Consider the following 57,671-nt stretch of genomic DNA (forward strand, 5'->3'; position numbering starts at 1 on the left):
TGTTTTAAATTGTTCTGCTACTTTATATGCACTATAATGTGGCAACATAACACCGCCACTACCTATATTAATTGATGTTGTATTTTCTAACAGTGACATCATAATGCATAGTTATTTCCTCCACTTTTAATTGAATAAAGTCATAATAAGCGATAAAAGCAAAAATGTCAAATACCCCATATGGTATTTGACATAATATAAATGATTAGTTAATATACCCATATAGGTATTTATTAGGAGGTTACTATGAAACAATATAACGAAAAGCATATCAATAATTTCAGTAAACAAGAATTAGAAAAATTAGGCGCACAAGGTCAACTGATTGACGTTAGAACACAAGAAGAATTTGAGCTTGCACACATAAATGGTGCGACATTACATCCTGTAGATAAGATTGAATCGTTCAATAAAGATAAAAACACAACCTACTTTGTACACTGTAAAAGTGGTACCAGAAGTGCTAAAGCGAGCGAATATCTAGCTGAACAAGGCTACGACATTGTTAATTTAGACGGTGGCTATAAAGCGTATGAAGCAAAAAACGACGATGATAATACATTCGAAGAAAATACTAATGTAGCAATTAAAGCAGAGCGTAAACAATTTAACTATAGTGGTCTTCAATGTCCAGGTCCAATTGTAAACATCAGTAAAGAAGTGAAAAATATTGAAGTAGGCGAGCAAATAGAGGTTACAGTCACAGATTCTGGATTCCTTAGTGACATTAAAAGCTGGGTCAAACAAACAGGACATACGTTAGTTAAACTGGATGAAGGTAATAATGGAATTAATGCCATTATTCAAAAAGAAAAACCAAAAGACTTGGAAGTGAACCATACTGCCAAAGGTACTACAATTGTGCTATTTAGTGGTGAGTTAGATAAAGCAGTGGCAGCAATGATTATTGCGAATGGTGCTAAAGCTGCAGGAAGAGATGTAACCATCTTCTTTACTTTCTGGGGACTTAACGCGTTGAAAAAAGCGCAAACAGTTAACGTTAAAAAGAAAGGTATCGCAAAAATGTTTGATTTTATGTTGCCAAAAACACCTTTGAAAATGCCACTCTCTAAAATGAATATGTTCGGTTTAGGTAATATCATGATGCGCTACGTAATGAAAAAGAAAAACGTTGATTCATTACCATCACTCATTAATCAAGCGATAGCTCAAGATATTAAATTAATCGCATGTACCATGAGCATGGATGTCATGGGTATTACAAAAGAAGAATTAAGAGATGAAGTTGAGTACGGCGGTGTAGGCACTTATATAGGTGATACTGAAAACGCGAGTCATAATTTATTTATTTAATTAAATCTATCAAAATAAGGAGTTCTTTATATGTTTTTCAAACAATTTTACGATAATCATTTATCTCAAGCATCTTATTTAGTTGGCTGTCAACGTACGGGAGAGGCAATAGTAATTGATCCTGTACGTGACTTAACAAAATATTTGGAAGTTGCAGATAGTGAAGGTTTTACAATTACACAAGCTGCAGAAACCCATATTCACGCTGATTTTGCTTCAGGCATTAGAGATGTGGCAGAACAATTAAATGCAAACGTATATGTATCTGGAGAAGGTGACGATGAATTAAGTTATCGTAATATGCCAGAACAAACACATTTTGTTAAACATCAAGATATTATTCATGTAGGTAACATTAAATTAGAAGTATTGCATACACCTGGTCATACCCCTGAGAGTATTAGTTTCTTACTCACTGATGAAGGGGGCGGCTCAAGTGTTCCAATGGGCTTGTTTAGTGGCGATTTTGTTTTTGTAGGTGATATTGGGAGACCGGATTTACTAGAAAAGTCAGTTCAAATGGAAGGCTCTACAGAAGTTAGTGCGAAACAAATGTATCAATCTATAGAAAGTATTAAAGATTTACCAGATTATCTTCAAATTTGGCCAGGGCACGGTGCTGGAAGTCCTTGTGGTAAGGCATTAGGTGCGGTACCAATGTCTACGCTAGGTTATGAAAAAATAAATAACTGGGCGTTTAATGAAACTGATGAAAGCAAGTTCATTGAAACGTTAACATCAAATCAACCAGCACCACCCCATCACTTTGCACAGATGAAAAAAATTAATCAGTTTGGTATGAACATGTATCAACCATACGACGTTTTTCCTAGTTTAGATAATGCAAGAAGAGCTTTTGATCTTCGTAGTAAAGAAGCCTTTCATGGTGGTCATACTGAAGGTACAATCAATATTCCCTACAACCAAAACTTCATTAACCAAATCGGTTGGTATTTAGACTATGAAAATAGTATAGATTTAATTGGTGATAAATCTACCGTTGAGCAAGCAACACATACTTTACAATTAATTGGCTTTGATAATGTAGCAGGTTATCGTTTACCAAAATCAGAAATTTTAACCCAATCCATCCATAGCGTTGATATGACTGGTAAAGAAGAATATATACTTGACGTACGTAATGAAGAAGAGTGGAATAATGGGCACTTAGATCAAGCAGTCAATATTCCGCACGGTAAATTATTAAATGAAAATATTCCATTTAATAAAGAGGATAAAATATACGTACATTGTCAGTCAGGTGTTAGAAGTTCAATCGCCGTGGGTATCTTAGAAAACAAAGGATTTGAAAATGTCGTAAATATTAGAGAAGGCTATCAAGATTTTCCAGAATCATTAAAATAATTTAAGAGTGTACAGAAAACAACCATTTTCTGTACACTCTCTTTTTATAGCTGAATAAGTAAGTATTTCATATATTTGAGTGTTCAAAAACTCAACAAAAAATCTATGTTCATAAAAGACCTCGGAATTAAGTTATGGTACACTAGATATGTATATAGGAGGTTTGTATTTTGAAAATAGGTTATGCAAGAGTTTCAACTGGATTACAAAATTTGAATTTACAGGAGGATCGATTAAATGCATATGGTTGCGAAAAGATATTTAACGACCATATAAGTGGTTCAAAAAGTAAGCGACCTGGTTTAGATAAAGCAATTGAATTTGCGAGATCAGGAGACACGATTGTTGTTTGGAGACTAGATAGACTAGGACGTAACATGGAGGATTTAATCACATTAGTTAATGGACTTAACGAACAAGGGGTGAGTTTTCATAGTTTAGAAGAAAATATAACTATGGATAAATCAAGTTCTACAGGACAATTATTATTTCATTTATTCGCAGCATTTGCAGAATTTGAACGAAATTTAATTTTAGAACGTTCTTCAGCTGGCCGAATTGCAGCACGTGCTAGAGGTCGCTATGGAGGTAGACCAGAAAAGTTAAACCCAAAAGATTTAAATTTACTTAAAACACTTTATGATAATGGCACACCAATCAAAACAATTGCGGAGCAGTGGCAAGTTTCACGTACAACAATTTATCGTTACCTCAATAAATTGGAGGATAAGGAAGATGAAAAACAAGGAGAAGTATCTAACTAATTTTTCTGAAGCCAAGCGTAAAGAAGCTACTCAAAAGTACAATATTATAAAACCTTTTATCCTAGGCGAACAATCTTTATCAGTCATTTCAAAAAGTAAAGGTATTGCATTAAGTACCCTTTATAGGTGGAATAAGTTATATAAAGAACATGGGCTTAAAGGGTTAATTTATACGACAAGAGCCGATAAAGGAACACATAAAATAGAGCCAAATATAATTGACAAAATTGAACGCCTTGCACTTAAGAATAAAAGAAATAGTATTGCTACAATTCATAGGAAAATTGCTAATTATTGTATAGAGAATAAATTTGATAAACCCAGCTATAAACAAGTTTATAGTGTTATTAAAACAATGCCTAAGTCTGTTATTGATTTCTCTCACAAAGGTGAAAAATATTATCAAAATAAGTACGATTTAATACAAATAAGAGAATCCTCAAGCCCCAATGAAATATGGCAAGCCGACCATACTTTGCTAGATATTTATATATTAGATCAAAAAGGTAACATCAATAGACCATGGTTAACCATTATTATGGATGACTATAGTCGTGCCATTGCAGGCTACTTTATAAGTTTTGATGCTCCTAATGCTCAAAATACAGCATTAACACTACACCAAGCAATATGGAATAAGAATAATACCAATTGGCCAGTATGTGGTATACCCGAAAAATTCTACACAGATCACGGGAGTGACTTTACCTCGCATCACATGGAACAAGTCGCTATTGATTTGAAAATTAACTTGATGTTTTCAAAAGTTGGTGTCCCTCGTGGTCGCGGGAAAATAGAACGGTTTTTTCAGACAGTTAACCAAACTTTCTTAGAACAACTTCCTGGATATATAAACAATAATGATACTCCTAGCGATTTAATAGATTTTCAAAATTTCGAAGAAAAATTACGATACTTTTTAATTGAAGATTATAATCAAAAAGAGCACAGTGCTATCCAGAGCACTCCTATCAATCGGTGGAACAGTAATCACTTTTTCCCTAATATGCCAAGCAGTTTAGAACAACTTGATTTATTATTATTAGAAATACCTAAATCTAGAAAAATTCATTCAGATGGCATTCATTTTCAAGGCTTTAGATACAGTAATACAAACCTAGCTGCTTATGTAGGTGAGTATGTATTAATTCGTTACAATCCCAATGATATGGCTGAAATACGCGTTTTTTATAGAGATGAATTTCTTTGTACAGCAATATCCCCTGATTTAGCTGATTATTCAATTGATATAAAAGATATACAACACGCACGTAATCAGAGAAGAAAACACTTAAAACAAAACATTGCTAGTCCAAGCACCACTGATTTAATTAAGGAAGAAAAAAATTATGGTTATTCACCTCAAGAAACGACTAAAAACGTCAAAAAATTAAAGAGGTATCGTAATGACTAAAAATCAGAATTTCATTGAAACGAAAGAGTATAAACGATTTGCTGAATTTTGCGACGCTTGTATTAAATATCAATATATTGGTATTTGTTATGGTCAGCCTGGTGTCGGAAAAATTTTATCTTCAAGATATTATACAAATTGGGATACTATTGAAAAACAAGTTAATCATAGAGGCTGGGAAGATTTAGCTAGTAAAACGACAGATGATATTTTATCAGTAGATAAGATATTCTATACTGCTCCTGCTGAAAAACAAACAAGATTAAGCAATGATTTATATAGCATTAGTGCAAGTATTGATTTAGGTCAAAAATTACATGTCGTAAATAAGTACGGCCATGATCATAGTAAACATTATAGTGAGACATTTAAATGTATTAACCTAATCATAATAGATGAAATTGATAGGCTTAAAGTACAACATTTAGAACAATTAAGAGCTATCTATGATGAACGTAATTTAGCAATGATATTTATTGGTATGCCAGGTATAGAGAAAAAGTTATCTCGTTATCCCCAACTATATTCGCGTATAGGTTTTGCACATGAATTTGATAATCTAAGTAAAGATGAGACACATCACATATTAGAATATAAATGGCAAGATTTAGGATTTGATTTAAAACTGGAAGATTTTACAGATTATGAGGCAATAACAACGATTATTAAGATTACAAAAGGGAACTTTAGGCTGATTCATCGCTTATTTGCGCAAATAGACAGAATTATGGATATAAATGGTTTAGATAAAATAAGTACAGAAGTCGTAGAAACAGCTAGAGATAGTTTAGTTATTGGTATTCGTTAGTAGAAAAGCACCGTACTCTATTAAAGTGTACGGTGCTTTTTCCCATTTATTAGATAAAACCATTCTCATATAGCAAGTAAAGTGACACTTCTCTTAGAATACCCATTTGTATGGCGTCATAGAATTCCCCTTTAACTACTCTTCCTCTACGTATACGAGCCTCTTCTATCATTCCAGATTTACTTGCTACTTTCATCATTCTAATATTACCAGACCATGTTGAAATACCTATTCTATTAGCATTTGTTGCTTTGAAAAGGTAGTCAATCCATTCTTTGAACACTTGAAAGCCAAAGCCTTGTTCCCAATTATTATTTTTGTATATTACAATACCACATTCTAGCCATTTAGATTTCTTATCTTTCCAATATGATGTGACTACACCTAAGAAGTCATTTTCATACTTTATTGCTAAGGTAGATAACGTATTTTTATAAAGATATTTATTTTCTCTATATTTATTTTTGAATTCAATAAATTTAATTTTTTCTTCTTCGATGTATGGTCCATTCCATTCTTTAGCTTTTTGTAAAGGCTCTAAATATTTCCAATAATAATAAATTTTTAAATCATCTTCATTTAACTCTTCTAGAAGTACTTTCTTATTTGTATTTTTCAACTTTAATCTACTCCTACATTATTCATAATTTATTGATAGTATATACTCTTTCTTGAATTAATTAAACATACTAAATTCTATTAGCTTAAGTGCCTGAAATATTAGTTGATGAGAAATATTTGATTTTGAAACGATTAAAAGACTCCTTATTGAAATAAGGGGTCTTTTAACATGTTTTCTGATAAAAATGAGTTATACTGTTTCAGGTGGTTTTTAATAAAACTAATTTAATGTTAAATAATGTTAAAGTTTTTTCGAACAATATTTAGAAGCGTGGTAAATTATGTTTAGGGAGTGAATATATTGAAAAACAATGATAGGCCTAAATGGATGATGAATTTAGAAAAAGAAGATTTTGAATTTGTTAAAAATTTCGTTATTAATTCTGGATCACTAAAAGCACTAACTAAATATTATGAAGTGTCTTATCCAACTGTTCGAAATAGATTAAATAGCGTGATAGAACGAATAAAATCTGCAAAAGATAATGAAGAAAGTTCACTAGTTAATTATATAAGGAAGTTAGCTATCGAAGAAAAATTAGATTTAAATGACGCTAAACAATTATTAGAAATATATAATCATGAAAAGGAGAGTGAGTGAGCTTGAGTAACTTATTAACATTTTTTCCAGCAATCTTATATGCCTTATTATTTGCTATACAGTATTTTTTATCTAAGACAGGAAATAAGATAATAGGTAGTATTGTTCCTCTTTTATTTATAGTAGTATTAGTGGTTCTTTATATGACAGGTAAATTAGGATTAAATATTTGGGGAACTCTTATTTTTGGTGTAATAGGTTTATTATTCTTATTAGGTCAGTGGGATAGTGCTCAAAAAGATAATAAAAAGAAAAAACAAAGAGAATTAGATAAAATGATAGGCAAAGATTTAAAGTAAAAGTTCAGATAACTCTACCAACTTTAACCAAAGTGGTGGGGTTATTTTTGTATTCACTATCGAAATGATTTGTTATTGGGACATAATTTTGAATAGATTATTAGTAAGTTAATTACTTATATAGAAAAAGTTCAAATCACGGCTCTTTTTTCTTGCTTTTTATATTAAAATTTCAAGTTAATCATATACTATGCGATTCAGGACTCTGGACCTCTCCTCTGCATCGTCAATCAATTTATCAAGATAATCCCCTTATCGTGTTTAATTCTATAAATCGTCTGTCTTGTAATATTAACCTCTTTTGCGATCTTACTAATCGATTTGCTTTATTAGGTACAGTATTTCCTTAAAATTTCAAGTCTTCGAATAGAATTTGATAGATAAAAAAGGACCACAGGATCGATACGACGAAAGACAACGTAAAATATTCATTGAAATACTCGCGAAAAGTTTTATTTGGATTATCTATTGCATGTTATTTTCATTATTACTTAGATTTACTGGTTTAACACCTACCCTTAAAAATACTTGGTTTTCTCAATACCCTGAAGTATTCTTTATCATTGCTGTAATACTACTTGTGGCTTTTAATTACTATACTACAAATAAAAAATATACATCCAAAGGGTAAACTAATGAAAAATAAAATTAGAGAATATAGAAAGCAAAACGGTATTTCTCAAGAAGTATTAAGCAAAAAGTTAAATGTCTCTAGACAAACGATTAATGCAATAGAAAACAATAAATATGATCCCACATTAACGTTAGCATTTAAATTGGCAAAGCTATTTGATACAACCGTAGATGAACTATTTTCTTAATCGTTGCTTCATCAAAAAAAGAGTGCAAATATGCACTCTTTTTTGCATGGTTAGGGTGTTCTCTAATTACATTGATTATTCACTTATAGTGCTCCACACTTTTTGCGCTATTTTTTTATTATATGCTATTAATCCAACTTCTCTTGAATAATCTTCCAACTCTTTGCTTAATAGGCTCATATTTTCAACTCGCCCTATTAATGATTGAGGAACGATTGTTATGCCTTGTTCAGCCTTAACATTAGCCAATATAGATTCTAAATCACTTTTGTGTTCAATATTCATTTTAGTCTTAGAAAAATATTTTTGTATAAAAGCTAAAGTATCACATGGTGGATTAAGTATAAGTATCTGCTCGTTCATTAAATCACTAGCATATATATTATCAAATAGTCTTAAGCTACTAGTTTTTGGAAAAACCACCATATAGAACTTAAATTTATCAACACTTCAGACGTAATAAGAGATGGAAAGATAGTTAATGTCTATCATAATGTCATACCTTCTTATGAATTAACAACAACCCATCCAACAAGTTCAAGAATATCTTTAGAGGGCGAACGTACGAAGTCAAACATTAAATTTTATCAAGATATATACAAAATATTTCCTATAGCAACTAGAGCTGAAGATATTGCTTATTATTCATCATTAAAAAGAGAGAAAATCATGCAATTACATAACATATTGACTAAAGAAGGCGTGCTACAGACGCAATAAATATACGACTAAACTATGTATTTTTCACCGTTACTATAACTAAAGACTTCACACCATATTAGGTTTCATTTATTAAGACACTAATTAAATTCCGTTGTAAAAAGTTTGTTTTTATACAATAACTTTTATAGTAACAATTGCAAATAAAAATATATTTCGTTAGCATTTTGATTATAATTTATGCGAAATCACAGGGAGATAATAATGAAATTAGTTCAAGTATATCACTACGATGCATTTAGTAACGAGCCTAACAAAGGAAATCCAGCTGGTATTGTACTAGATGCCAATAATTTAACAGATGCACAACTGCAAAACATTGCATCACGTGTTGGTTTTAATGAAACTGCTTTTATTTGCAAATCTGCGAAAGCAGACTTTAAAATACGCTATTTCACACCTGGTCATGAAATGGATCTTTGTGGTCATGCGACTATTGCAACTATTTATGCTTTAACAACAAAAGGATTAATTGCAAATAAAACTGAGATTACAATCGATACAAATATTGGTGTATTACCTATTAGTATAAGCAAGTCCCCTAGTGGAGAAGCATATATCACTATGCAACATGCACCACCTCAATTTGAAGCGTTTTTAGGCTCTAAAAAGGATTTAGCACAATCATTGGGCATAGCAGAAAACGATATAGATGATGAATTTCCTATTGTATATGGAAGTACTGGAGTGTGGACACTTCTCGTTCCAATAAAATATATTGATATATTTAAAAATATGAAACCTAACAATCAACTATTTCCTTCTATCTTACGGCAAAAACCTAAAGTATCCATACACCCATTTTGTTTTGAGACTTATAGTCCCAACACAGATATGCACGCAAGACACTTCTCTTCACCCTTTTCAGGAACTATAGAAGACCCTGTTACTGGTACAGCTTCTGGAGTAATGGGCGCATATTTCGCAAAATATATAGAACATTTTGATCGAGGCTCTCAAAAATTTGTTATTGAACAAGGTCAAGAAATTAATAAGGATGGAAAAGTCATTGTCGAAATCGCTACTAATGACAATAACTTTGACGTAAAAATAACTGGGAGCGCTGTTTATGTTAAAGATTTCACTTTAGATTTAGCAAATAATTAACAATTCATAAATTCATACGAAAATGCAGCACAATTATATACCATTTAATGTAAAAACACATTATTATTTTAAAAATTTACATTTTATCACTCTTTGTTTAAATTGCGAACCATTAATTTTCGATTATACTTTGTTTAAGTCTATATTACATAGTTGAACTAAATTCTCATTATGTTATCCTGTTTCACGTCTTTATAATATTTATTTTTAAGGGATGTGGAAATTATTAAAACAGAAAAACAGTTTTCTAGTGTTTTTGTTTATGCAAGTTCAATTGTAGGATTACTTGTTATTTTAGGTGCTATATTCCCTACAGCATTTGGTGAAATCACAGGGATTATTTCAACTTGGATAACAAAAACATTTGGTTGGTATTATATGTTACTTTACACTGTCATTTTAGGATTTGCAGTGTTCTTAATATTTAGCCCTATTGGCAAATTAACTTTAGGAAAACCTGGGGACAAACCAGAATTCCGCACAGTTTCTTGGTTAGCCATGCTCTTTAGTGCTGGTATGGGGATTGGCCTAGTTTTTTACGGCGCTTCAGAACCAATTGCACATTATTTAGCTCCACCTACGGCCTCTCCAGAAACGAAAGCTGCCATGACAGAAGCATTTAGATCTTCATTTTTAGATTATGGTTTTCATCCATGGGCAGTATATGGCATTGTTGCACTTGGTTTGGCTTATTCACAATTTAGAAAAGGTGAAAATGGATTAATTTCTAGAACTTTACGTCCTATACTAGGTAACAAAGTAGAAGGCCCTCTCGGCGTTACTGTTGATGTATTAGCCGTATTCGCCACTATTATCGGTGTCGCTGTATCATTAGGTATTGGTGCTATACAAATTAACGGTGGCTTAAATTACTTATTCGGTATTCCAAATAATAAAGGGATTCAAGGAATTATTATTTTAGTCGTTACCGTACTGTTCTTATACAGTGCATGGAGTGGGTTGAGCAAAGGAATCCAGTATCTTAGTAATTTAAATATGGTTTTAGCTGGGCTGTTGCTCCTTATTATGTTTATCGTTGGACCAACATTATTTATTTTAAATATGATGACTTCAGGTATCGGTGACTATTTAAATACATTGATTTATAACAGTCTAGATGTTGCTCCACTCAACAAACAAAAATCAGATTGGCTAGAAACATGGACGATTTACTATTGGGGTTGGTGGATGAGCTGGAGTCCTTTCGTAGGTATTTTCATTGCTCGTATTTCTAAAGGACGCACTATCCGAGAATTTTCAGCTGCAGTGTTAGGTGTTCCTGTATTAATAAGCTTTATCTGGTTCAGTACTTTTGGAGCTACAGGTATTAAAGCTGGTCAATCACATAATGCGATTTTTAAAATGCCTCCAGAAACGCAACTATTTGGCATTTTCAATGAAATTCCTTTTAGTATTGTCCTATCTATTATTGCATTAGCACTTATTGCATCATTCTTTATTACATCTGCGGACTCTGCTACATTCGTTTTAGGTATGCAAACATCATATGGCCGATTAAACCCTTCACCTTTCGTCAAAATTGTATGGGGCGTATCTCTATCAGCCATTGCTTACGTACTATTATTAGCTGGTGGTACTACGGGCCTCGATGCATTGCAATCAGCCGCTATTATTTCTGCCTTACCTTTTAGTTTTGTAGTTATTTTAATGATGATTGCCTTCTATAAAGATGCTAACCGAGAACGAAAATATCTTGGTATCGAATTACAAGCTAAACGACAATATCGTAAAGAGACTATAAATAAATAATTTTCAATTGATACAAAGCCTAGAACAAATTAATTTGTTCTAGGCTTTGTTCATTGCACTCTTAATACTCACTAGCGTGTTATTACATTAAATACAAGCATTTCCTCTATCTCTAATCAACCTTAACAAGACAATACTAGCTGTTCAGCATCCCCCATTGCTTTCACACTATTACATATTCTTTTAGAAAATAAAAATATTATTATCTATTGAATTTATAGAATATTCTGATAATATTTAATATAGTTTGCAAACGCTTTCAATAAAAAGGGGGGAGTTTTTTTGAAAAAATTATTATGTCTTATTCTAAGTACATTTTTAATCTTATCGTCTTGTAGTAATGAAAATGATAAAGATGCCCCGAAGGCTAAATTTCCAAATGAAACAGTGGAAATTGTCGCACCTGCATCTCCCGGTGGCGGCTGGGATACTACTGCAAGAGCTATTCAAAAAATTATGATTGACGAAAACCTAACCACACAAAATGTTAATGTAATTAACAAACCTGGTGGCGGTGGTGAAGTTGGTTGGCAATATTTAAAATCACGTAATCCTAATACTATTGCTATTAACTCAAGCTTATTATTATCTAATAATGAATTAGATTTAAGTGATTTAAGTACTGAAAGTTTCACACCTATTGCCATAATGGCAACTGAATGGATTAGTTTAACCGCTTCAAAACAATCCAATCTACAATCTGGTAAACAAGTGATGGATAAATTAAAAAAAGATCCTGAATCGTTAACAATTGGGGTAGCTCCAGGTTTAGGTAATAATGATCACTTAGCTTTTGTTCAAGCTGCTAAAGCATCTGGTGTAGATGTCGATAAATTAGACTTTCTAGTTTATAAAAGTGGAGGCGATTTACAAACAGCTTTACTCGGAGGACACGTTGACGTCGCTTCCACAGCAGTATCAGAAGTTAAAGAACAGCATCAAACAGGTAAACTTAAAATGCTTGCAGTGACATCGGATAAGCCAGTAAAAGGAATTGAAGATGTCCCTACTTGGAAAGAACAAGGATTAGATATCGTTTTCCCTCATTGGCGTGGAGTTATGGGACCGAAAAATATGAGTCCTGAACAACGACAATATTGGGATAAAACAATGAAAAAAGTTGTTAAATCTGACAATTGGCAAAAGATTCGTCGCAATAATGATTGGGATAATTTCTATAAAAATAGTGAAGAAAGCGAACTATTTTTAAAAGAACAACGTAAAAAATATAAAAACCTTGTAGAAGATTCCGGATTAAAATAAAGGAGGTATTTTATGGCTAGACTCATTTTTCCCATAATTTTATTGCTATTTGGCTTAGTTTACCTTATTTTCACGTTAAATCTACCTAAATCTAATATAGGTGATCCAAATAGTCCAATGTATTTCCCATTACTTATCGCCAGCTTACTCATTGTTATGAGTGCTATTTACTTTATTCAAGAATTACGTAAAAGAAGTGAAAATTTTACCGCTTTTGCACAATTACTAGAACGTGCAACGTTGCTAAGAATTATTTTCACGATTGTCTTCGCCCTAGTTTATGCACTGCTTTTTGAGCCACTTGGCTTTTTAATCTCAACGATTTTATTTTTAGGAGCTGTGTTATTTTTAATTAATGGCTTTAAGCATTGGTTTCAAAACATATTAGTGACCATTATATTTTCAGCAATTGCTTGGTACACATTTTCACAATTACTCGATGTTAGCTTACCTTAAAGGAGGACTAAAATATGGGGATAGATATGAATAGTTTTATGGAAGGCTTATCGACAGCCTTACACCCAATGAATATTTTATGGGTACTTATTGGAGGCTTTTTAGGCACTGTAGTAGGTATGTTACCTGGTTTAGGTCCAGCAACAGCAGTTGCGGTGTTGATACCTGTAACATTTGGTATGGAACCTGTAAGTGCCTTAATATTAATGATTTCCATTTACTATGGCGCCATGTATGGTGGCTCTCGTAGTTCCATTTTGCTTAATACACCTGGTGATGGTTCTGCTATAGCAGCCACATTTGATGGTTATCCAATGACTAAAAATGGAGAAGCTGGAAAAGCTTTAACTATTTCTGCCATAGCATCATTATTTGGCGGTATCGCTGCAGTATTTGGTTTTATTCTACTAGCAAAACCACTTTCGAATTTCGCTTTAGAGTTTGGTCCACGAGAATACTTTTTATTATTTTTGTTTACTCTGTCTGCCATCGTCACATTATCATTAGGTAAAATGGTCAAAGGTTTTATAGCTATGGCCATAGGTTTAATGATTAGTACGGTAGGTGTAGATTTACAAACAAGTATCTATCGATTTACTTTTGATATTCCACACTTAAGTGAAGGCATTGACTTTTTAGTAGTTATTATAGGCGTCTATGCTGTAGCCGAGGTATTGTATAACTACTTAAATTTACACGCTTTAAAGCCGCCAAAAGCAGATGTCGGCTCAATGAAATTATCTAAAAAAGACTGGAAACAAACACGTATGGCTATGTTGCGTCAAAGTCCAATTGGTTTTATCATCGGTGTCTTACCTGGTGCTGGTGGATCAATCGCAGCATTATTAAGCTATTCTACAGAAAAACAAATTTCTAAAAATGGCAAAAATTTCGGTAAAGGGCAAATTGAAGGAGTAGCAGCACCTGAAGCTTCCAATAATGCGGCTTCAGTAGGTGCATTGATTCCATTACTGACGATGGGTGTCCCTGGATCAGGAACAACTGCCGTTATTCTTGGGGCTGTTATCATGTTAGGTTTGCAGCCAGGCCCGCTATTGTTTGAAAATGAACCTGAAACAATCTGGACATTAGTTAACAGTATGTTTATCGGGAATATCTTTTTAGTTATTTTGAATATAGCACTCATCGGCTTATTACTAAAAATTTTACGGACACCACCCAAGATTTTATATCCAATCATTTTGGTACTCGCTTTTGTAGGTACATATACATTAGGTTATAGCGTAACTGATTTTTATATTTTAATTATTTTCGGTATTATTGGCTTAGTATTAAAGTTACTAGATTTCCCTATTGCTCCATTAATTTTATCAGCTATTGTCGGTTCAGATATGGAGCAAAACTTTCGTAAGAGTTTAATCGTTAGTAATAACAATGTTGGTGATATATTCTTAGGCTCACCTATTAGCGTAGTATTAACCTTAATGACTATTCTTGCTTTATTTTATCCACTCATTTTAAAAGGATTTAAAAAATTGAGAGCTAAATAGTTAATATAGAAACTAAAATTGTACAAGTTAAGGTATGAAGCAAATTACACTATAACCATTAATCTGGCTACTAAATAACTCATGATGATAAGCATGTGAGTACCCTACTTTTACTTTTATTTTAAAGTTCATTTGTCGGTACACTGCAAAATAGCCTCTTAGGTTATTCATTTTTATCAATATATTCATAAAATAAACAGCGCGCTAAATATTTTTAGCGCGCTGTTGCCTTTATTATTTTACCTTATCTTTATGCTCAATAGCTTCTAACATAACTTTAGTCATTTCAGTCAAATCATATTTTGGTTCGAAGCCCCACTCTGCTCTAGCACAACTCACATCTATATTATCTGGCCAACTGTCTGCAATGGTTTGTCTTGTGGGATCCACATCGTAAGCTAATTCAAAATTTGGATAAAATTCTTTAATCGCTGCTGCTACCATTTCCGGTTCGATACTCATTCCACTTAAATTATATGCATTACGATTAATTAGTTTTACACCATCAGCTTCCATTAACTTAATAATAGCATCGATGGCATCATCCATAAACATCATATCCATAAATGTATTTTCAGCTATAAAGCTCGTGTATTTTCCTTCTCTCACAGCTTCAAAATATATCTCAACTGCGTAGTCAGTCGTACCGCCACCTGGTTCTTTAACATGTGAAATTAACCCAGGAAAACGAACACTACGTGTATCAACACCAAATTTATCAAAGTAATACTGACAAAGTAATTCCCCTGCTACTTTATTGACACCATACATTGATGTCGGACGTTGAATAGTCACTTGCGGCGTGTTTACTTTTGGCGTTGATGGTCCAAATGCTCCTATAGAACTTGGAGTAAAGAATTTCAAATTATAAGTTCGTGCAGCTTCTAAAGCATTCATTAAACCACCCATATTTAAATCCCAAGCAAATAAAGGATTCTTCTCAGCTGTAGCTGATAATAAAGCTGCCATATGCATCATCGTATCTACTTTAAATGTCTCTACTAACTCGAACATACGATCACGATCTGTAACATCTAAAATTTCAAACGGCCCTTCCATAATAGGTGAATCTAACTCTGGTTTTCTAATATCTGTAGCTAATACATTTTCATTACCATATAATGCTCTACATTTCACTACTAATTCAGTACCTATTTGCCCTAGTGCACCAGTAATCATAATTTTTTTCATTTCTCTCTCTCCCTGTCTATTGTTAAAATGCAATGTATTTCTCATATGAACATTTAACTCATTTCAACTATTATTATAGTATAAAAAGCAGATTTTGTATACTGTGAGTGAACATAAATACTTGAATTAATTTATTTCAGCATCTTATTAAAAATGCATCAGTAGCAACAATCAGCCAATTTTGTGCAGTAAAAACAAAAATTCTAAATATTTTTACTATTTGACTATATATTTTTAAGTTAAAATACACTTCATTATAATATACAAAATATTGTGCTAATATTTGTTTTTAATAAATTGTTTTTTATTAAAATTTATAAACAAAGGGGATGACAAACAATGTCTAAGTTACCACAACAAAATGATAGTCATAAACAGCCTAAAAAATGGCTGAAGATGCCACATATTTATGTGTTACTATTTATTTTTGGTGTTATTGCTACCATTTCTACTTATTTAATACCTTCTGGTGTATTCAAACGTGTAAAAGGTCCAGAGGGACGAGAAATGGTAGACGCTGACTCGTTTAAATATGTACAATCAGATCCAATTGGTCTTATCGATTTCATTACAATCATACCTAGAGGTTTGATAGAAGCTGGAGAAATTGTATTCTTCACTTTAATAATCGGTGGTATGTTTATGGTTTTACGTCGTACTGGCATTATCGAAATAGGGGTCGATAAATTAGCACGTCGCTTTATGAATCAAAGTATTTTTATTATTCCTGTCTTAACTATTACATTTGCTATTATTGCTACTTTAATTGGTACAGCCGAACTATCACTCGTATACATACCAGTTATCTTACCGTTAATCATCGCACTTGGTTATGATTCCATTACGGCCAGTGCTATTGCTTTGTGTGGTACGGTAGTAGGTTTTACTATAGGGGTACTTAATCCAATCAACACAGGTTTAGCACAAAAATTGTCTGGTATTCCCGTCTTTTCAGGTTTAGGTTTTCGACTAGTTTTATTCGTAATTGTTATTATAGTTACCGTATTATTTATAATGAGACATGCCAAAAAAGTAAAAAGTAATCCTTCGTATAGTTTAGTTTATGAAGAGGATCGAGAAAAACGTGAAATTTATAAAGATATTACGCAACATCAACCACTTGTGGCAACAAAACGTCAAAAAATTGGTATCGCAGTAGTCTTACTTTTCTTTATAGTTTTAGTTTACGGTGTTATCACACAAGGCTGGTTCATGGTCGAAATGTCAGGACTTTTCATTGTTATGGGTATTGTCGTCGGCTTAATCACTGGACTCAACACTCAAGAGATTTGCGAAGCCTTTAATGATGGTTTTAAAGATGTCTTAATGGGAGCAATCATTGTCGGTTTAGCCCGTTCCATCGCCGTTGTACTTGAAGATGGTAAAATTATGGATACGATTGTTCACAGCTTAGGTTCTGTACTTGATGGCGCCACACCAACGGTAGCTGCCGTTGGTATGTATGCTGTACAAGTTTTAATTAATTTCATTATATCTTCAGGTAGTGGTCAAGCATTAGTAACTATGCCTATCATGGCTCCATTAGCCGATATGTTAGGTATTACGCGACAAACAGCTGTCCTCGCTTTCCAATTAGGTGATGGCTTTACACACGTGTTTTATCCAACAAGTGGTTACTTTATGGCCGCATTAGCAATTGGCGGTGTATCTTATACTAAGTGGATTCGTTTCTTTTTCCCACTATTTATTATTTGGGCCGGTATATCAGTCATCGCATTAATTATTGCTCAGTTAACAGGCTACTCTTAAAAAATATATTATAAAAAAAGGATGACTTCTACGTTAATCACGTAAAAGTCATCCTTTTTATTGTAGATATTAGCACAAATTGTGTACTAACCATCCGACGAAATATGTTGTTTGAAAGCTACAACTATCAACTTACCGCTCATTAACTTTGCATTTTCTTAACTTTTTTAGGACCTTCATGTAGTTTAAATGATAATGCAAAAGCTAAGAATGTTACGATAGTGGCTACTATGAATGAAATGTTCACACCGTGAATAATACCTTCTGCTCCACCATCTGATACTGCAGCTAATGACATAATAGTAATAAATACAGCTGTACCGATAGCACCTGCCATCTGTCTAAATGTATTATTCATCGCTGTACCATGTGGTATTAACTGTTTTGGCAACTGATTAATTGCTAAAGTTGTCATAGGCATCATAACCATTGCAATAGCAACCATACGTATACTGTTCATTATAGTTAAATACGTAACACTAGTATGACTAGTTAAAAATGTAAATGGCAAGGTAGATAATGCTAATAGTAATAAACCAATTCGTGCCAACCACTTACCACCGAATTTATCAAACATGTAACCGGTGATCGGGTTCATAAGTCCCATAACTATTGCACCTGGTAGTAAGACTAAACCAGATTCTAATGCTGTAAGTTGTAACATATTTTGCATATATAGAGGCAAAATAATATTTGTGGCAATCATTACTGCAAAGACGAACATGCCTAAAATAGTACCAATGGTAAAAATATTATAATTAAATACTCTAAATTCAAGCATAGGTTCTTTGAGTTTCAATTGACGTTTAATAAAGAAGTATAATGTTACGACACCAATAATTAATGTGATAATAACACGCAGACTCGTAAATCCAGCTTCACTTACTGTACTAAAGCTGTATAATAAACCACCAAAACCAACTGTAGATAAAAGCACTGATAGTTTATCTAATTTTGGATGAGTTAACTCTGTAACATTTGATAATAAATAATACGCAGTAATAATATTAACTACCGCAATTGGTAAAATTACATAGAAAACACTTCTCCAAGTAAAGAACTCTACTAAAATTCCTGATAATGTAGGCCCTATCGCAGGCGCAAAAGCGATAACTAAACCGAATAATCCCATCGCTGTTCCGCGTTTTTCCTCTGGGAATAATAAGAATAAAATTGTTTGCATCAGTGGCATCATAATACCTGCACCTGCTGCTTGTAAGATACGACCGATTAATAAAATACTAAAATTAGGCCCAATTGCACAAATTAATGTACCTACTGTAAATATCCCCATCGCTGATAAGAACAATTGCCTCGATGTAAAACGTTCAATAAAGAACGCTGTCACTGGAATCATAATACCGTTAACTAACATAAAAATAGACTGTAACCATTGCACGGTACTATTAGATAGTTGCAAATCTTTCATAATGGGTGGAAGCGCAGTACCAAGTAATGTCTGATTTAATATTGTGATAAAAGCACCAGATAATAGCACAATAAATAATGGCATGTTTTTGCCCAAATTAAATTTTTCACTTTCAGCCAAAAAAACCCTTCTCTCTTTTTATTAAATTTTTATTGTTGGCCTCAACTTTAAAAATATAAGCGTTCTGTAGTTGTAATTTCGTGTTGTTGACTTTCATTGAGTAGCCAGAAAACCGCGAAAATACAATTGTAATAAGCCTTGAAATGACCGCTTTTTACCCTCGTCATAACAGCAATTATTAAATTGTACCACTTTCAAAATCACAAGTCTAATGACTGATTTATCACACAATTATAGCGCTGTTGACAATGTTCAACTATCTTGGTATAAACAACTTAACATTTAAATTGGAGATGATGATATGTTGCACCTAAATGCTACATGCTTAATACACAACGCATTTTGTAATGCTTTGTAAATCACTCACTTTTCACAAAGCATTATCTTACCTAAAATACGTTTTGTGAAAGGAAAATAAACAATGAATCTTAATCTATACCCATATCAATATAACTTTATTGCAGACAAAGTAGCACATTTACTCAATGTTTATCATTCAGTGAATGACCCTAAAACAGTAACATCTATTCAAGAAGCCGTACGAGAAGACATACTTCAAACCTTCCCAAGCACAAATTCTGAAATTACTAACAGTATTGAAGTGCTAATGAATAGAAAGTGTTCCACAGCACAAGCTGAAAAGGTACTCAAATCATTTCAGTCCTATGTTATTCCTTTTGAACATCCGACCAAAAAACAAGTCGAACGCGTTTTTAAAAAAGTAAAAAAATTAAAAACGCCATTCATAAGTGATGAGGTCTTATTAGAAAGTACGTACATCGGCTGGAACGATATCGCATCAAATCGTAAGTACGTCATATATTATGATAGTAATCATCAACTTCAAGGATTTTATGGCGATATTACACAAAATACCGTCAAAGGATTTTGTGCAATATGTAATAAACAATCCAACGTCACGTTATTTACAAGAAAAACAAAAGCTACTAGTGATGGGCGCTATACTAAAAAAGGTGATTACATTTGTTTAGACAGTACGAAATGTAATCAACAATTATCAGCAATACAGCAGTTCTATCAATTTTTAACGAAAATCGAAGCACAGTAGTACTTTCAGACTGTCGATAACCCTTAGGTGATAATTCGCCTAAGGGTTATTTGTTTATATATTAATTAATGTATTAAATAACAGCGGTCATTTATCATTGGTAGTACTTGAGCCGACTCCTGCGGGAATAGCACTCGCCGAAGACTACAGGCTGAGGAAGTGCCCGCGGAAAGCGTGCACAAAAACTGCCAACAAAGTTAGTACTTCATCGAAAGTCTATGAACTGGATGCATCAATGATGTTCGAGCGTTTTTTGCTCGATACCTTGATGTTTTACTGTTTTATATAAGTAATAAAGGTATTTGCCACAGAATATTTATTTTGCACTCCTTTAGTCAGAGCGGTGAAATAAATATAATAGTCAAAAGGATTGCCAATAGGTATTTGTTCAATCATTCCACTTTCAATTAATAAATCTTCTTCCAACATTAAACTCGACACAATACTAACACCTAAACCTTCAGCTACTGTACGTAGCACTACTCCTGGGTTATTTGTGCGAAACACAATTTTTAACGGCCCATTAACCTCTTCAAATGCTTTAAAATTATGTTGATAAAAACTACGATCATATAAAACAAATGGATATTGTTGTATTTCCTCTAAACTCACTACATCTTTTAACACCAATTTAGATTTTTTGGGCACTATTAATTTAAAATCACTAGTCCGATTTAATGAATGCAAGGTTATAGTTGAACTAAGTTGTTCATTATCACGAATACCTATTAAACCAATATCTACTTCATTATTTTCTACCAACCGGATGATATCTTCACGTGAACTTTCAAAAATTTCAACATTTATATGTGGGTAATCTTTCTTAAATGCTGATAATGCCTTAGGGATAATTTTATTGAATAAAGTAGGAATAGTGGCGATAATTAAAGATCCTTTCAAATGAGAAGTCATCGCTTCAACTTCTGCTGACAACTTGTCACGCGAATCTAAAATATCAATAATAAAGGGTATCAATTGTTTACCTTCTGGCGTTGGTAACGTCCCTTTACGTGAACGATGAAACAATGTATAACCTAGTTCTTGTTCTAAATTCGCTAATGATTGACTCATAGCTGACTGACTAATATGAATCGCTTCTGCAGCATGAATCATAGACTCCAATTCGTAAATCTTTTTGACATATGCCAGTTGCTCAAAATTCACCAAATCCCCTCACTTTAGTAAAACTTATATTAATATCACAAATTCCAATTATACATAAGTATATTTTAATTATTATAATATTAATTGTTTTGATATTACAACTAAAAGGAAGGTCTTACTATGTATGACAAACTATGGTCTAAAGATTTTATCTTTATTACTATTGTTAATTTTTTAATGTATCTCATACATTATGCGCTTATTGTGTCCATTACTGTATTCACAATAGAAAAATATAACGCTTCCGAAAGTATGGGAGGATTGGCAGCTGGTATTTTTATCATTGGTATGCTGTTTGGTAGATTATTTGCCGGAAGAATTATAGATAATATGCAACCTAAAAACGTCTTGTTAGGTGGCATTTTATTTTCTATTGTTACGGTAGCATTTTATTTTGCTATACACAGTCTAATTATTTTAATGATAGTTCGTTTATTACATGGCGTTGCATTTGGTTTATCATCCACTGCAACTGGTACTATGTCTTCGCGTATTATTCCCGAAAATCGTAAAGGCGAAGGAATTGGCTATTATGCTTTAAGTGTCACAGTAGCTTCTGCTATCGGTCCATTCGCTGGTATTATTATCAATCAAAATTTAGGCTATCAAGGAAACTTTTTACTTTGCTTGATTGTTATTTTACTAGCATTTGTTGTTGCGTTAAGTATTAAAAAATTACCTTTATCTAAACCATCAACTGACAAAACACGCCCTTCTGGAATACAAGCTTATGTTCAAAAAGAAGCACTACCTATTGCAATGGTCGCAGCCTTAGTAGGTATAGCCTATTCTAGTGTGCTATCATTTATGACTGTTTTCACTGCTAAAATTGATTTGGCAGCCGCTTCCAGTTTCTTTTTTATAGTTTACGCCGTAAGTACATTTGTTACACGCCCTATTACTGGAAAAATCTTTGATCAATACGGAGAAAATAAAATTATGTATCCAGTACTCGTTAGTTTTATCATCGGGTTGATAACGCTAGGAATGACAAATGGTAGTATTGTTTTATTTATTTCTGCGATCTTTATTGGTATTGGCTACGGTACAGTTATCCCTAGTGCGCAAGCCATTGCTATCCAACAGTCACCAAAAGAAAAAATTGGTCTAGCCACATCTACTTTTTATATGTTTGCTGATCTAGGTGCTGGTATTGGACCATTTATTTTAGGCTTCATTATTCCATTTATTGGTTATCGTTATTTATATATTGTCATGGGACTACTCGTTATCGTATCACTTTGTGTTTATTATTTCGTACATGGCAAAAAAGCGTCACAACAACAGTATAATACCTAATAAAATAAAACAGAGATTATGGCTGACTTCCATAATCTCTGTTTTATTAATAAATTTAGTGACTGCACCTTTGATAATGTTGATTAGTAGAATAAAATGTACTCATTAAGTATGTTAAAGACTCTATGTCACTGTTCATGTTAATCATAAAAACGCCCAGAACATTATTAATGTTCTGGGGAACATGATCACCGTAGTGACTATATTTTAAAACTTGTCTTTTAAATCATTCGCTTTATCTTTTGCTTTATCTTTTAATTCTTCTTGTTTTTCTTTGTCATCTTTCACTTCATTCACTTTGTCTTCAGCTTGGTCTTTAAATTCGTCAAATTTACTCATTATAAATTCCTCCTTAAGTTGAATGTATATTAACTTTACCACTTATAACTTTATTTAAACTTAATTTTTAAATTTTTTGATAAATCTACTTTACTATATTATCTATAATGCTTATTAATATAAAAAATCATTTTTCTTTAAGTTTTAATTAAGTATTTTATCTATAACTAAATAGACTGCACAACGTAGTGTACAGTCTAGCTCAGTATACACTTCACTGTTCTATATTTAAGTGTTGTGCTATTTCAAATTTTTTATTTTCAAAATCCAAGTTTTGTTGATCGATCGGTTCACCTTGCTCAATTACATGTTTCACATTGTCTAGTTGAAATTGCCATCCAGCAAAATCTAAAATGATGTGCGGAAAAGTATAAGGTAAATATTCTTCTAACGTTAATATCGTACTATTATTGTCTGCTTCTAGCTGAAATTTTACTTCTCCTACATCCCATGTATAACTTATACGTTGGTCCTCAGCAAATTCGGTAATATGCATTGTTTCATAGTTGTCACCTTCTAAATGAAAGTAAATATGTCCGCCTACTGCGCGTTCGTCCACTTCTAATTGTGGAAACCATTGTTGAATACCTTCCGTCGTACTTAAATATTTAAAAACCGTCTGTGGTGTAGCTTCAATATATGTTTTCGCAGTTTGATATGCACCATTGTCATCTTGTGAATATTTAATATCCATTAGAATCCTCCACTCATTAATTGAAATCCATTATATTTATTACCCAGTATTACCACGGCTTAGTGATAAATCTCCACTTTTTTTCACTGCTTTATAATACACTGCAATTAAGAATATAAACCATAATGGTGTGATATACATACCACTGCGTGTTTCAGGTGTAACAGCTAAAATGACTAGCACAAATACGAAGAATATTTGCACAAAATACGCCATCGTTAGACCACCTGGCAATTTGAAGCTACTCGTTTTATGTGATTGAGGTTCATTTTTACTATATTTTACGTAAGCATGCATAATAAACATCCAATTAATAATTAATAATATAGTCGATAAAGATGTAACATAGAAAAATACTTGTGTCGCATTTGGAATGAAGTAATTCATGATTACAGTTATCGACAACAATAAACAAGTGACCATAATTGCCACAAAGGGCACGCCTTGTTTATTTTGTTTTAACAATAGTGGATGCACTTGTTTTTTATCTGCTAATCCAAATAAAATTCTACTATTTGCAAAGATTCCACTGTTACATGAAGATGAAGCAGCAGTTAACACGACGAAATTGATCAATCCTGCCGCGAAAGGTACACCGATTAATGCAAATAATGCTACAAATGGACTGTTATCTGGATTTGCTTGATTCCAAGGTATGATAGACATAATAACAGCCAATGCCCCAACATAAAATATTAAAATTCTAATAGGTACATTGTTTATGGCCTTAGGTATCGTCTTACGTGGGTCTTTCGTTTCACCTGCTGTAATACCCACAATTTCAATTCCAGTAAATGAAAAGACTACCATTTGAAAGGACATTAAAAACCCGGAAGCACCATGTGGAAAAAAGCCGCCATGTGAATATAAATTAGATAAGCCAGTTGTGCCATAATGTGTATTAAAAGCAAAACAAATCATGACAATACCAATGACGATTAATGCAATAATTGTCACTACTTTAATAATAGAAAACCAAAATTCAAGCTCACCAAACATTTTCGTACTTGCCAAGTTCAATGTCATTAAAATTAAAATACACGCAAGAGATGTAATCCAGTTTGGTAATTCTGGCAACCAATATTCAACATATTTGGCAACGGCAGTAATTTCTGCCATGCCAGAAGTAATCCAAGTTAACCAATACGTCCAGCCTGTCAAAAATCCAGCTAATGGCCCTATTTGATCATGAGCAATATCAGCAAATGTTTTATATTGCGTATTAGAAATTAACATTTCCCCCATTGCACGCATAAACATAAACAGTACAAATCCTACAATAATGTAGGTCAATAAAATCGAAGGCCCCGTCAAACTAATCGACTGGCCTGCACCTAAAAAGAGTCCAGTGCCTATCGCTCCTCCTATAGCAATCAATTGAATATGTCTATTGCTTAGCTCTCTATTTAACTTATGTGCCATCTAATTCCCCATTTGTTTATTAGATTAAAGTATGCATGATAAATATGTAGTTTATTCAAACCCCTTTTTGAACAAACAATTGTACATTCATAAACATATATCAACAATACTTTATTGTATAATATTCTTTTTTCTAAAAAATTCAACAATCTTTAAATTTTATAATATTTTTGTTTATTTAATCAACATTTTACATAAAAATAAATTAATGGCACAACATAGTGATGATAACGCTTACGCTACAATATTTGAAATGGGTAATTATACTATATATAATAATAAACTAACAAAGGGAGTTGATTTCACGATGAAAAATAATATTTATGGTAATGTACCAACTTTTCTAGGCAGCAAGAATTTATCACATGCAACTGAATTAGATACTGATGTCCTTTTTTATGGCGTACCGTTTGAAGGTGAAAGCACTTGGGGAGACTATACTGGAGTGGAATTAGGTCCAAAACAAATTCGTTTATCTTCTGCTCGTTATAGCCAATACTTACCCGAACTTAACCATATTGATGTCAGCAAACATTTATCTATGGGTGACGTGGGAGATGTCCCTTTCGTAGCGCATGACAATAAGCAAAGTTATGACAATATAGAAAGTTTTGCTTACAATTTATGGCAAACGAATAAATTTTTAATCGGCCTTGGTGGCGAACATGGTGTTACATATCCAATCTTAAAAGCATTAACTAAAATGAATAAGCGTGTAGGTATTATACATTTAGACGCACATTACGATAATATGCCTGATTATGAAGGTGAAGCATATGCACGAAGCACACCTTTTATGCGTTTGTACGAAACTGATGGTATTAGAAATGAAAGTATCATCCACACAGGCATTCACGGACCGCGTAACAAACCTGAAACTGGTCAATATGCCGAACAAGCAGGCGCCGTGACATTAACCATTAATGATATTCGCGAAGCCACAAACTTAAAAAAATTAGCTAAAGATATTTATGCTTTAGCTAGTAAAGATGTAGACGTCGTCTATTTAACTATTTGTAGTGACGTATTAGATTTCGCCTTTAATCCAGGTGGCCCAGTTGATGGCAACGGTATTACTTCTTATGAATTATTAACGTTAATTCATGAATTTGGCAAACTTGGTTTGTGTGGCATGGATTATGTAGAAGTATATCCAATGCAAGATGCCAATCAAAATTCTGCTCATTTTGTCTCTACAGCTGTACTTTACGTATTAGCCGGTCACGCGAAATATTTAGGTAAACTATAGGCCTAAGCAAACAGGGGATGTGGTTCTGATGTTGGGTGGTTTCAAAAAAATACTAAAATCTTTAGGTCCAGGAATGATTATTACTGCTTCATTTATTGGCCCGGGTACTGTAACTACCATGACTCAAGGTGGTGCAGGTTTTGGTTATAGCTTATTGTGGGCAGTAGTATTTTCTATCATTGCGACGATTGTATTACAAGAAATGATTATTAGACTTTCTCTTGTCACTCGAGAAGGTTTGGGTGAAGCGATTCAGGAATTGTTTGCCCATAAAATCGGTAAATTTATCATTGTCTGGTTTACACTTATTGCAGTTACTATTGGCTGTGCGGCGTATATAAGTGGAGATCTAATAGGGACCTCTTTAGGTGCTTCATATTTATTACAGTTGCCTGAGCATTTAGTGGCACCAGTAATCGGTGTAATTATTTTACTTATCGGCTTATTTGGGAATTACCGTTTCTTAGAAAAAATCATGCTTGTATTAATGGTTATTATGGGACTTATTTTTATTATTACGATGATTGTGATTCAACCTGACGTCATTGGAATACTGCAAGGCGTCTTCGTTCCCACAATACCAAATGGTTCAATTTTAACGGTTATCGCGTTGATTGGTACAACTGTTGTTCCGTACAATTTCTTTATACATTCTACAGCTGTACATGAACGTTTTAAAGATTTAACTGATTTAAAATTTGCCAGATGGGATACTATTATTTCAATTACTATTGGCGGAGTTATTTCTGCCGCCATTTTAATCTCTGCTGCAACTTTAATTAAAGGCGAGGAAGTTACTAGTGTAATTCAGCTAGCGGGACCGCTGAAACCGGTGTTTGGAGATTTTGCTCCTATTATTATTAGTATCGGGTTATTTGCGGCTGGTTTATCTTCTGCCATAGCCTCTCCTACTGGAGCAGCTGCGACAATAAGTAGCTTGTTAGGATGGAAAGGTGGTATGCGCAGCAAAAAATATAAAGCAGTATTCGTTGTTATTATCATCATAGGTATTATTACTTCTGCTTTAGGTTTTGAACCGCTACAAGTATTACTTATTGCACAAGCTTTAAACGGAATTATTTTACCACTTGTTGCCATATTAATCATAATTATTATTAATAAAAAGAAACTTATGGGCAAATATGCAAATACATGGCAACTTAATATCATTAGTTTTATTGTTGTCTTAGTTGTTACATTTTTAGGTCTTTATAGTTTAATAGATGCCGTTAAGAATATTTTTGCAGCATAATAATTGAGACTGGGACAGAATTAATTCATCCCAGTCTCCTTTCATATTGTCAGTAGATGACTAAGCTAAAATGTGCTTCACATTAAGCTTTTTTCAATTCTGGTCATCCTTACCGAGGGTACGACGAAACCTTTGTAATAAAACGAGATTCTGTCTCACTCCCTCAGTTTATTCTGGCCTAGGAGCTGTCGCCAATTGTGATACCTCACGCATTATCCTCGCCTTTTTATACCCATGAATATCATGTAACTCGTTGTAAGCTTCAAACAATGTTTGATAACGTTCTACTTTAGTTGGGTCTGGCTCAACTTCATAGAGTACTGGCTCCTTCATTGCTTGAATGGCGCTATCAAATGTAGCATGTGCATTACCACTAATCGCCCCTAGTATTGCAGCTCCAATAGCTGGTGCATATTCACTATCGATTACAGTTATTTTTTTGTTGAGCACATTTGCATAAATATCCATCAGCAATGGATTTTTCTTCGGAATACCACCACAAGCAAAAACACGATCTACCGTCATCTGCCATCCTTCATATTGTTGCATAATCATTTTCGTTCCAAATGCTGTAGCTTCCATATAGGCTCTATAAATTTCTGCATGCGTCGTTTTCAATGTCATACCAAACAAACAACCTGTTAACTGACTGTCACTAAGTACGCTACGATTACCATTATGCCAATCAAGTGCGATTAATCCACTTTCACCCGGATAGAGCTGTTCTGCTTTTTGATTTAACACCTCAAAAATCGAAATACCTAGTTGTGTTGCTTCCTCAACATAAGCAGCGGGCGCCTGTTTAGCCACATACTCAAATAAATCTCCTACTGCAGATTGTCCTGCTTCGTACGCATAGATACCTGGAATGATCGCACCTTTTACCGAACCAGAAATCCCTGGCACTTTGTGTTGTGTTTTATTTAACATTAAATGGCAGGTGCTTGTTCCCATCACCATAGTCATTTCTTTATCTTGTTGTGAACCAATGCCTAACAAACTGGCATGAGCATCAATAATAAAAGGACTTACTTGTGTTTCTGGATCTAAACCTAGTTGTTCAGCCATATCTGCGCTAAGTCTTCCTGCAGTCTCACCTATTTTAACAATAGGTGCATCGACTTTAGTACGCACAATTTCTGAAAGTTCTCCATCTACTTTATCGAACAAATCATAATGAAATCCTTCCTCTTCTTCCCAAAACGATTTGAAGCCAAGGCCACAGTTCGATCTAATATTTCTCCCTGTCAGTTTGTTCACAATCCAGTCTCCAGCTTCCATAATATAGCTTGTTGCTGCCATCACCTCAGGAGCTTTATTGTTTACTTCTAAAATTTTAGGAATCATCCATTCACTACTTACATTAAAACCATAATATCCTAACCAACGATTTTTTTCAGCCAGTGCCGTTGTAAATAATTGATCTGCTTCTGCTTGTGCGCCATGATGTTTCCACAATTTAACATAGGCGTGTGGGTTATTTTGAAACTGTGCTAAATTATGAACTGGTTCTAACGTTTCATCAACAAACATGACAGTTGATGAGGTAAAATCAATACCAATACCCACTATTTCCTTAGGTGAAATAGCTACATCAGCCAACATAGCTGGTATACCTTCATTAATTACTTCCAAATAATCATTAGCATTTTGTAAGGCAAATTCACGTGGTAATTCCACACCATTCAAACTTTTTTCTATCGTACCATGGGTATATGGTTTAACATATTGTGTTACTATTTCTCCAGTTGACGCATTAATTAAAAACACTCGCCCTGAACTTGTCCCAAAATCAATCCCTATACTATAACTCATAAATACCCTCCGTCCTTTTAACATGGAAACGTTTTCTTAAATGATAAGCAAAATCGACTAAAAAATCAATATACACAACGCTTAATAAACAAGTAGCTACATTTTCATTGTTCATTTATGTTTGTTTTTTCTTAATTCATCGCTTATTATATGAAATATAAACAAAAACAAACATTTTCTGAGGTGGTATATGATGAATATTCAATCAACTGCTTATCGTTTAACCGCACCTGGTGTCTTTGAAAAAACTACACTGTCACATGATTTTAATGAAGGCGATATCGTCGTGAAACCGACAAAAGCAAGTATCTGTCATGCAGATTTGCGCTACTATACTGGTAAACGTCGCCCAGAAGCATTAGCTAAAAAATTGCCAATGGCTTTATTCCATGAAGGTATTGGTGTAGTAGAACAATCCAAACATTCAACTGTAGATGTAGGTGATAAAGTCGTAATCGTGCCTAATATTCCTTCAAGACTGCGTAAAACTAGTTTTCCTACTACTGAACTTTTAGATAATTACGATGAAAATGCATTATTTATGGGCAGTGGATATGATGGCATTTGTCAAAGTCATATGGTAGTTCCCGGTGATAATGTCGTTAAAATTCCGTCAGACTTAAATGAAGATGTCGCTTTATTAGCTGAATTATGTTCAGTTTCTTTATTTCCTATTAATCAGCTACAACAACTTACTACTACAGAAGCACCACAAGTAGCAATTTTTGGTGACGGACCGGTAGGTTACTTAGCAGCCAGTGCACTTCATTTTATATATGATATTCATCCTTCAAACTTAATCGTCTTTGGTGCGGATTCACAAAAACTAGCCGCTTTTGAGTCATTTGCTACAACACACTTAGTATTTGACTATAACTTCACACAACATCGCGGTGTACACACTGTCTTTGAATGTACAGGTGGTCATTTTTCAGAATCTGCAATCAATCAAGCAATTGACTTAATTGAACGTCAAGGTCAACTTATTTTAATGGGTGTCACAGAAGATTTAGTAGGTATTAATACGCGTGACATTTTAGAAAAAGGATTAACACTGTCCGGTAGTTCACGTAGTACTAAAAGAGAGTTCGAACAGTTAATTGCTGCTTTTGCTAACCCAAACTATCAACAAGTTTTACAACAATTAATTCCTGAACAAGCCTATGATATTTACAATACTGCAGATTTAACTACTGCTATGGAAGATACAGTTCAACATAAAGGCTGGACAAAAACCTACTTACAATATCATTGGTAAGTGAGGTTGGACTTTACCGTACACAGCTTTATTACTCTATATTAATATTAAACTGAGGTGTTTTGTATGTTACCAGCTGACAGAGAACAGCGCATCATTACTTTTTTACAAACTAATAAACAAGCTACTGTGCGTACTTTAGCTACTGAATTTAATGTACATGCTGCAACTATTCGTCGTGATTTACACAAACTAGAACAATTCAACCAAATTAAGCGTACACATGGTGGTGTCGTGTTAAATAATACCGAAGTTTGGGATGAACTTAATTTTGATGATCGTGAAACTACTTTTTATGATGAAAAAAGACGTATCGGCCAGAAAGCGGCTGACTTCGTGGATGATAATGACACACTGATTATTGATTCTGGTTCTACAACATTACACTTTGCACATGCTTTAAAATCAAAACACAATTTGACAATAATCACGAATGATATTTATATTGCTTCGTTGTTAAAATCGAGTGGTCATCATATTATTGTTACAGGAGGATCTTTACATCCAGATAATTATGTTTTAAATGGTGCGTTAACGCTAACTAACTTAAGTTCATTCAACCCGCTCAAACTATTTTTAGCTACACCAGCGATTGATGCGCATAAAGGTGTAACGCATTATAATGACACATTAGCTGCAACTAAAAGACAAATGGTCGCTCAAGCAAAAGCGGTTTATGTTTTAGCTGATAGTTCCAAATTCGATAAAGTTTCATTATACTCTGTTTGTAATCCCCAACACATTACTACCTTAATTACTGACAACACGCACTCAGACATTAATTGGGATGATTATCAGGCACATGTCGAACAACTTATAATTATTGATACCCCCACTACTACCTAAGTGCAAAAACAATGTTATTTCCTAACAAACAGGTTATTGGTATAATAACTTTATAAATTAACAACGTTGTTATAAAAAGGAGCGCTAATTCATGAATACTAATCACACGCACATTTCCTATCCAAATTCCCATACCATTACGTTACAAAATAATGAGCAGACTTTCTATTGTACATTACGTATATTAGAACCACATATCATTAATATGAAACTCACACCTACAGCACCCATTGAGTTACCTACATACACTGTAACTCCTTTCGATACTGTTTTACCTTATGAAGGCTTATCCCGTTATCATACCCAAAACTTTAGCCTACCTGACTTTACGACAAAACTAGATGCTGACACATTGACTGTTCAAACCGCTCTCCTTAAAGTAATCATCAACACGTCAACTTTGCATTGTGACTGGTATCAACTAAATACAGCTCAACAATGGTTACCATTATTTAGTGATAGAAAAACACAAGCCTATCAACACCATATTGCCGCTACACATCCAACTTGCCACTATATCTCACGTTCGTCTGAAGAACAATATTTTGGTTTAGGCGAAAAAACAGGCGGTGTAGATAAACATGGTCAACGCATGCGTATGACCAATATTGATGCGATGGGCTACAATGCCCAATCTACCGATCCTTTATACAAACATATTCCTTTTTACATTACACACCATCGTGATACTAAACAATCATATGGTTTATTTTACGACGACTATCAACGTTCTGTTTTCGATTTAGGGAAAGAGCTCGATAACTATCATGGTTACTACCGTTATTATGAGACAGCTGCTGACTTTCTCGATTACTATGTGATAGGTGGCAACAGCATTAAAGCAGTTGCTCAACATTTCAGTCAGTTAACTGGACGACCAACACTATTCCCAAGTTGGAGTGCTTCCTATTCAGGTTCTACAATGCAATATACAGATGAACCTCACTCTCAACAACGACTCAACCAATTTTTAACAGACTGCCAGCAGCATAATATTCATGTTCGTTCTTTCCACTTATCTTCTGGCTATACGTCAATTGACGATAAACGCTACGTATTTAATTGGAACTATGATAAATTTCCGGATCCAAAAGGTTTCGGACAAAAATTCACTGACAATAATGTTGAAATTGTTGCTAATATCAAGCCATCTTTAATGCTAAACCATCCTTTATTAGAAGAAGTATTAGCTTTCAATGGTTTTATTACAGACAGTGATGGTAATCCTTTAAAAATTCAATTTTGGGATGACCAAGGTTATTATTTAGATTTTACCAATCCACAAACAATAGCATGGTGGCAACAACAAATTAAAAAACAGTTGCTCGATAACCATATAAATTGTACGTGGAATGATAATAATGAATTTGAAATTTGGGATGATAACGCAACAGTATATGGATTTAATGGCCAATGTCAACGCTTCAATGACTATCGAGCAGTTATGCCTTTATTAATGTCTATGGCTTCAAGAGAAATTCAACAAACTGCGACAGCTACAGATTATCCATATATTATTAGTCGTTCGGGCTGTGCAGGTATGTCTAAATATGTCCAAACTTGGACAGGCGACAATGCTACAAGCTGGGAAACATTGGAATACAACAACTATATGGCACAAGGATTAAGTCTGTCTGGAGTACATAATTTTGGTCATGATATCGGTGGTTTTTCCGGTCCTAAACCGGACCCTGAATTATTTGTCAGATGGGTGCAAAACGGTATCTTTTATCCAAGATTCTCGATTCATTCTTGGAATAGTGATGCAACGGTGAATGAACCTTGGATGCATCCTTCTGTGATGCCAGAAATCACAGCTGCAATGTTACTCCATGAACGTCTCGTCCCTTATTTTGATAAATTACAACAATTGAGTCACCAAAATTTTGAAGCCATTGTACGCCCTACTTTTTATGATTTTGAAGAGGATACAACAACGTTAACTAATACATCTGCTTGGATGCTTGGACCGGATCTATTGGTAGCTCCAATAGTGGCACAAGGACAGCAACAAAAATCAATTTACTTACCTGCTAATGATAGCGGTTGGATAGACTTCTTTACAAAGCAATATTATGATGGTGGTCAAACTATTACAATACCTGTCACTCTAGGTACTATTCCGATTTTTGTAGTTAACGGTAGCACAATTCCGTTATTAGATGACACTTTAACAGACACCACTCATCATAATTTCTCGTCATAACCTATTATAAAATATTACAGTCACTCTAAAATAAGAGAGTTAGGAACAATTTACTGTTCCTAACTCTCTTTAGTTTGCTTGCTACTTTAATATTTGTTAACCATTAAAGGCTACAGGATTTGGTCCGATACGCTTGTCTTGATTTAATTTATCTAGTGCTGTCATTTGCTCCTCAGATAATTCAAAATTAAATACATCTAAATTTTCTTCTATACGTGTTGGCGTTACTGATTTCGGAATCGTGACTACACCATGTTCTATATTCCAGCGAATGATGATTTGTGCGGCAGATTTACCTAATTGTTGTGCAATAGTATTTACAACCTCATCTTGCAAAATTTCGCCATTCATTAATGGTGACCATGATTCCATTCGAATATCTTCTTGCATCAAATAATCTCGCAATGTTGCTTGTGTTAAATATGGATGAAATTCTACTTGATTAATTACAGGCTTAATTGCAGTTTGTGCTTTTAAAGTTTCTAAATGTTCAATATTAAAATTACTCACACCAATATTGCGTACTTTCTTTGTTTGGTACAATGCTTCCATACCTTGCCATGTTTCTACCATTAAAGTACTATTCGTCCCTGGCCAGTGCATCAAATATAAATCTAAATAGTCTAAGCCTAAATTAGTTATTGATTGTTCATAGCCTTGTACAACTTGATTATATCCAAAATCATCTAACCATAATTTTGACGTAATAAATAAATCTTCCCGTTGAATACCAGCTGCTGCTATACCTTCTGCAATCCCTTTACCTACCATTTCTTCATTACCGTATACTAACGCGGCATCGATACTACGGTATCCACTTATAATTGCATGTTTCACCGCATCTTTAGCTGTATTATCATTTTCCACTCTAAATACCCCTAACCCTAATTGAGGCATTAATTGACCGTTATAAAATTTAACTTGTTTCATTGTTACGCTCCTTTAGTTAGCATTGCGCTAAGTTGTGTTCTTTTTCTTTTATATAAAGTACATACATCATTCCACTGGCTACAATAACCATAATGAAGGCAAAAAATGGTGTCATCATTACTGAAAATTGTTCTAATACATAACCACCGATTACTGAGCCAAGTGTAATGCCAACGTTAAATGCAGAAATATTTAAACTTGAAGCAAAATTGACTGTTGCTTTATTATCACGTTCTGCAAATAACACTACAATTAATTGCAAACCTGGGACGTTCATAAAGGCAAATAAACCCATTAATAAAATTGCCAATAACCCTAAAAAGTGTAAATGTGTTGTAAAACCAACGACTAATAATACGAAAGCTTGAATTAAGAAAATCACACTCAATGCTTTCGTAGGTGTTTGGTTAGTAAATTTACCACCAAGGGTATTCCCAATCGCTACCATAACACCGTAAACCACAAGTAATCCCACTACTGCCTGATCACTATAACCTAAAGCATGTGTCAACATAGTTGTTAAATAAGTATAAACAACAAAAGTACCTCCATAACCCAATGCAGTAATTAAATAAACCATCATCAAAGATTTGTTTTTAAAAACTTTTAATTGTTGTGCAATTGGTGTCTGCTCATACTCATTTAAATCCTTCGGCACGACAATTATATTTGCTATTAAGCTGAGTAGCCCTATAAGTGCGATAGTTACAAATGACATCTGCCAACCAAATGTTTGTCCAATCCACGTACCAAATGGCACACCTGTAATCGTTGCAACTGTTAACCCTGTAAACATCATCGCAATTGCGCTAGAACGTTTATCCGCTGATACTAAATCACTGGCAATTGCAGTTGCAATAGACATAAAGACACCGTGCATTAATGCTGATAAAATACGCATGGCCAACAACATACTAAAACTTAATGCAAATGCTGCTAACAGATTTGCTACAATAAAAACCACCATAATACAAATTAATAAATGCTTTCGTTTCATTTTATTAGTTAATGGCGTCAATACTGGTGCACCAATTGTGACACCAATCGCATATAGTGAGACCGTTAACCCTGCCAACGGTAACGTAATACCAAAATCATCTTTAATTAAAGGTAATAGCCCCACGCTAATAAACTCCGTCATTCCAATCGCAAATGCTGAGATAGCAAGTGCTATAATCGCAAAATTGTGCTTTTTCATATTCACCTTTCCTTTCGCTTAACTTAATATGTGTGTTATTATATACGCAACAAAACTAATAAGTAAGTACGTACTTTAAAGTCATATAGATACCTAAAAGTACTGTAGGTACTTTAACGTAACTATAGAGGTGAAAATCATGTTAAGAGAACATTATAATATTGGTGTAGAGGCAACCATTGATGTTTTAGGTGGTAAATGGAAACCAGTAATTTTATGTCATTTAAAAGACAATGGCACGCTTCGTACATCTGAATTAAAACGCGCAATTCCCAACATTACTCAAAAAATGTTGACGCAACAATTACGAGAGCTTGAGGAAGATTGCATCATTGAACGCATTGTTTACCAACAAGTTCCACCTAAAGTTGAATATGTGTTATCTGATTATGGTCAATCTCTTGGCAATCTGCTTTCTACCCTTTGTGAATGGGGAGAATTTCATATCGAAAAAATGTATCAAGAAGGTCGTGATGTATCTTTAGAAAAGCAAGATTTTGTTCATATTCCTTCCAATAGACAACCCAATTAATTGCATATAAATTTTTCAAAGCAAAAGAGCCATGAACATTAATAAATGTTCATGGCTCTTTTTACTATCATTTATGGCATATTTAATACTGCCATGGGATGTCATCAATGGATTTATCCTTATGAATTATATCCTACGCATGTACGCGGTACTGGTGGCGGATTTACTACAACGATTAGTAGAATCGCCTCAGCTATTAGTACATTTTTCTTCCCGCTATTATTATCACAGTTGGGATTAAGTATTACTTTGTATATTGCAGGAGGATTACTATTTATTGGTTTTATAGTGTCTTACTTCTTAGCACCAGAAACCAAAAATATGAATTTAACTGAAGCTGCAACCATCACAAAAGCATAAAAAAGGGAGTGGGACAGAAATCTAATTTGATAAAAAGATTTCGTCGTCCCACCCCGGCAAGGATGACTAGCATTGAAAAAAGCTTGGTTTGAAGCGCATTTTCAATACAGTCATCTACTGCCAAAATGCAAAGAGGCTGAGACAGATCAATTTTGTCCCAGTCTCATCTTTTTTATGTCATTGCTATGCTTCAATTCATTAAGTTCATGCTATAGCTTGCATGTTTACACACCAGAATAAGATGAAAAGCCGCCATCAACAGGCACCACAATACCTGTGACAAAACCACTTTGACTGTTGTCCATTAACCAATATAATGTACCTAAAATTTCTTCAGGTTCACCAAAGCGCCCCATTGGAGTTTGCGAAATGATTTTTTCCGCTCGTTCTGAATAAGAGCCATCATCATTACGCAACAACCCTTTATTTTGTTCAGTTTCAAAAAATCCAGGTGCGATCGCATTGACTCTAATTTTTCCTGCAAAGTATGTTGCTAACCATTGTGTAAAATTACTTACAGACGCTTTTGCACCACTGTATGCTGGAATTTTAGTTAATGGGGTAAATGCATTCATCGATGAAATATTAATAATAGTTCCACCATCTGCTTGCACTATATCTTTACCAAACACTTGTGAAGGCAACACAGTTCCAGTGTAATTTAGTTTAAAGACTTTATCTATGCCTTCCTCAGTTAAGTCGAAGAATGACTTATCACTGTGTTCGTCATAAAATTCATCATCTGTCGTTGCATTGGGATTATTGCCCCCTGCACCGTTGATTAATATATCAATATTACCAAATGCTTGATTAAATAATTGTTTTGCTTGGCTAAGCGCATTTTTATTTAAGACATCTGCGACAAGACCAATTGTGTGTTTGCGTTCAGCATCAATGTCATCTTGTAATTGGACAATTTTATCTTCTGAACGGCCTAAAATCCCAACATTTGCACCTTTGGTTACTAATGCTTTCACAAACGTTGAACCAATTACTCCTGTAGCCCCTGTAATTACTACGTTAACGCCTTGAAATTGTGTCGTCATTCTGGACTCACTCCTTCTATTAAACCATTAATATATGTGGCACCTAACGCACGGTCATAAAGGCCATAACCTGCTTTACCTGTTTCTCCCCAGATCATTCGTCCATGGTCTGGTCGTATTGTACCTTTAAAACCTATGTCGTGTAGTGCTTGTACTATAGCTTTCATATCGACTGAACCTTGTTTTGATAAATGGCCCGTCTCAACAAATGAATATTCTCCCATACGTTTTACATTACGCATATGCATAAAATGAATATGGTCACCGAACGTACGAATCATTGCTGGTAAATCGTTTTCCGCAAGTGATCCAAGTGAACCTGTACAGAAACAAATACCGTTATTTTTACTCGAATTAATAGAGAGCAAACGTTCATAACTGTCTTTATTTTTAATAATTCTTGGAATACCAAAAATAGGCCATGGTGGATCATCCGGATGAATTGCCAGATCAATATCATGTTCTATAGCAGTAGGCAACACATTATCTAAAAAGTAAGTTAGATTTTGCCATAACTGTTCGTCCGAAGTTTGTTGATAAGCTTTGATAAGTTCATTCATTTCTTCACGTGAATAACTTTCATCCCAACCTGGTAAATTTAACTCAGTAGTTAATGGGTCGATATCTTTAATTTGATTGTGATCATATATTAAAGTGTTCGAGCCATCTTGTAACGGGTAATCAAGCTGTGAACGTGTCCAGTCAAAGACTGGCATAAAGTTATACGTTACTGTTTTGATACCATTTTCCGCTAAATTAATTAATGATTCCTTGTAATTTTCAATTAATTGGTCACGATTATCTTTACCTAGTTTAATGTTTTCATGCACTGGTAAACTTTCCACCACTTCAAATTTCAACCCTGTAGCTTCTATTTGCTCTTTTAACTCTTTAATACGTACTGACGACCATACTTCACCTACTGGCACATCATAAATTGCCGAGACAATTTGTTTCATATCTGGAATTTGTCGGATATGCTCTAATGTTACTGGGTCATCTTGACCATACCATCTAAATGATAATTCCATAATTATACCTCCTTAACCTCTTTTACTTTAAATAATCGTACTGCATTGTTATAACAAATGTCCTTCAATATTTGGACAATTGTAGTATTTGTTAAGGCAATTTCACCTTTTTCAATACGTTCTCCAATTAAGTTACATAAAATTCTTCTAAAATACTCATGACGTGTATATGAAGTCATACTACGTGAATCAGTCAACATGCCGACAAAATTAGGTAGTAAACCGACATTGGCATAGTCAATTAAATGTTGCTCCATGCCTTCTTTCGTGTCATTAAACCACCATGCAGCTCCAAGTTGTACACGATGTTCACTATTACTAAAGTTACCCGCAGTGGCTTGTACCATCAAATGGTCATTGCCATTATTTGGATAAATAATCGTATCTGATAACGCATTATGCTGTTCTAAGTGGTCTAACAAACTGTTTAACGCTTTAGCACTTAATTGTTCACCTACGCTATCAAATCCACTGTCTGCACCTACTTGTTGATACATAGATGTATTATTATTACGTGTTGGCCCTAAATGGAACTGGATAACCCATCCTAATTCTTTATAGACCTTACTTAATTCAGTCAAAATATAGCCAGCTAATGCATATTGATCCGCTTCTGATATTGACTCATTAGCTTGTAATGTTTTAAACAACGCTGTAGCTTCTTCGGTTGATAAATGTACTGTTGGTGTATGTTCAAAACTTTGATCTGAACTTAAAGCACCATGTCTATCAAAATAGTAAATTCGTGCTTTTAATGCGGTAATGTATTCCGAAAAGTCTTGGATCGTTGTCTCTGTTGCTGTTTCTAGTTGTGACACTTTTTGCCCTAAACTGTCTGCATTTAAAAACACATAACTATCGGGTCTAAAAGTTGGATATACTTTAAATGGTACTTTGCGATCTGCATTTAATAGTTGATGATATTTCAAATCATCACATGGATCATCAGTCGTACAAACTACCGTTACATTACTTTGTTTAATCAATCCTTGTGGTTTATGCGTTGATTTTTTTAGTGTTTTATTTAACGACTTATATAATTTAGAAATGTTCACTTTATCTAACTGAACATCTTCATTAAAATATCGTTTTAACTCTAACGTACACCAATGGTACATTGGATTCATAATTGAATAAGGTAACATCTCCATAAATGCCTTAAACTTGTCGTAGTCATCTGAAGCACCTGTAATGTAATCCTCTTCAATACCATCTGCACGCATTAAGCGCCATTTATAATGGTCTCCTGCCAACCACAATTGTGTGATGTTGTCATAGTTTTTATTTTCATAAATTTCTTGTGGATCTAAATGACAATGAAAATCGAAAATTGGTGTGTCTTTTATTTGCTGATACAACTTTACTGCTGTTTTATTATTTAATAAAAAATTATCATTAATTAATGTCATATTAGAGCTCCTTTGCTATACTCCAAGTAATTTTGGTAAGAATAATGAAAGTTGTGGAATAAATGTTACTAACAATAATAAAATAATGAGCATTACGAAATATGGTACTAAATATTTAAAGACATTTTCTACACGTACCCCACCAACACTAGCACCAACAAATAAAGCACTACCTACAGGAGGTGTAATGTTACCGATACATAAGTTAAAGGCAATAATAATACCAAAGTGAATTGGATCTAAACCAAGCACTTCCGAAATAGGTAAGAAAATTGGTGTAAATATTAATACAGCTGGTGTAATGTCCATAAATGTACCAATAATTAATAAGATTACATTCATTAATAACAGTAATAATATTGGATTATCTGTGATAGATAAAATACTGTTAGATATAGCTTCCGGTAAACCTGTATAACTCATAACGAGTGAAAACAGTGCGGACGCAGTAATCAAAAATAAAATCATCCCTGTAATTTCTGCTGTTTCTTTGATGACATTAGGAATATGTTTTAGTTTCAAACTTCTATATATAAGTGATAATACTACTGAGTAGAGTACTGCTACAGCGGCACCTTCTGTTGCTGTAAAGACGCCGACAACAATACCACCAATAACAATAATAATAAGTAGTAAACTTGGTATGGCATCTAACGTTAAAAATAGTTTATCTTTCCAACTAATTTTTTCAGAAACTTTATAGCCAGCTCGTTTCGCCATGATGAAAGCCACAACCATACAAGCAAGTCCCCATAAAATACCAGGAATATAACCTGCAATAAATAGCGCTGCTATTGATGTTCCTCCACTTACTAAGGAGTAAACAATTAATAATGAACTGGGTGGAATTAATAACCCTGATGGCGCTGATGCAATATTGGCTGCTGCTGAGTATTCTTTTTTATAACCTTGCGTTTGTTGCATTGGCCCCATAATACGTCCCATAGCCGCTGCTGCCGCCACACTAGAACCTGAAATTGAGCCAAAAAGCATATTACCAACAATGTTAGTATGTGCTAAAGATCCCGGCATACGTCCTACCAACACTTTAGCGAAATTAACTAATCGAAACGCTATACCACCATTATTCATAATGATACCCGCTAATACGAAAAGTGGAATTGCTAACATGGTAAAGTCATCAATACCGGTTACCATACGCTGAGCTGCGGTCACAATCGTGACATCAAATGGTAAAATCAATAGCAAAGTAATAATGGAACTTAAAATAATCGCTAATGCAATCGGCAAACCATATAACAAGAAGAAAAAGAATGTGATAAAAAGTACTAAACCTGCAATAATTGTCATGCTGTGCCGCCCCCTTCTTCTCCTTCTTTCACAGTTGCTAATTCATTTTTATCTAGTAAATTGTAGATAGAGTAGAAAATCACGAACACACCAGATACTGGTAAAGCACTGTACATTGCCGCCATTGACATTCCAGTTGATGGTGCTATTTGGTTCCAAGTAAGATGAACTACTTCGTAGCCTCCCCAAATCATCAAGACTAAGGCAATTAATATAATAACGATATCCCCTATTTTCTCCATTACGAGTTGCACTTTTGAAGGTAACAATTCTCTGACAAACAAAATAGCGATATGTTTTTTAACACCAAATACATAACTTGCACTTAATAATGCGAACCAAATCAATAAGAAGCGTACAATTTCTTCACTCATCGTACTCGGCGCGTTAAAAATAAAACGCGCTGCTACTTGATAAATCGATAAAATAACCATAACGATTAAGGCCAATCCCGCTAATGTCAGAAGGAGCTTATCAATGATCAGCTTTGCTTTGTTCATATTTTTTCTCCTCCTTCTCAATTAACTCATAATCACTTTTCGTTTTAGGATCTTCTGCGAAAGATTGTCGTAAATCTTTAGAAGCATCTTTGAATGACGATTTATCTACTTGATGGAACTTAACACCCATCTCATTTTTGGCTTTTTTCTTCGCTTGTTTCACTTCTTCATCCCATAATTTTTCATGCTTTTCTGTCGAATATGCTGCTGCATCTTTTAACCATTTTTGTTGTTGTGTAGATAACTCATCGTAAGTCTCTTTGTTCATAATTAAAATATCGGGTACAATCGCATGTTCCGTATAATGATAATTTTTAGCAACTTCACCATGATTGTTAGTTGTTAATGATGTTTCATTATTTTCAGCTGCATCGATAACACCTGATTGTAAAGCGGTGTATACTTCACCATAATCCATCGGTGTTGGTGTTCCGCCGAGTGATTTTATTAAAGCGACACTTGTTTTACCAGGTTGCACACGTGTTTTCAAACCATCAAGGTCATCACTATTTTTGATTTCTTTATCTTTTGTGTAAATATTACGTACACCAGCATCATAAAATGTAACGCCTAAAAAACCATTGTCTTTCGTAGAATTAAAGAACGCATCTTGTACTTTTGGTTCTCTCATGACATGACGATAATTTTCTTGTGATTCAAATAAATATGGCATATTGAACAGTGAATATGATGGTGAGAAACTTTCTAATGCGCCTGCAGATACTTTAGTCATTTGTATTGCATTTGTTTGTGTCATTTCAATAGCTTCTCGTTCACTACCGAGTTGTCCATTTGGATATATTTTCACTTTCAATTGACCTTTAGATTCTTTTTCTAGTTTCTTTTTAAATATCGTTAATGATTTGTGTACTGGATGTTCTGTAGGCTGATTATGCGCTAAAACAATCGTTTTACTTTGTTGTTTTTCATCTTTGTCACTTGCTTGTACAGACGACATACTAACGAGTAACGCTAACAATATGAATGCGCTTACAGCTTTAAATAAAATTTTTTTCATCCTATTCCCCCTAATAGACTAGCGTTTGAGTTCGCCAAAGTGCTCCGGTAGATTTAATATATCCGCTTCAGCTAGGTGTAATGCATCTTCTTGTGTCGTATGCTGTAATACCGAACATTTAGTTGCAAAATCTAAAGTAGTAGTCAATGACCACTGTGCTTCAAGACCATGTATAACTCCGGCTAAAAATGCATCTCCCGCACCTATTCTATTTAATACTGTATACGGATAAGCTGCGCTTTCAATAAAACCATCAGGCGTTAAGGCTATTCCTTGTAATGTGCTCTGAGTGATCGAACGATTACTTGATGCTAAAAACGGAATATTAAATTTTTGTTGTAACGTTTGAGCACAAGTATGCATATCATCAGATTCAGCATTCGTTTGTAACAGATGTGTCGCATCCTTTTTACCAAAGAATAGTATATCAACTAACGGCAATACTGCTTTAATGACAGGTACTGCTTCTTCTAAAGTCCATAAATTACTTCTGAAATTAATATCAAAAACAATTGTGATTCCTTGCTCTTTCAATTGTTGTAAGTAAGAAACGATATGCTCTCGAATAGTATGATTTACGGCTAATGTGATACCAGTAAAAACAAAATAATCGCCTTTAGAGCCTGCTATATTCTCAAGTAAGTGTGACGTTTGTTGAGCAAAAGTTGAATATGCACGATCATAAATGACTTGACCACTACGATGACCAAACCCTTCTTCCATGTAATATGTGCCTAAACGTCCTGCAGTTTGTTGAACCCATTGCGTACCTACTTGGGTACGACGCATCTCTTGAAGTACATGTTGACCTAATGCATGTTCTGGTAGTGTCGTAATCATTTCAGTAGCATGACCAAATTGTGCCAACGTACTTAATGCATTTAATTCTGCACCTCCCACATTAATGTCTAACTGCTGTGCATCCTTCAACTGTATATAATTAGGTGGTGTAAAACGTAATAATACCTCTCCAAAACCATAAACCTTCATAACTTACACCTCACTTTTAATCGCTTTAACGTAATCAACTAATGCTGATTTACCTTGTTGTTGATATATTTTAGTAATTTCACTTCCAATACCCACTGCAAAGCTACCAGCATCAAGCCACTCTTTATGATTATCCTTGCCTACTCCACCAGTTGGAATAATTTCAACATGAGGTAAAGGTCCTTTGAAATCTTTTATTGCTTTTGGACTAAATTGTGTAGCTGGGAATAGTTTTAATACTTTACATCCGTATTGCATTGCTTCAATCATTTCTTTGACAGTCATTACACCAGGTACATACGGTACGTCATATAAGTTAGCAATTTGGGCAGTTTCAATATCAAATGCTGGGCTAACAATAAAATCTGCACCATTTAAAATTGCTGTTCGAGCCGATACACTATCTAACACTGTACCTGCACCAACTAATGCGTCTTCTCGTTTAGCTAAAGTGCTAATAACTTCCATAGCATCAGGTGTCGTTAAAGTAACTTCTATAACATTTAACCCTTCATCTATAATCGTATTAGCAATTTCAGTAAACTCCTCACCGCTATTTGTTCGCATTACTGCAATATGTTGCACTTTTTTGATTTCTTGCATTGTTTGAGTTGAATTCATTTTAGCATCCCCTTTTAAAAATAACAACGTTGTTATTTTGTTGTAAAAAAATATTTTTATTAATAACTATATGGTATAATTATTCTTAACTGAAATCAATCCCTTAAAGGAGTATTTTTATGGTTGTTACCCTCAAAGATGTTGCTGATGCTTGTAACGTCAGTTATTCAACAGTCAGCAAAGCATTAAAAAATTCACCTTTAGTTAAACCTAAAACAAAAGAACTAATTCAACAAAAAGCAGTGGAAATGAATTATATACCTAATAATTCCGCACGTGCATTGGTCTCGAAACGCAGTAATACTATTGGGTTGATATGGCCTTCTGTGGACCGTGTAGCTGTGACTCACCTAGTCTCTGAAATTAACATTGCCTTAAAAGATTTAGGTTTTGTTATGTTTCTTTCTATTGATGATCTCTCAGTAGCATCGAAAAAATTTGTAGAATTTGGCTGTGATGGCATTATCGTATTTGATGAAGGACCTTCAACGAATCTTTCACCCGAAGTTTATCGTAATATTCCCGTCGTAGCTTATGGAGTAGCACGTAACATGGACTACCCAATTATTAACGTCAATCATCGTCAAGCTATGATAATGGCAATTGACGCACTCATTGAACAAAACATAACTACTATAGATTACATAGGTGATATTCACACGACTGACGCGCGTCAATTGGCAAAGAAAGAAGCTATTATCGATTATTGTACCCAACACAACATTAATTATCGTTTAGTTGATTCACAAGGCTTATCGGCGCTCGAAACGGAAACAGCAGTTAAAAGCTATTACAAACATAAATCTATCGCTCCCGGCGTAATTTGTGGTAGTTATGATATTACATTGGGGACAATAAACGCCTTAGATGTTAATAGACATCAACCAGTTATTTATTCTTATGACAACATTCCTCAAATAAAAAAATTAGATTATCCGGTGCATGCTATAGGTGTGCCAACAACGACTATTGCTGAAAAAGTAGTGGCAGTATTAAACGAGGTCATTACTAATGAAACGACAGTTGACACAGTCTATAATTTAGAACCGCAAATCACATCACATAATTAGCTGATAGCTATTCAATCATACGACATTTTCTACAACAAATAAGACGAGCTAGCACATTCACTGAATAGTTGTCTAACTCGTCCCATGAGGCTAGATTATTATCCACATGTCTAGTCTCTTACTTATTCGTAATTGTTATTTCAATTAAGTTATCATTTGGATCAAAGAATGCAGTATAACTACCGTCCATCGTTTTATATTTTACAAAGTTACCTTCCTCATTACCTAATTCGCCTTCTTCGATAATTTCATTTTGATGATGCGCATCTTTAAATGCTGCTTTAGTGACTGAATCTGGCTTCGTAAAGAATACTATTTCTAAGACATCTCCATCTTCATTAAATTGAACTGATTGATCATACAAATGCTTATTCGAAGTATAGCCACCGCTAGCTGTTGCGTCAACTTTATAACCATTAATTGTCACATTATCGTACTTTAGCGCTTGTACAAAATATTCATCTTGTGTAAACGCACCATCATAAGTCGTATAACCATCATAGTTATAATATGGTTTTTGTGTTTTCGCATCTATACCTGAATCATGTTGACTCATTACTTCTTGTGCACTCGCTACGTTTGCATTACTTGTTGTAGTTACAGCAGATCCTAATACAAGGGTCGATACAACAACGCTTGCTGCTAAGATTTTACTACCTTCACGCATAACAGTTCACTCCCCATTGAGAATTGTCGTAAAAACAAGGGTAATTTTTCACTTATAAGTATACGCTCTTTTTTTATAAAAACAATCAATATAGTTACTTATTAATAATATCAAAATCTGATTATATTAATATTCAGTATATAACCACTTGGGAATAAAATAAGATTATTTTCTTTAATGGCTATTGAAAACATTTAATGAACCTCACACTCACTCTATACCAACTGTGTAAAACTCAATAATCACGCTAAAAGCATAATGACTGTAGTTAGCTGGTTACTAGCTAACTACAGTCATTATAAACAGCTGAAATTATTTTCAGCCTAGTTGTATCACTTATATGTACCAAATGAACACTATCACATTTAAAATAAATAAAATGATAGCTGGTAATGCTTTCACAATAGGATCTTTACCTAAAAAGATTAACGATAAAGCACCGGCTAGCATCGTGCAGCCTAATATTATACTTGCACCTACAGCTAGTAAATGATAAAAAATCCCAAATAACATGCCTAACGCACCTAATAGTTCAATCCCACCAGTTATCTGATTAAATATTCTTGGATAACCCATTCTGACGAATTCTTTATCCATCGCACCAGACACAATCTTCGATCCTGTAATTATAAAAACTATCCCCAAAATTATTTGTAAGATAATCATTATAACGCCCATTGACTACACCTCATTTATGCTTACTGTGTACTATGAAAATCACAGTGTACAGCCTATTCTCTCAAATACCACTCTATATTTTACCATTAAATCGTGCCTGAGACATCATTGATTCGTACTAGTATCAATGATATCGTCAAACAAAACATGACCTGAAAATACATTTCGCATCAAGCTTTGTAAGCTAATTATCCTATCGTGGTAGGGCAATAAAACATTTTTAATAACGTTGGCTTTCAATGCTATTCCCAAGAAGTAGACAAACTTTAGCTGACAGTGTGTCTAAAACATTTTGTATAATATTTACAATGATTTGAGCCGAATTCTGTGGAAATAACACTGACCAAAGACTACAGGCTGAGACAGTGCCCACGGAAAGCTTGCATTAAAAAACTGCCCACAAAGTCAGAAACTTTGTCGATAGCCTCTTGTCATATTGTCATTAAATAACCCTTTTGTATTAGATTTCCTAAAGCCTTCACTTTAGATTGGCAGTGATTTGAGCCGACTCCTGCGGGAATAGCACTAGACGAAGACTACAGGCTGAGGCAGTGCCCACGGAAAGCGTGCTCAAAAACTGCCTACAAAATGAAAAAATTGATCGCCAGTCGTCTTAATCCAAAATCACATCTACTTTATGTAATAGAGGATGGTTCGAATCTAATTCAGAGATAGAAATCATTTCTCTTAATCTTAATTGTCTTTTGATTTATTCAACATAATAAACACCGACACTGTTAAATTTATATGTATAATATTTTCAGCACTAGATTGGCAGTGATTTGAGCCGACTCCTGCGGGAATACCACTAGCCGAAGACTACAGGCTGAGGCAGTGCCCGCGGAAAGCGTGCTCAAAAACTGCCCACAAAATGAAAAAATTGATTGCCATTTTTATTTATTCACACATCCCATCAACAATTAAGGCGACATCAAAATAAAAAATTGAAGTCGCCTTAACGTTATTTAATTGAATGACTACTTTATGTGTTCACTTCAAAGTTATTTTACTGGTTCTAGACGTGCTTGTAATACGTCTTTATCTGCGTCAGTTAAAAATGCATAATTTACAGCCTGTTTATTAATCATTTTCATTTGTTCAAGTGTTAATTGTTCATGCTCATACAATATTACATATTCATCATTTAAAGTCGTTTGAGTGACTGTCCGATTATCCGTGTTAATGATGAAAGGCACTTGTTGCTCTATCAATTGTGGTAAGTTTAATTCTTTAAACGACTCAATGGCCTTTGTTTGCATGTTACTTTGCGGACATATTTCTAATAACACATCATGCGTTTTCACCATATTTAATAACTCATCATTGTTATTAATAGCTACACCATGACCAATACGTTGGGCACCTAATTTAATAGATTCTACCACATTATGCATGCAGCCACATTCACCAGCATGTAATGTTAAATTAAGCCCTTGATCCAAGCCGTATTGAATGGCAGGAGCTATATCTTCTGGCGGAAAAGCTGCTTCGGGACCTGCAAAATCAATGCCACAAACGAGATCACTATTTAGTGCAATAACTCGATCAAATAACTCACTATTCGTTGCTATATCATGTTGACGCATCGCACAAATTAGTAAATTGATTTTAATATCCAGTTGTGCCATTGCTTGCTCTGCACCTAATATTACCGCTGCAATCACTTCTTCTACAGCTAAACCTTGCTCCATATGAAATAACGGGGCAAAACGTAATTCAATGTATTTCACATTATCTTGCGTTGCTTGTTCAGCCACATCTATTACCGAACGTCTTAAACTATCTTTCGTTTGTAAAACCTTTTGTACTTCATCAAAACATTTTAAATATGTTTCTAAATTTTCACAGTCTTTATCCGCTTGCAAATGCTGTTCATTGATGTCAATTACTTGTTCTGCGCCGAGTTGTTTAATTAATTCAACACTAACTGAACCATCTAAATGACAATGCAATTCTACCTTAGCAATATCTTTAATTAATTGTTCCATGTCATACTCCTTAATTAAATGGTCATACTTCTTACTCTCTCTTAAAAATAATATTACTATAAAAATATATAAGAAAGTGAGTTTAAAACTAAGTTTTTACAACTATTTTATCTACTCACCCAACTGTTTTTTATTATTAATCCTTCTACAAGCCTTATCGTATAGAATTATTGCTACGCCACTGTTTCGCAATTACTACGATGCTCACTACACTAATATAAACAATGCCAATAATAACTGAAATTCGTGTCTCTTTATTAAAAATCATACCGACAATTACTGCTAATAACATTAAAATAGTTACGTAATTACTATATGGCGCAAAAGGCATTTTAAATGGATGATCTGGTATCTTTTCTAACAGTCTAAAACGCAAATGACTAATTAAAATGGCAAACCAAGGGACCATACCTGGTAAAACGCCCGCACTAAAAACATAGACAAAGATATTAGTATCTTTCCCTAATATTAATGGTAAGACAATATCTAACACAATGCCCATAAAAATACCTAGAGTCACAGCAATGACTGCGATATCTGGGACATTATTACGATTTAGCCTTAAAAAGATTTTTGATGCTTGTTTTTGTTTAGCGAGTGTATAAACCATACGACTAGTGCTAAAGATGCCTGAATTACAACCAGACATTGCTGCTGTAACGACTACAAAATTAATAATTGTCGCAGCACCTGTTATACCAATTTTGGCAAATGTTGCAACGAACGGCGAACCAATTTGACTTACTTCATCCCAAGGATACACAGTGACAATTATAAATATAGAACCCACATAAAAAATTAGGATTCTCCAAATTACTCCATTTATTGCTCTTTTAATATTTTTTTGTGGGTCTTTAGTTTCTCCCGCAGTAACACCTATCAACTCGATACCTATATATGACCCAAATACAATAGAGAGTGCAAAAAAGAAACCACTTAAACCATTAGCAAAAAAACCACCGTGTGACCATAAATTGGCAAAACCAACTGGATCTCCGTGATTACCAAAACCAAATAAAATAATGCCGAATCCTGCAATAATCATTAAAATAATTGTAACAACTTTGATAGCAGCAAACCAAAATTCAAATTCGCCAAACCATTTTACCGATATTAAATTTGCTGTTAGCAAAATCGCAATAACTACTATACCAGGTATCCACGTAGGTAATTCTGGCCACCAGAATCGCATATACGAGCCGACTGCAATCACTTCACTCATTCCAACTATGATCCAATTAAAAATACTGCTACTCGCAGTTATGTATGAAAATGATGGATGAATGTAATCATTAGCAAATTTCGCAAATGATCCAGTGTCAGGATAAATATACAACATTTCACCCAATGCTCTCATAATCAAAAATACAAATAGACCAGCAATGGCATACGCTAATATAACCGAGGGGCCTGTCCATTTAATAGTACTCGAGGCGCCCATAAACAAGCCAACACCTATCGTACCTCCAAGGGCTATCATTTGAATCTGTCGTGCTGTTAACGCTCTTTGCAAATTGTTATTCATTAAACATACCTCTTTATTCATGATTATTACATTTTAATATATTTTCATATAAATTAAAATTGAGATTAGTATATTTATAAAAAGAAGTGAGACAGAAATCTAATTTTATTAAAAAGATTACGTCATCCCACCCTTTGCAATGATAACTAGCAGTAAACAATGGTTGATTTAGCGCACATTTTCACTGCTAGTCATCTACGAACAATATGAAAAGAGACTGAGACGAATCAATGATGTCTCAGCCTCTTTCACTACAATATATTATTGTTTTTTTCGTTTATCTAACACAATGATATAGATAAAGTAGTAAACCATGCCTACGATAAACCAAATCATTGTATAAAGTTTAGCTTGGCCACTAAGACCCCAAAATACAGAAAATACACAGACAAAAATAATTATCGGCATTACTGGATACAAAGGTAATTTAAATGCTGGTTCTGGTAAATCTTTACCTTCTCGAGGCCGTAAAGCATACATACCTATAGTTACAAACATAAAGGCAACCAAAGCTCCAGCAGTTATTAATTGTGCTAAGAAAGCAAAAGGTAACATTGACCCTACTATAACCGCTACCAGTGTAAGAATCCATAATGCATGATTCGGTAGATGTTTATTGTTGAGTTTACCTATCCATGTCGGTAAAACCCCATCTCTACCAAATGAATACAGTAATCTAGAACCTGCTAGCATCATGCCTATTAAGGCTGTGAACATACCGACAACAGATATTGCTTGTACCACAGCAGCAATAACTTCATGATTACTCATTCGAAGTGCCCAACCTACAGGCTCTGCATTATCTTTGTATTCGCTATAGTTAAACATACCGACCAGTACGAGAGATACAGCAATAAATAATGCCACTGCAATCAGTAACGAACCTAAAATACCACGTGGCATTGTTTTTTGAGGCTCTATAGCTTCACCAGAATTGGCCGCGATGGAATCAAAGCCGATATATGCAATAAAAATCATTGAACTACCAGCATAAATACCTTGCCACCCACCAAATGTACTATTCGCAGTAGACGAATGTTCAGGGATAAAAGGCACATAGTTATGTAAATCAATAACTGTTAAACCTACTATTAAAAATAAAAAGATCGCTAGTATTTTCAAAACAACTAAAATATTTTGTACTCGCGCTGTTTCAGATGCGCCCCGAGATAATAATAACGCAGTAATAATAACCACTACTGCAGCTAAAATATCTATTACGCCACCATTATTGCCTAAAGAATTAGATAATGTTGCAGGTAACTCAATATTCAATGGAGCAATTAGTCCTCGCAAATTTGCCGAAAACCCCGATGCAACGAATGCCACTGCAATAATGTATTCTGCAATTAATGCCCAGCCGACAATCCACCCGAAGAATTCGCCAAATAATAAACTTATCCACGTATAAGCAGAACCCGCAACAGGCATAGCTGATGCCATTTCTGCGTATACAAAAGCTACTAGCGCAGCAACAATAGCTGCTACTAAAAAAGATAAACTTACTGACGGACCTGCATAATCCGCCGCAACCACACCAGGCAATGTAAAAATTGCTGTCGACACTATCGTACCGACCCCTAGTGCTAGAAAATCTCTTACTCTTAATGTCCTTTCAAGATGTGCATCTTTATTTAGAAACAGAGCAGGATCTTCCTTATACAATAGTCTTTTCAATATATTCATTTCCTTACAATCTCCTTGTTGTTATCAAAACAATACTACACAGTATAATCGTATTTAATAGTGCTGTCTACAATATATTGTAGACAGCATTTTTTAACGCTCATCACCATGTCTAAACAAAAAACCAATCAGATATTAAATAAATCATTAAATGATTCAATCATTGTAGGGTGCGTATAAATATTGTCACGCAATACATCATACGTAATCTGTTGATCAATCGCTAATTTAATAATATTAATTATTTCTTCAGTTTGTGCACCATATAAAGTAGCTCCTAAAATCTGATTGTTTGATTTATCAATGACTACTTTGAATAAACCACGTTCGTCATGATTTATTTTATGTCGCGGCATTGCATTCACTGCCATTTGACCTTCTGCAAAGTCATAACCTTGTTCTTCAGCTTCTGCTGCCGTTAAACCTACACGAGAGAATGGTGGATCAACAAACATTGTATACGGAACTGCACCACGATTATTAGTTGTTCTTTGTCCATTACCTAATAATTGATCTCTCACAATTCTAAAGTCGTCTAACGAGATATAAGTGAATTGCATGCCACCTTTAACATCGCCTAATGCATAAATATGTGGCACTGTTGTTTGTAGTTTATCATTTACCGCTATTTCTTGACGCTCACCTAACTTAATATCAGTATTGTCTAATTCTAAGTCAGTATTAGGTTTACGACCTGTTGCTAATAACACTGCTTCCGCTGCAAAATCTCCTTGTGAAGTGCGCACTAAAGTATGATCATCTTGATCTTCAAAAGCTGTTGTTTCAGCGTTATATACGAATGTTACACCTTTATCCGTTAAATCCTGTTCAACTTGAGCCACGACTTCACGATCTTCATGTGCTAATAACTCAGATTTATGTTCAAGCACTGTAACTTCAGTACCAAAATTCGCAAAGATTGATGCAAACTCTAAAGCAATATAACCCCCACCTACGATTACAAGTCGTTGTGGTTGTTCAGGTAAATTCATAATACCAGTAGAATCATATAAATATTGTGACTCTTTAATACCATCGATAGGTAAAATTACTGGCGTTGCACCTGTATTAATTACAATATTTTCAGCAGTAACAGTCTCTTCTATTGAACCATTGTCATTTAATAAGGCAACTGTATCATTAGATTGGAATTTTGCTTTATTATCAAAAACTGTAATATTCTCTTCATCCGCTAAATTATGGTAGTTTTTATTATTTAACGCATCGATAACTTCTTCTTTACGTTGCATTGCTTGCTTAAATCCACTATGTGCTAAGCCTTCATGCACTAACGTTTTAGAAGGTATACATCCAATATTAATGCACGTACCACCATACATACGAGGTGATTGTTCAATCATTGCAACTTTTTTACCTTGTGTAGCTGCAAATTTCGCTAATGTTTTACCACCTTTACCAAAACCAATTACAATTAAATCATATGTTTTCATACTATTTATCCTCCTTGAGTATGTCTTCTAAAATATCTTTAATAGTAAAGTTTTCATAATACGCTTGAACACGTATCGCCTCTTGTTGAAAATGCTTAGCCATCGTAGTGCTAATTTGACTAGATACTTCACAACTACTGTCATGGTCTCCTGTAAAAATACGTCCTTTATCTCTACCCTCAGTGAACAATAAATAAAGGTCACCTAAATTAGCACTTGCTGTTTTTTTAATTGCTTGATACCCTCCAGCTTGCCCACGATGAACGTCCAAATAATCATGTTGTTTCAATATCCGTGCAACATTACGTAATTGCACTGCATTAACACACACCTTTTCTGCTAAAGCATCACTGGAAAATCGTTCGTTACTATGTTTAGTTAAAAATGTTAGTACGTGAATTGCGATATTGAATGATAAATTCATCTCTCCACTCCTTAATTGTAACTTTCATAATTACATTTAAACAAATATAATCCTAACAGACAACCCTTTTGCTTATATATAATTAGAAAAAAGAGTTACATCCAAAATTGATGCAACTCTCTTTTAGTATTATTTTGAAGCCCTTAACTTTTGATAAAAATAATTAGCAACTACGATATCGACTATAGCTAAGCCCACTGATTTAAAAACAGTTATTTCTTCTGCTGAATCTCTCCCGGTTAACTTACCTGCAACTATATTCCCTAATTCACCGTACAAATCTGTATCATTAAAGACACCTTCATTTACAGGATTTATTAAATCACCGGTTTCCTTTAACGCTGCTTCTGCCGCTTCAACTACTACCTTATCTGCGTTAGCAATTAACTGTGAAGGGAGTTCTTGCATATCTGGTTTGAACGATCCGACTGCATTTACATGTACCCCTGGTTCCACTTGTTTTTCGAACACAGGTGCAGACGCATTCGTTGCTGTAACTATAACTTCTGCATCATCCATGGCAGCATCAACATCATCATACACTGCGATTGCGACTTGTGGATGTCTATCTGCAACACCTTGTGCAAAGTCCACTGCTTTAGCATATGTACGGTTATAAAATTGAATACGTTGGATATCCCTCACTGCTAAAACAGCTTCAATTAATCCTTCAGCTTGTTCACCAGTACCAATTACACACAATGTTTGAGCATCTTCTTTAGCTAAATATTGTGTCGCCACACCAGAAATAGCGCCAGTGCGAATTTTTGTTAGATATGAACCTTCTAATATCGCTAATGTCTCTCCAGTATCATAATCAGATAACACTACGGATCCAACTATCGTACTTTTGCCCTTATCAGGATTATGTGGTGCGAACGTTACATTTTTCAACCCTACTAATTTTAACGCATCTGACAGTGCAGGCATGACTAAATAACGATTGTCTTGGTTAAAAGGTAATGAATAACGTATCGGTGTTTCAGTTTGACCTGCTGAATAAGCTTGTAATGCTTCAGCTACTGCATCTACAACTTCTTTCATATCTAACAATTTTGCTTGCTCATCTGCACTAATAAATTGCATAACAAACCTCCTCTAAGCGATATTTATACTCAAACATTAAGTTCACCTTATTGGGCTGTGTAGCCTCCATCTATTAGCACTGCTTGTCCTGTAACACTTTTAGCTTTATCACTAGCTAAAAACAAAGCATAGTCAGCAATTTCGGACACTTGCAACAAACGCTTTTGCGGTATTAAAGGATACAATACTTCATCTAACACATCTTCTATATTTGTTCCTCTGTTTTTGGCTAACTCTGCCATTTGATTACGTACTAAAGGTGTATCAACGTAACCTGGGCACAAAGCGTTAACTGTAATGCCATCTGTAGCATTTTCCAATGCTGCTACTTTAGTTAAACCAATTATGCCATGCTTGGCACTATTGTAAGCAGCTTTACCCGCAAAACCAATCACGCCATTTATAGATGCCATATTTAATATACGTCCTGATTGTTGCTTTTTCATATATGGCAAAGCATATTTCATCGCCATAAAACTACCAACTAACATAATATCAATCATTTGTCTAAATTTGTCTGTAGCAAAAGATTCAATACTATCTATATGTTGCAATCCTGCATTATTAAACAAAATATCGATTCGCCCATAATGTTCGACAGTCTGTTGAATCATACGTTGAATATCATCTTCGTTGGTTACATCTACTGTGATACCCATGCAATCTACATCTTGTGCTTGTAACGACTGCACTTCGCTCTCTAATTTAGTTGTATTCATATCTGCGAGAATGAGCTTAGCTTCTTCTTTCGCAAATATTTTAGCTATTTCTAAACCAATACCACTGGCTGCACCAGTAATGATTGTTACTTTATCTTTAACCAAGTCATTACAACTCCTTCAAATGATTTTCAAACTCTGCTTCTGTATACTTTTCTACGTCTGCTAAAGATACCCCTTCTTGTAACTCAATGAGTTTCATAACATTATCTTCAAACTGGAAGACAGCTAAATCAGTAATTAATGTATCAACGACGCCTTTACCTGTTAATGGTAAGGTGCAAGCTTTTTTCACTTTAGAATCACCATGTTTATTGACATGATCCATAATAACTACTACTTGTTGTGCACCTACAACTAAATCCATGGCACCACCCATACCTTTGACTAATTTCCCTGGAATCATATAGTTAGCCAAATCGCCATTTTGCGCTATTTCCATACCTCCAAGTATGGCCAAATCAATATGACCGCCACGTATCATGGCAAACGACTCTGCGTTATCAAAGAATGATGCACCTTTAGCTGCAGTTACCGTTTCTTTACCCGCATTAATTAAATCTGGATCTACTTCAGCATCAGTTGGGTAAGGACCGATACCTAACAATCCATTTTCAGATTGGAAATAAACATTTTCCACATGGTCATTTATTTCATTAGCAACTAATGTAGGCATACCAATACCTAAGTTAATGACCATATCACTTTTTATTTCTTGGGCTGCACGACGAATTATTTTCATTCTTTGTGTCATTTTATCCATGATTAACCTCCTTTACTGTACGCTTTTCAATTCTTTTTTCAAACTCCGCTCCAACAAATATGTAATCAATATAAACCCCTGATAAATGCACAGCATCTGGATCAATATCACCGACCTCTACAAGCTCTTCCACTTCCACAACTGTTGTTTTCGCTGCCATAGCACATAGTGGATTAAAGTTACGTGCTGTTTTGTCGAACACTAAGTTCCCAAATGTATCGGCCTTTTGCGCTTTAATAATTCCAACATCACCAGTAATCGCACGTTCCATTAAATATTCTCTTCCATCAAATTCACGGACTTCTTTGCCTTCAGCAATTAATGTGCCTACTCCTGTTGGTGTATAAAATGCTGGAATTCCAGCACCACCCGCACGTAATTTTTCAGCTAAAGTACCTTGAGGTGTTAACTCAACAGCTAATTCCCCATTAATCAATTGCTGTTCAAAACGTTTATTTTCACCAACATAAGAGCTGATCATTTTATCGATTTGTTTCTTTTCTAACAAACGACCTAAACCAAAATCATCTATACCACAGTTATTACTCACAACTGTTAAATGCTTAGTTCCTTTATTTCGAATAGCTTCGATAGCATATTCTGGAATACCACATAAACCAAAACCACCAGCTAAAAGTGTCATACCATCTTGCAAATTCACTAATGCTGCATTAATGTCTGTCACTACTTTAGACATAATATCCCTCATTT

The 57,671-nt window shown here is 34.3% G+C and carries 54 protein-coding genes and 3 pseudogenes; 25 read left to right on the plus strand and 32 right to left on the minus strand.

Annotated elements, in window-relative coordinates:
* Positions 1 to 105, minus strand: a pseudogene (locus KA845_RS12975) (LLM class flavin-dependent oxidoreductase); the annotation flags it as partial.
* A 141-nt stretch (positions 106 to 246) separates the two neighbouring features.
* Here KA845_RS12975 and cstA point away from each other — a divergent pair.
* The 5 genes from cstA (at position 247) to KA845_RS00025 (ending at position 5,665) form a co-directional block, all read left to right on the plus strand.
* Positions 247 to 1,314 (plus strand): persulfide response sulfurtransferase CstA, encoded by a 1,068-nt coding sequence (cstA, locus tag KA845_RS00005; RefSeq protein ID WP_103388417.1) that lies wholly within the window; start codon positions 247 to 249, stop codon positions 1,312 to 1,314.
* Between the two features lie 30 nt (positions 1,315 to 1,344).
* Positions 1,345 to 2,679, plus strand: coding sequence for a persulfide dioxygenase-sulfurtransferase CstB (gene cstB / locus KA845_RS00010; protein ID WP_210127729.1), 1,335 nt, complete (start codon positions 1,345 to 1,347; stop codon positions 2,677 to 2,679).
* Between the two features lie 170 nt (positions 2,680 to 2,849).
* Complete coding sequence (locus KA845_RS00015; RefSeq protein ID WP_103388419.1) at positions 2,850 to 3,443, plus strand: recombinase family protein; 594 nt, start codon at positions 2,850 to 2,852, stop codon at positions 3,441 to 3,443.
* The gene (locus KA845_RS00020; protein ID WP_103388420.1) at positions 3,415 to 4,857 is read left to right on the plus strand and encodes a Mu transposase C-terminal domain-containing protein; all 1,443 of its coding nucleotides are present in this window, start codon (positions 3,415 to 3,417) and stop codon (positions 4,855 to 4,857) included. The genes KA845_RS00015 and KA845_RS00020 overlap by 29 nt, the downstream gene beginning before the upstream one ends.
* Positions 4,850 to 5,665 (plus strand): AAA family ATPase, encoded by an 816-nt coding sequence (locus tag KA845_RS00025; protein WP_103388421.1) that lies wholly within the window; start codon positions 4,850 to 4,852, stop codon positions 5,663 to 5,665. The genes KA845_RS00020 and KA845_RS00025 overlap by 8 nt, the downstream gene beginning before the upstream one ends.
* A gap of 49 nt (positions 5,666 to 5,714) precedes the next feature.
* Here the strand turns inward: KA845_RS00025 and KA845_RS00030 are convergent, their stop codons facing one another.
* Complete coding sequence (locus KA845_RS00030) at positions 5,715 to 6,284, minus strand: GNAT family N-acetyltransferase (RefSeq protein WP_210127730.1); 570 nt, start codon at positions 6,282 to 6,284, stop codon at positions 5,715 to 5,717.
* A 294-nt stretch (positions 6,285 to 6,578) separates the two neighbouring features.
* Between KA845_RS00030 and KA845_RS00035 the strand changes: the two genes are divergently transcribed.
* Positions 6,579 to 6,887 (plus strand): DUF2089 family protein, encoded by a 309-nt coding sequence (locus tag KA845_RS00035; RefSeq protein ID WP_232190796.1) that lies wholly within the window; start codon positions 6,579 to 6,581, stop codon positions 6,885 to 6,887.
* A 2-nt stretch (positions 6,888 to 6,889) separates the two neighbouring features.
* Positions 6,890 to 7,186: a hypothetical protein gene (locus KA845_RS00040; protein WP_021459884.1), complete on the plus strand. Its 297-nt coding sequence runs from the start codon at positions 6,890 to 6,892 to the stop codon at positions 7,184 to 7,186.
* A gap of 230 nt (positions 7,187 to 7,416) precedes the next feature.
* Here KA845_RS00040 and KA845_RS00045 read toward each other — a convergent pair.
* Positions 7,417 to 7,509: pseudogene (locus tag KA845_RS00045) on the minus strand (helix-turn-helix domain-containing protein); the annotation flags it as partial.
* 53 nt (positions 7,510 to 7,562) lie between these two features.
* Between KA845_RS00045 and KA845_RS13105 the strand changes: the two are divergent.
* Positions 7,563 to 7,817: pseudogene (locus KA845_RS13105) on the plus strand (hypothetical protein); the annotation flags it as partial.
* Positions 7,818 to 7,821: 4 nt separating this feature from the next.
* Positions 7,822 to 8,007 carry a helix-turn-helix transcriptional regulator gene (locus KA845_RS00050; protein WP_021459883.1) on the plus strand — a complete coding sequence of 62 codons (186 nt, stop codon included), beginning with the start codon at positions 7,822 to 7,824 and terminating at the stop codon, positions 8,005 to 8,007.
* 75 nt (positions 8,008 to 8,082) lie between these two features.
* On the opposite strand, the gene KA845_RS00055 is transcribed toward KA845_RS00050, so the two are convergent.
* Positions 8,083 to 8,433 (minus strand): LysR family transcriptional regulator substrate-binding protein, encoded by a 351-nt coding sequence (locus KA845_RS00055; RefSeq protein WP_021459882.1) that lies wholly within the window; start codon positions 8,431 to 8,433, stop codon positions 8,083 to 8,085.
* A 498-nt stretch (positions 8,434 to 8,931) separates the two neighbouring features.
* On the opposite strand from KA845_RS00055, the gene KA845_RS00060 reads away from it, so the two are divergent.
* The 5 genes from KA845_RS00060 to KA845_RS00080 all read left to right on the plus strand — a co-directional run bounded on the left by KA845_RS00060 (position 8,932) and on the right by KA845_RS00080 (position 14,834).
* Positions 8,932 to 9,834 carry a PhzF family phenazine biosynthesis isomerase gene (locus tag KA845_RS00060; protein ID WP_167868119.1) on the plus strand — a complete coding sequence of 301 codons (903 nt, stop codon included), beginning with the start codon at positions 8,932 to 8,934 and terminating at the stop codon, positions 9,832 to 9,834.
* A gap of 222 nt (positions 9,835 to 10,056) precedes the next feature.
* Positions 10,057 to 11,604 (plus strand): BCCT family transporter, encoded by a 1,548-nt coding sequence (locus KA845_RS00065; protein ID WP_103388476.1) that lies wholly within the window; start codon positions 10,057 to 10,059, stop codon positions 11,602 to 11,604.
* Positions 11,605 to 11,886: 282 nt separating this feature from the next.
* Positions 11,887 to 12,867, plus strand: a complete 981-nt coding sequence (locus tag KA845_RS00070) for a tripartite tricarboxylate transporter substrate binding protein (RefSeq protein WP_103388433.1) — start codon at positions 11,887 to 11,889, stop codon at positions 12,865 to 12,867.
* A gap of 12 nt (positions 12,868 to 12,879) precedes the next feature.
* Positions 12,880 to 13,323, plus strand: coding sequence for a tripartite tricarboxylate transporter TctB family protein (locus tag KA845_RS00075; RefSeq protein WP_103388434.1), 444 nt, complete (start codon positions 12,880 to 12,882; stop codon positions 13,321 to 13,323).
* 14 nt (positions 13,324 to 13,337) lie between these two features.
* Positions 13,338 to 14,834 carry a tripartite tricarboxylate transporter permease gene (locus KA845_RS00080; protein WP_172606427.1) on the plus strand — a complete coding sequence of 499 codons (1,497 nt, stop codon included), beginning with the start codon at positions 13,338 to 13,340 and terminating at the stop codon, positions 14,832 to 14,834.
* A 234-nt stretch (positions 14,835 to 15,068) separates the two neighbouring features.
* Here the strand turns inward: KA845_RS00080 and KA845_RS00085 are convergent, their stop codons facing one another.
* Positions 15,069 to 16,025, minus strand: a complete 957-nt coding sequence (locus KA845_RS00085; protein ID WP_103388435.1) for an L-threonine 3-dehydrogenase — start codon at positions 16,023 to 16,025, stop codon at positions 15,069 to 15,071.
* Between the two features lie 339 nt (positions 16,026 to 16,364).
* Here KA845_RS00085 and KA845_RS00090 point away from each other — a divergent pair, with 339 nt between their 5' ends.
* Positions 16,365 to 17,795, plus strand: coding sequence for a YfcC family protein (locus tag KA845_RS00090; protein ID WP_103388436.1), 1,431 nt, complete (start codon positions 16,365 to 16,367; stop codon positions 17,793 to 17,795).
* A gap of 142 nt (positions 17,796 to 17,937) precedes the next feature.
* Here the strand turns inward: KA845_RS00090 and KA845_RS00095 are convergent, their stop codons facing one another.
* Positions 17,938 to 19,308 (minus strand): MDR family MFS transporter, encoded by a 1,371-nt coding sequence (locus tag KA845_RS00095; protein ID WP_369946171.1) that lies wholly within the window; start codon positions 19,306 to 19,308, stop codon positions 17,938 to 17,940.
* Positions 19,309 to 19,765: 457 nt separating this feature from the next.
* Here KA845_RS00095 and KA845_RS00100 point away from each other — a divergent pair, with 457 nt between their 5' ends.
* On the plus strand, positions 19,766 to 20,413 hold the full coding sequence (locus KA845_RS00100) for a FusB/FusC family EF-G-binding protein (protein ID WP_210127731.1): 648 nt from the start codon (positions 19,766 to 19,768) through the stop codon (positions 20,411 to 20,413).
* 273 nt (positions 20,414 to 20,686) lie between these two features.
* On the opposite strand, the gene KA845_RS00105 is transcribed toward KA845_RS00100, so the two are convergent.
* Positions 20,687 to 21,577 (minus strand): LysR family transcriptional regulator, encoded by an 891-nt coding sequence (locus KA845_RS00105; protein WP_210127732.1) that lies wholly within the window; start codon positions 21,575 to 21,577, stop codon positions 20,687 to 20,689.
* Positions 21,578 to 21,697: 120 nt separating this feature from the next.
* Here KA845_RS00105 and KA845_RS00110 point away from each other — a divergent pair, with 120 nt between their 5' ends.
* On the plus strand, positions 21,698 to 22,876 hold the full coding sequence (locus tag KA845_RS00110; protein WP_021459871.1) for an MFS transporter: 1,179 nt from the start codon (positions 21,698 to 21,700) through the stop codon (positions 22,874 to 22,876).
* A gap of 207 nt (positions 22,877 to 23,083) precedes the next feature.
* Here KA845_RS00110 and KA845_RS13070 read toward each other — a convergent pair whose 3' ends face one another.
* The 3 genes from KA845_RS13070 to KA845_RS00120 form a co-directional block, all read right to left on the minus strand.
* Entirely contained in the window at positions 23,084 to 23,215 is a 132-nt protein-coding gene (locus KA845_RS13070) for a hypothetical protein (protein WP_002509501.1), read from the minus strand.
* A gap of 214 nt (positions 23,216 to 23,429) precedes the next feature.
* Entirely contained in the window at positions 23,430 to 23,909 is a 480-nt protein-coding gene (locus KA845_RS00115) for an SRPBCC domain-containing protein (RefSeq protein ID WP_002509500.1), read from the minus strand.
* 39 nt (positions 23,910 to 23,948) lie between these two features.
* Positions 23,949 to 25,331 (minus strand): amino acid permease, encoded by a 1,383-nt coding sequence (locus KA845_RS00120; protein WP_002509499.1) that lies wholly within the window; start codon positions 25,329 to 25,331, stop codon positions 23,949 to 23,951.
* 307 nt (positions 25,332 to 25,638) lie between these two features.
* On the opposite strand from KA845_RS00120, the gene KA845_RS00125 reads away from it, so the two are divergent.
* Positions 25,639 to 26,580, plus strand: a complete 942-nt coding sequence (locus KA845_RS00125) for an agmatinase family protein (protein WP_167868121.1) — start codon at positions 25,639 to 25,641, stop codon at positions 26,578 to 26,580.
* A 28-nt stretch (positions 26,581 to 26,608) separates the two neighbouring features.
* On the plus strand, positions 26,609 to 27,832 hold the full coding sequence (locus KA845_RS00130) for an Nramp family divalent metal transporter (RefSeq protein ID WP_167868122.1): 1,224 nt from the start codon (positions 26,609 to 26,611) through the stop codon (positions 27,830 to 27,832).
* A 168-nt stretch (positions 27,833 to 28,000) separates the two neighbouring features.
* Here the strand turns inward: KA845_RS00130 and KA845_RS00135 are convergent, their stop codons facing one another.
* Positions 28,001 to 29,647: a ribulokinase gene (locus tag KA845_RS00135; RefSeq protein WP_107373977.1), complete on the minus strand. Its 1,647-nt coding sequence runs from the start codon at positions 29,645 to 29,647 to the stop codon at positions 28,001 to 28,003.
* Between the two features lie 193 nt (positions 29,648 to 29,840).
* Here KA845_RS00135 and KA845_RS00140 point away from each other — a divergent pair, with 193 nt between their 5' ends.
* The 3 genes from KA845_RS00140 to KA845_RS00150 all read left to right on the plus strand — a co-directional run bounded on the left by KA845_RS00140 (position 29,841) and on the right by KA845_RS00150 (position 33,957).
* Positions 29,841 to 30,905: an alcohol dehydrogenase catalytic domain-containing protein gene (locus KA845_RS00140; protein WP_002509495.1), complete on the plus strand. Its 1,065-nt coding sequence runs from the start codon at positions 29,841 to 29,843 to the stop codon at positions 30,903 to 30,905.
* Positions 30,906 to 30,971: 66 nt separating this feature from the next.
* On the plus strand, positions 30,972 to 31,751 hold the full coding sequence (locus tag KA845_RS00145; protein WP_112369029.1) for a DeoR/GlpR family DNA-binding transcription regulator: 780 nt from the start codon (positions 30,972 to 30,974) through the stop codon (positions 31,749 to 31,751).
* Between the two features lie 91 nt (positions 31,752 to 31,842).
* On the plus strand, positions 31,843 to 33,957 hold the full coding sequence (locus tag KA845_RS00150) for a glycoside hydrolase family 31 protein (protein ID WP_225975806.1): 2,115 nt from the start codon (positions 31,843 to 31,845) through the stop codon (positions 33,955 to 33,957).
* A gap of 96 nt (positions 33,958 to 34,053) precedes the next feature.
* On the opposite strand, the gene KA845_RS00155 is transcribed toward KA845_RS00150, so the two are convergent.
* Positions 34,054 to 34,887, minus strand: coding sequence for an aldo/keto reductase (locus tag KA845_RS00155; RefSeq protein WP_103388443.1), 834 nt, complete (start codon positions 34,885 to 34,887; stop codon positions 34,054 to 34,056).
* Between the two features lie 16 nt (positions 34,888 to 34,903).
* Positions 34,904 to 36,085, minus strand: coding sequence for an MFS transporter (locus tag KA845_RS00160; RefSeq protein ID WP_167868124.1), 1,182 nt, complete (start codon positions 36,083 to 36,085; stop codon positions 34,904 to 34,906).
* A gap of 139 nt (positions 36,086 to 36,224) precedes the next feature.
* Here KA845_RS00160 and KA845_RS00165 point away from each other — a divergent pair, with 139 nt between their 5' ends.
* Entirely contained in the window at positions 36,225 to 36,617 is a 393-nt protein-coding gene (locus KA845_RS00165) for a winged helix-turn-helix transcriptional regulator (protein WP_002509489.1), read from the plus strand.
* Positions 36,618 to 36,668: 51 nt separating this feature from the next.
* Entirely contained in the window at positions 36,669 to 36,977 is a 309-nt protein-coding gene (locus KA845_RS00170) for an MFS transporter (RefSeq protein ID WP_157950637.1), read from the plus strand.
* Positions 36,978 to 37,201: 224 nt separating this feature from the next.
* On the opposite strand, the gene KA845_RS00175 is transcribed toward KA845_RS00170, so the two are convergent.
* From KA845_RS00175 to eda, 8 genes are read right to left on the minus strand one after another with little or no spacing between them, the layout of a single operon-like run.
* Positions 37,202 to 38,023 carry an SDR family oxidoreductase gene (locus KA845_RS00175; RefSeq protein WP_167868125.1) on the minus strand — a complete coding sequence of 274 codons (822 nt, stop codon included), beginning with the start codon at positions 38,021 to 38,023 and terminating at the stop codon, positions 37,202 to 37,204.
* On the minus strand, positions 38,020 to 39,054 hold the full coding sequence (locus tag KA845_RS00180; protein ID WP_167868126.1) for a mannonate dehydratase: 1,035 nt from the start codon (positions 39,052 to 39,054) through the stop codon (positions 38,020 to 38,022). Before KA845_RS00180 ends, KA845_RS00175 begins: the two co-directional genes overlap by 4 nt.
* Positions 39,055 to 39,056: 2 nt before the next feature.
* Entirely contained in the window at positions 39,057 to 40,463 is a 1,407-nt protein-coding gene (gene uxaC, locus KA845_RS00185) for a glucuronate isomerase (RefSeq protein WP_167868127.1), read from the minus strand.
* A 15-nt stretch (positions 40,464 to 40,478) separates the two neighbouring features.
* Positions 40,479 to 41,774 (minus strand): TRAP transporter large permease, encoded by a 1,296-nt coding sequence (locus KA845_RS00190; protein ID WP_167868128.1) that lies wholly within the window; start codon positions 41,772 to 41,774, stop codon positions 40,479 to 40,481.
* Positions 41,771 to 42,274: a TRAP transporter small permease gene (locus tag KA845_RS00195; RefSeq protein ID WP_002509482.1), complete on the minus strand. Its 504-nt coding sequence runs from the start codon at positions 42,272 to 42,274 to the stop codon at positions 41,771 to 41,773. The genes KA845_RS00190 and KA845_RS00195 overlap by 4 nt, the downstream gene beginning before the upstream one ends.
* Entirely contained in the window at positions 42,249 to 43,292 is a 1,044-nt protein-coding gene (locus tag KA845_RS00200; RefSeq protein WP_002509481.1) for a TRAP transporter substrate-binding protein, read from the minus strand. The genes KA845_RS00195 and KA845_RS00200 overlap by 26 nt, the downstream gene beginning before the upstream one ends.
* An 18-nt stretch (positions 43,293 to 43,310) precedes the next feature.
* A complete protein-coding gene (locus KA845_RS00205) occupies positions 43,311 to 44,282 on the minus strand; it encodes a sugar kinase (RefSeq protein WP_103388449.1) in 972 nt (323 codons plus the stop codon).
* Between the two features lie 3 nt (positions 44,283 to 44,285).
* A complete protein-coding gene (gene eda / locus KA845_RS00210) occupies positions 44,286 to 44,903 on the minus strand; it encodes a bifunctional 4-hydroxy-2-oxoglutarate aldolase/2-dehydro-3-deoxy-phosphogluconate aldolase (RefSeq protein ID WP_167868130.1) in 618 nt (205 codons plus the stop codon).
* 119 nt (positions 44,904 to 45,022) lie between these two features.
* Between eda and KA845_RS00215 the strand changes: the two genes are divergently transcribed.
* Positions 45,023 to 45,973 carry a LacI family DNA-binding transcriptional regulator gene (locus KA845_RS00215; protein ID WP_103388450.1) on the plus strand — a complete coding sequence of 317 codons (951 nt, stop codon included), beginning with the start codon at positions 45,023 to 45,025 and terminating at the stop codon, positions 45,971 to 45,973.
* Between the two features lie 118 nt (positions 45,974 to 46,091).
* On the opposite strand, the gene isaB is transcribed toward KA845_RS00215, so the two are convergent.
* From isaB to KA845_RS00270, 11 genes are all read right to left on the minus strand, one after another.
* The gene (gene isaB / locus KA845_RS00220) at positions 46,092 to 46,640 is read right to left on the minus strand and encodes an immunodominant staphylococcal antigen IsaB family protein (RefSeq protein WP_002509477.1); all 549 of its coding nucleotides are present in this window, start codon (positions 46,638 to 46,640) and stop codon (positions 46,092 to 46,094) included.
* Positions 46,641 to 46,976: 336 nt separating this feature from the next.
* Positions 46,977 to 47,318, minus strand: coding sequence for a DoxX family protein (locus KA845_RS00225; protein WP_002509476.1), 342 nt, complete (start codon positions 47,316 to 47,318; stop codon positions 46,977 to 46,979).
* 1,001 nt (positions 47,319 to 48,319) lie between these two features.
* Positions 48,320 to 49,306 carry an adenosine deaminase gene (gene add, locus KA845_RS00230; RefSeq protein ID WP_210127733.1) on the minus strand — a complete coding sequence of 329 codons (987 nt, stop codon included), beginning with the start codon at positions 49,304 to 49,306 and terminating at the stop codon, positions 48,320 to 48,322.
* Between the two features lie 154 nt (positions 49,307 to 49,460).
* Positions 49,461 to 50,831, minus strand: coding sequence for an amino acid permease (locus tag KA845_RS00235; RefSeq protein WP_021459855.1), 1,371 nt, complete (start codon positions 50,829 to 50,831; stop codon positions 49,461 to 49,463).
* A 261-nt stretch (positions 50,832 to 51,092) separates the two neighbouring features.
* Positions 51,093 to 52,517, minus strand: a complete 1,425-nt coding sequence (locus KA845_RS00240; RefSeq protein WP_002509472.1) for an APC family permease — start codon at positions 52,515 to 52,517, stop codon at positions 51,093 to 51,095.
* A gap of 128 nt (positions 52,518 to 52,645) precedes the next feature.
* Positions 52,646 to 53,968, minus strand: a complete 1,323-nt coding sequence (gene merA / locus KA845_RS00245) for a hypothiocyanous acid reductase MerA (protein WP_002509471.1) — start codon at positions 53,966 to 53,968, stop codon at positions 52,646 to 52,648.
* A 1-nt stretch (position 53,969) separates the two neighbouring features.
* Positions 53,970 to 54,392 carry a redox-sensitive transcriptional regulator HypR gene (gene hypR / locus KA845_RS00250; protein ID WP_167868131.1) on the minus strand — a complete coding sequence of 141 codons (423 nt, stop codon included), beginning with the start codon at positions 54,390 to 54,392 and terminating at the stop codon, positions 53,970 to 53,972.
* A 129-nt stretch (positions 54,393 to 54,521) separates the two neighbouring features.
* Positions 54,522 to 55,478: an ornithine cyclodeaminase family protein gene (locus KA845_RS00255; RefSeq protein ID WP_021459852.1), complete on the minus strand. Its 957-nt coding sequence runs from the start codon at positions 55,476 to 55,478 to the stop codon at positions 54,522 to 54,524.
* A gap of 47 nt (positions 55,479 to 55,525) precedes the next feature.
* The gene (locus tag KA845_RS00260) at positions 55,526 to 56,302 is read right to left on the minus strand and encodes a 3-hydroxybutyrate dehydrogenase (protein WP_021459851.1); all 777 of its coding nucleotides are present in this window, start codon (positions 56,300 to 56,302) and stop codon (positions 55,526 to 55,528) included.
* Positions 56,303 to 56,306: 4 nt separating this feature from the next.
* Positions 56,307 to 56,960 carry a 3-oxoacid CoA-transferase subunit B gene (locus tag KA845_RS00265; RefSeq protein ID WP_002509467.1) on the minus strand — a complete coding sequence of 218 codons (654 nt, stop codon included), beginning with the start codon at positions 56,958 to 56,960 and terminating at the stop codon, positions 56,307 to 56,309.
* On the minus strand, positions 56,953 to 57,657 hold the full coding sequence (locus tag KA845_RS00270) for a CoA transferase subunit A (RefSeq protein WP_021459849.1): 705 nt from the start codon (positions 57,655 to 57,657) through the stop codon (positions 56,953 to 56,955). Before KA845_RS00270 ends, KA845_RS00265 begins: the two co-directional genes overlap by 8 nt.
* Positions 57,658 to 57,671 lie beyond the last annotated feature (14 nt).

It is taken from the genome of Staphylococcus sp. GDX8P114P-2, from assembly GCF_017892945.1.
Taxonomy (GTDB): domain Bacteria; phylum Bacillota; class Bacilli; order Staphylococcales; family Staphylococcaceae; genus Staphylococcus; species Staphylococcus arlettae.

Coding starts and splice junctions, on each gene's coding strand:
- add (WP_210127733.1), bottom strand. CDS start 49,306: ATGGAACAATTAATTAAAGATATTGCTAAGGTAGAATTGCATTGTCAT.
- KA845_RS00225 (WP_002509476.1), bottom strand. CDS start 47,318: ATGGGCGTTATAATGATTATCTTACAAATAATTTTGGGGATAGTTTTT.
- KA845_RS00020 (WP_103388420.1), top strand. CDS start 3,415: ATGAAAAACAAGGAGAAGTATCTAACTAATTTTTCTGAAGCCAAGCGT.
- KA845_RS00095 (WP_369946171.1), bottom strand. CDS start 19,308: ATGCCATTATTTATTGTGCTATTATCTGGTGCTTTTATCACAATATTA.
- KA845_RS00140 (WP_002509495.1), top strand. CDS start 29,841: ATGAATATTCAATCAACTGCTTATCGTTTAACCGCACCTGGTGTCTTT.
- KA845_RS00240 (WP_002509472.1), bottom strand. CDS start 52,517: ATGAATATATTGAAAAGACTATTGTATAAGGAAGATCCTGCTCTGTTT.
- KA845_RS00190 (WP_167868128.1), bottom strand. CDS start 41,774: ATGACAATTATTGCAGGTTTAGTACTTTTTATCACATTCTTTTTCTTC.
- KA845_RS00265 (WP_002509467.1), bottom strand. CDS start 56,960: ATGGATAAAATGACACAAAGAATGAAAATAATTCGTCGTGCAGCCCAA.
- KA845_RS00180 (WP_167868126.1), bottom strand. CDS start 39,054: ATGGAATTATCATTTAGATGGTATGGTCAAGATGACCCAGTAACATTA.
- KA845_RS00100 (WP_210127731.1), top strand. CDS start 19,766: ATGAATCTTAATCTATACCCATATCAATATAACTTTATTGCAGACAAA.
- KA845_RS00175 (WP_167868125.1), bottom strand. CDS start 38,023: ATGACGACACAATTTCAAGGCGTTAACGTAGTAATTACAGGGGCTACA.
- KA845_RS00135 (WP_107373977.1), bottom strand. CDS start 29,647: ATGAGTTATAGTATAGGGATTGATTTTGGGACAAGTTCAGGGCGAGTG.
- KA845_RS00060 (WP_167868119.1), top strand. CDS start 8,932: ATGAAATTAGTTCAAGTATATCACTACGATGCATTTAGTAACGAGCCT.
- KA845_RS00145 (WP_112369029.1), top strand. CDS start 30,972: ATGTTACCAGCTGACAGAGAACAGCGCATCATTACTTTTTTACAAACT.
- merA (WP_002509471.1), bottom strand. CDS start 53,968: ATGAAAACATATGATTTAATTGTAATTGGTTTTGGTAAAGGTGGTAAA.
- KA845_RS00130 (WP_167868122.1), top strand. CDS start 26,609: ATGTTGGGTGGTTTCAAAAAAATACTAAAATCTTTAGGTCCAGGAATG.
- KA845_RS00125 (WP_167868121.1), top strand. CDS start 25,639: ATGAAAAATAATATTTATGGTAATGTACCAACTTTTCTAGGCAGCAAG.
- KA845_RS00155 (WP_103388443.1), bottom strand. CDS start 34,887: ATGAAACAAGTTAAATTTTATAACGGTCAATTAATGCCTCAATTAGGG.
- KA845_RS00055 (WP_021459882.1), bottom strand. CDS start 8,433: ATGGTGGTTTTTCCAAAAACTAGTAGCTTAAGACTATTTGATAATATA.
- KA845_RS00170 (WP_157950637.1), top strand. CDS start 36,669: ATGGCTCTTTTTACTATCATTTATGGCATATTTAATACTGCCATGGGA.
- KA845_RS00165 (WP_002509489.1), top strand. CDS start 36,225: ATGTTAAGAGAACATTATAATATTGGTGTAGAGGCAACCATTGATGTT.
- KA845_RS00085 (WP_103388435.1), bottom strand. CDS start 16,025: ATGAAAAAAATTATGATTACTGGTGCACTAGGGCAAATAGGTACTGAA.
- eda (WP_167868130.1), bottom strand. CDS start 44,903: ATGAATTCAACTCAAACAATGCAAGAAATCAAAAAAGTGCAACATATT.
- hypR (WP_167868131.1), bottom strand. CDS start 54,392: ATGAATTTATCATTCAATATCGCAATTCACGTACTAACATTTTTAACT.
- KA845_RS00090 (WP_103388436.1), top strand. CDS start 16,365: ATGTCTAAGTTACCACAACAAAATGATAGTCATAAACAGCCTAAAAAA.
- KA845_RS00150 (WP_225975806.1), top strand. CDS start 31,843: ATGAATACTAATCACACGCACATTTCCTATCCAAATTCCCATACCATT.
- KA845_RS00025 (WP_103388421.1), top strand. CDS start 4,850: ATGACTAAAAATCAGAATTTCATTGAAACGAAAGAGTATAAACGATTT.
- uxaC (WP_167868127.1), bottom strand. CDS start 40,463: ATGACATTAATTAATGATAATTTTTTATTAAATAATAAAACAGCAGTA.
- KA845_RS00205 (WP_103388449.1), bottom strand. CDS start 44,282: ATGAAGGTTTATGGTTTTGGAGAGGTATTATTACGTTTTACACCACCT.
- cstB (WP_210127729.1), top strand. CDS start 1,345: ATGTTTTTCAAACAATTTTACGATAATCATTTATCTCAAGCATCTTAT.
- isaB (WP_002509477.1), bottom strand. CDS start 46,640: ATGCGTGAAGGTAGTAAAATCTTAGCAGCAAGCGTTGTTGTATCGACC.
- KA845_RS00080 (WP_172606427.1), top strand. CDS start 13,338: ATGGGGATAGATATGAATAGTTTTATGGAAGGCTTATCGACAGCCTTA.
- KA845_RS00255 (WP_021459852.1), bottom strand. CDS start 55,478: ATGCAATTTATTAGTGCAGATGAGCAAGCAAAATTGTTAGATATGAAA.
- KA845_RS00270 (WP_021459849.1), bottom strand. CDS start 57,657: ATGTCTAAAGTAGTGACAGACATTAATGCAGCATTAGTGAATTTGCAA.
- KA845_RS00195 (WP_002509482.1), bottom strand. CDS start 42,274: ATGAACAAAGCAAAGCTGATCATTGATAAGCTCCTTCTGACATTAGCG.
- KA845_RS00120 (WP_002509499.1), bottom strand. CDS start 25,331: ATGGCACATAAGTTAAATAGAGAGCTAAGCAATAGACATATTCAATTG.
- KA845_RS00215 (WP_103388450.1), top strand. CDS start 45,023: ATGGTTGTTACCCTCAAAGATGTTGCTGATGCTTGTAACGTCAGTTAT.
- KA845_RS00050 (WP_021459883.1), top strand. CDS start 7,822: ATGAAAAATAAAATTAGAGAATATAGAAAGCAAAACGGTATTTCTCAA.
- cstA (WP_103388417.1), top strand. CDS start 247: ATGAAACAATATAACGAAAAGCATATCAATAATTTCAGTAAACAAGAA.
- KA845_RS00235 (WP_021459855.1), bottom strand. CDS start 50,831: ATGAATAACAATTTGCAAAGAGCGTTAACAGCACGACAGATTCAAATG.
- KA845_RS00115 (WP_002509500.1), bottom strand. CDS start 23,909: ATGGATATTAAATATTCACAAGATGACAATGGTGCATATCAAACTGCG.
- KA845_RS00075 (WP_103388434.1), top strand. CDS start 12,880: ATGGCTAGACTCATTTTTCCCATAATTTTATTGCTATTTGGCTTAGTT.
- KA845_RS00200 (WP_002509481.1), bottom strand. CDS start 43,292: ATGAAAAAAATTTTATTTAAAGCTGTAAGCGCATTCATATTGTTAGCG.
- KA845_RS00160 (WP_167868124.1), bottom strand. CDS start 36,085: ATGAAAAAGCACAATTTTGCGATTATAGCACTTGCTATCTCAGCATTT.
- KA845_RS00110 (WP_021459871.1), top strand. CDS start 21,698: ATGTATGACAAACTATGGTCTAAAGATTTTATCTTTATTACTATTGTT.
- KA845_RS13070 (WP_002509501.1), bottom strand. CDS start 23,215: ATGAGTAAATTTGACGAATTTAAAGACCAAGCTGAAGACAAAGTGAAT.